The organism is Pseudomonas sp. F01002, from assembly GCF_004402115.1.
Classification (GTDB): domain Bacteria; phylum Pseudomonadota; class Gammaproteobacteria; order Pseudomonadales; family Pseudomonadaceae; genus Aquipseudomonas; species Aquipseudomonas frigoris.
Window position 1 is genome coordinate 57672 of sequence record NZ_SOPU01000024.1, and the last position, 50369, is coordinate 108040.

The 50369-nt window shown below is 59.2% G+C and carries 39 protein-coding genes; 22 read left to right on the plus strand and 17 right to left on the minus strand.

What is annotated here, in order from left to right:
• The first annotated feature begins 10 nt into the window (after positions 1–10).
• Genes mfd through E3W21_RS21200 form a run of 3 tightly spaced genes read left to right on the plus strand, consistent with a single transcriptional unit; the run spans position 11 to position 6753 of the window.
• The gene (mfd, locus tag E3W21_RS21190; RefSeq protein ID WP_129442922.1) at positions 11–3460 is read left to right on the plus strand and encodes a transcription-repair coupling factor; all 3450 of its coding nucleotides are present in this window, start codon (positions 11–13) and stop codon (positions 3458–3460) included.
• Positions 3461–3470: 10 nt separating this feature from the next.
• Entirely contained in the window at positions 3471–4049 is a 579-nt protein-coding gene (locus tag E3W21_RS21195; protein ID WP_129442920.1) for a CsiV family protein, read from the plus strand.
• Between the two features lie 10 nt (positions 4050–4059).
• Entirely contained in the window at positions 4060–6753 is a 2694-nt protein-coding gene (locus E3W21_RS21200) for a DEAD/DEAH box helicase (RefSeq protein ID WP_134421745.1), read from the plus strand.
• A 139-nt stretch (positions 6754–6892) separates the two neighbouring features.
• On the opposite strand, the gene E3W21_RS21205 is transcribed toward E3W21_RS21200, so the two are convergent.
• The 4 genes from E3W21_RS21205 to E3W21_RS21220 all read right to left on the minus strand — a co-directional run bounded on the left by E3W21_RS21205 (position 6893) and on the right by E3W21_RS21220 (position 12872).
• Positions 6893–9247 (minus strand): DEAD/DEAH box helicase, encoded by a 2355-nt coding sequence (locus E3W21_RS21205; RefSeq protein ID WP_371927134.1) that lies wholly within the window; start codon positions 9245–9247, stop codon positions 6893–6895.
• A 998-nt stretch (positions 9248–10245) separates the two neighbouring features.
• Positions 10246–10983 (minus strand): S-methyl-5'-thioinosine phosphorylase, encoded by a 738-nt coding sequence (locus E3W21_RS21210; protein WP_134421746.1) that lies wholly within the window; start codon positions 10981–10983, stop codon positions 10246–10248.
• A 12-nt stretch (positions 10984–10995) separates the two neighbouring features.
• Positions 10996–11994, minus strand: a complete 999-nt coding sequence (nagZ, locus tag E3W21_RS21215; protein ID WP_178082712.1) for a beta-N-acetylhexosaminidase — start codon at positions 11992–11994, stop codon at positions 10996–10998.
• A 170-nt stretch (positions 11995–12164) separates the two neighbouring features.
• Entirely contained in the window at positions 12165–12872 is a 708-nt protein-coding gene (locus E3W21_RS21220) for a TetR/AcrR family transcriptional regulator (protein ID WP_129442910.1), read from the minus strand.
• A gap of 229 nt (positions 12873–13101) precedes the next feature.
• Between E3W21_RS21220 and lexA the strand changes: the two genes are divergently transcribed.
• Positions 13102–13710 (plus strand): transcriptional repressor LexA, encoded by a 609-nt coding sequence (lexA, locus tag E3W21_RS21225; RefSeq protein WP_007933171.1) that lies wholly within the window; start codon positions 13102–13104, stop codon positions 13708–13710.
• A gap of 10 nt (positions 13711–13720) precedes the next feature.
• Positions 13721–14194, plus strand: coding sequence for an SOS-induced cell division inhibitor SulA (sulA, locus tag E3W21_RS21230; protein WP_046055276.1), 474 nt, complete (start codon positions 13721–13723; stop codon positions 14192–14194).
• A 94-nt stretch (positions 14195–14288) separates the two neighbouring features.
• Here the strand turns inward: sulA and E3W21_RS21235 are convergent, their stop codons facing one another.
• The 7 genes from E3W21_RS21235 to E3W21_RS21265 all read right to left on the minus strand — a co-directional run bounded on the left by E3W21_RS21235 (position 14289) and on the right by E3W21_RS21265 (position 22758).
• Entirely contained in the window at positions 14289–14522 is a 234-nt protein-coding gene (locus E3W21_RS21235; protein WP_046048057.1) for a hypothetical protein, read from the minus strand.
• A 154-nt stretch (positions 14523–14676) separates the two neighbouring features.
• Positions 14677–15201: a DUF6586 family protein gene (locus tag E3W21_RS21240; RefSeq protein WP_046047843.1), complete on the minus strand. Its 525-nt coding sequence runs from the start codon at positions 15199–15201 to the stop codon at positions 14677–14679.
• A gap of 141 nt (positions 15202–15342) precedes the next feature.
• Complete coding sequence (topA, locus tag E3W21_RS21245; RefSeq protein WP_129442908.1) at positions 15343–17976, minus strand: type I DNA topoisomerase; 2634 nt, start codon at positions 17974–17976, stop codon at positions 15343–15345.
• A 114-nt stretch (positions 17977–18090) separates the two neighbouring features.
• Positions 18091–18327: a DUF1653 domain-containing protein gene (locus E3W21_RS21250; RefSeq protein WP_046047845.1), complete on the minus strand. Its 237-nt coding sequence runs from the start codon at positions 18325–18327 to the stop codon at positions 18091–18093.
• A 100-nt stretch (positions 18328–18427) separates the two neighbouring features.
• Positions 18428–19603, minus strand: a complete 1176-nt coding sequence (fadA, locus tag E3W21_RS21255) for an acetyl-CoA C-acyltransferase FadA (protein WP_008007076.1) — start codon at positions 19601–19603, stop codon at positions 18428–18430.
• Positions 19604–19632: 29 nt separating this feature from the next.
• On the minus strand, positions 19633–21780 hold the full coding sequence (gene fadB / locus E3W21_RS21260; RefSeq protein ID WP_129442906.1) for a fatty acid oxidation complex subunit alpha FadB: 2148 nt from the start codon (positions 21778–21780) through the stop codon (positions 19633–19635).
• 540 nt (positions 21781–22320) lie between these two features.
• Entirely contained in the window at positions 22321–22758 is a 438-nt protein-coding gene (locus tag E3W21_RS21265) for a hypothetical protein (protein WP_134421747.1), read from the minus strand.
• Positions 22759–22862: 104 nt separating this feature from the next.
• On the opposite strand from E3W21_RS21265, the gene E3W21_RS21270 reads away from it, so the two are divergent.
• Positions 22863–23300, plus strand: a complete 438-nt coding sequence (locus E3W21_RS21270) for a universal stress protein (protein WP_008151425.1) — start codon at positions 22863–22865, stop codon at positions 23298–23300.
• A gap of 193 nt (positions 23301–23493) precedes the next feature.
• Here E3W21_RS21270 and E3W21_RS21275 read toward each other — a convergent pair whose 3' ends face one another.
• Positions 23494–25425 (minus strand): ATP-binding cassette domain-containing protein, encoded by a 1932-nt coding sequence (locus E3W21_RS21275; RefSeq protein WP_134421748.1) that lies wholly within the window; start codon positions 25423–25425, stop codon positions 23494–23496.
• 213 nt (positions 25426–25638) lie between these two features.
• Between E3W21_RS21275 and E3W21_RS21280 the strand changes: the two genes are divergently transcribed.
• Positions 25639–27567, plus strand: coding sequence for a transglycosylase SLT domain-containing protein (locus tag E3W21_RS21280; RefSeq protein WP_134421749.1), 1929 nt, complete (start codon positions 25639–25641; stop codon positions 27565–27567).
• 149 nt (positions 27568–27716) lie between these two features.
• On the opposite strand, the gene E3W21_RS21285 is transcribed toward E3W21_RS21280, so the two are convergent.
• Complete coding sequence (locus E3W21_RS21285) at positions 27717–29504, minus strand: ABC transporter transmembrane domain-containing protein (protein ID WP_166793854.1); 1788 nt, start codon at positions 29502–29504, stop codon at positions 27717–27719.
• Positions 29505–29764: 260 nt separating this feature from the next.
• Between E3W21_RS21285 and E3W21_RS21290 the strand changes: the two genes are divergently transcribed.
• Positions 29765–29944 carry a PA1571 family protein gene (locus E3W21_RS21290; protein ID WP_033061931.1) on the plus strand — a complete coding sequence of 60 codons (180 nt, stop codon included), beginning with the start codon at positions 29765–29767 and terminating at the stop codon, positions 29942–29944.
• 201 nt (positions 29945–30145) lie between these two features.
• On the opposite strand, the gene pdxB is transcribed toward E3W21_RS21290, so the two are convergent.
• The gene (gene pdxB / locus E3W21_RS21295; protein WP_134421750.1) at positions 30146–31288 is read right to left on the minus strand and encodes a 4-phosphoerythronate dehydrogenase PdxB; all 1143 of its coding nucleotides are present in this window, start codon (positions 31286–31288) and stop codon (positions 30146–30148) included.
• A gap of 285 nt (positions 31289–31573) precedes the next feature.
• Here pdxB and E3W21_RS21300 point away from each other — a divergent pair, with 285 nt between their 5' ends.
• On the plus strand, positions 31574–32983 hold the full coding sequence (locus E3W21_RS21300) for an MATE family efflux transporter (RefSeq protein WP_134421751.1): 1410 nt from the start codon (positions 31574–31576) through the stop codon (positions 32981–32983).
• On the opposite strand, the gene tusA is transcribed toward E3W21_RS21300, so the two are convergent.
• The gene (gene tusA, locus E3W21_RS21305; protein WP_007907805.1) at positions 32980–33231 is read right to left on the minus strand and encodes a sulfurtransferase TusA; all 252 of its coding nucleotides are present in this window, start codon (positions 33229–33231) and stop codon (positions 32980–32982) included. The two genes, E3W21_RS21300 and tusA, sit on opposite strands and share 4 nt — an antisense overlap.
• A 177-nt stretch (positions 33232–33408) precedes the next feature.
• Positions 33409–34482, minus strand: a complete 1074-nt coding sequence (gene rlmM / locus E3W21_RS21310) for a 23S rRNA (cytidine(2498)-2'-O)-methyltransferase RlmM (protein ID WP_129442892.1) — start codon at positions 34480–34482, stop codon at positions 33409–33411.
• Positions 34483–34704: 222 nt separating this feature from the next.
• Here rlmM and acnA point away from each other — a divergent pair, with 222 nt between their 5' ends.
• From acnA to E3W21_RS21330, 3 genes are all read left to right on the plus strand, one after another.
• Positions 34705–37446 (plus strand): aconitate hydratase AcnA, encoded by a 2742-nt coding sequence (acnA, locus tag E3W21_RS21315; RefSeq protein WP_134421752.1) that lies wholly within the window; start codon positions 34705–34707, stop codon positions 37444–37446.
• 249 nt (positions 37447–37695) lie between these two features.
• Positions 37696–38487 carry a CPBP family intramembrane glutamic endopeptidase gene (locus E3W21_RS21325; protein ID WP_129442888.1) on the plus strand — a complete coding sequence of 264 codons (792 nt, stop codon included), beginning with the start codon at positions 37696–37698 and terminating at the stop codon, positions 38485–38487.
• Positions 38488–38590: 103 nt separating this feature from the next.
• Complete coding sequence (locus E3W21_RS21330) at positions 38591–40156, plus strand: PAS domain-containing methyl-accepting chemotaxis protein (protein WP_046047856.1); 1566 nt, start codon at positions 38591–38593, stop codon at positions 40154–40156.
• A gap of 204 nt (positions 40157–40360) precedes the next feature.
• Here E3W21_RS21330 and E3W21_RS21335 read toward each other — a convergent pair whose 3' ends face one another.
• Positions 40361–41038, minus strand: a complete 678-nt coding sequence (locus tag E3W21_RS21335) for an alpha/beta family hydrolase (protein ID WP_134421753.1) — start codon at positions 41036–41038, stop codon at positions 40361–40363.
• 109 nt (positions 41039–41147) lie between these two features.
• Between E3W21_RS21335 and ccoN (E3W21_RS21340) the strand changes: the two genes are divergently transcribed.
• The 10 genes from ccoN (E3W21_RS21340) (at position 41148) to E3W21_RS21385 (ending at position 50339) form a co-directional block, all read left to right on the plus strand.
• Complete coding sequence (ccoN, locus tag E3W21_RS21340; protein WP_134421754.1) at positions 41148–42572, plus strand: cytochrome-c oxidase, cbb3-type subunit I; 1425 nt, start codon at positions 41148–41150, stop codon at positions 42570–42572.
• 10 nt (positions 42573–42582) lie between these two features.
• Positions 42583–43191, plus strand: coding sequence for a cytochrome-c oxidase, cbb3-type subunit II (gene ccoO / locus E3W21_RS21345; protein ID WP_134421755.1), 609 nt, complete (start codon positions 42583–42585; stop codon positions 43189–43191).
• Between the two features lie 21 nt (positions 43192–43212).
• A complete protein-coding gene (locus E3W21_RS21350; RefSeq protein ID WP_177338877.1) occupies positions 43213–43413 on the plus strand; it encodes a cbb3-type cytochrome c oxidase subunit 3 in 201 nt (66 codons plus the stop codon).
• The gene (ccoP, locus tag E3W21_RS21355) at positions 43410–44363 is read left to right on the plus strand and encodes a cytochrome-c oxidase, cbb3-type subunit III (protein WP_129442876.1); all 954 of its coding nucleotides are present in this window, start codon (positions 43410–43412) and stop codon (positions 44361–44363) included. Before E3W21_RS21350 ends, ccoP (E3W21_RS21355) begins: the two co-directional genes overlap by 4 nt.
• A gap of 481 nt (positions 44364–44844) precedes the next feature.
• Positions 44845–46287 (plus strand): cytochrome-c oxidase, cbb3-type subunit I, encoded by a 1443-nt coding sequence (ccoN, locus tag E3W21_RS21360; RefSeq protein WP_129442874.1) that lies wholly within the window; start codon positions 44845–44847, stop codon positions 46285–46287.
• Complete coding sequence (gene ccoO / locus E3W21_RS21365) at positions 46287–46895, plus strand: cytochrome-c oxidase, cbb3-type subunit II (RefSeq protein ID WP_054593209.1); 609 nt, start codon at positions 46287–46289, stop codon at positions 46893–46895. Before ccoN (E3W21_RS21360) ends, ccoO (E3W21_RS21365) begins: the two co-directional genes overlap by 1 nt.
• Positions 46896–46900: 5 nt before the next feature.
• Positions 46901–47086 (plus strand): CcoQ/FixQ family Cbb3-type cytochrome c oxidase assembly chaperone, encoded by a 186-nt coding sequence (locus E3W21_RS21370; protein WP_003175465.1) that lies wholly within the window; start codon positions 46901–46903, stop codon positions 47084–47086.
• Positions 47083–48066 (plus strand): cytochrome-c oxidase, cbb3-type subunit III, encoded by a 984-nt coding sequence (gene ccoP, locus E3W21_RS21375; RefSeq protein ID WP_134421757.1) that lies wholly within the window; start codon positions 47083–47085, stop codon positions 48064–48066. The genes E3W21_RS21370 and ccoP (E3W21_RS21375) overlap by 4 nt, the downstream gene beginning before the upstream one ends.
• A 309-nt stretch (positions 48067–48375) precedes the next feature.
• Positions 48376–49788 carry a cytochrome c oxidase accessory protein CcoG gene (gene ccoG / locus E3W21_RS21380; RefSeq protein ID WP_134421758.1) on the plus strand — a complete coding sequence of 471 codons (1413 nt, stop codon included), beginning with the start codon at positions 48376–48378 and terminating at the stop codon, positions 49786–49788.
• Positions 49789–49799: 11 nt separating this feature from the next.
• A complete protein-coding gene (locus tag E3W21_RS21385) occupies positions 49800–50339 on the plus strand; it encodes a FixH family protein (RefSeq protein WP_008146825.1) in 540 nt (179 codons plus the stop codon).
• Positions 50340–50369: the final 30 nt, after the last annotated feature.

Here is a 50369-nt window from a genome sequence, read left to right on the forward strand (position 1 = left end):
TCAACCTTCCGTGCCCGTTCTGCGTCTACCGCTTCTCCCTGCCGCGGCAGGTAAACAGCACTGGGGCAACCTGCCCGGTGCCGCCCTGAGCCTGGCCATTGCCGAGGCCGCCAGCGCTGCCAAGCGCTTCACCCTGCTGCTGACCGCCGACAGCCAAAGTGCCGAACGGCTGGAACAGGAGCTGAGTTTCTTCGCCCCGGATTTGCCGGTGCTGCATTTCCCGGACTGGGAAACCCTGCCCTACGATCTGTTTTCGCCGCACCAGGACATTATTTCCCAGCGAATCTCCGCGCTGTATCGATTGCCGGAGCTGAGTCATGGCGTTTTGGTCGTGCCGATCACCACAGCCCTGCATCGCCTGGCGCCGACCAAATTCCTGCTCGGCAGCAGCCTGGTGCTGGACATCGGCCAGAAGCTCGATGTCGAGCAGATGCGCACCCGGCTTGAGGCCAGCGGCTATCGCTATGTCGATACCGTCTACGAGCATGGCGAATTCACCGTGCGCGGCTCGTTGATCGACCTGTTCCCGATGGGCAGCAAGCTGCCTTTCCGCATCGACCTGTTCGACGACGAAATCGAGACTCTTCGTACCTTCGATCCGGAAAACCAGCGCTCCATCGACAAGGTTGAAACGGTTCGCCTCCTGCCAGCGAGAGAGTTTCCGCTGCAAAAGGATGCGGTCACCCGCTTCAAGGCGCGCTTCCGTGAGCGTTTCGATGTCGACTTCCGTCGCTGCCCGATCTTCCAGGACTTGAGCAGCGGGATTACACCGGCCGGTATCGAGTACTACCTGCCGCTGTTCTTCGACGAAACCTCTACACTGTTCGATTACCTGCCGCAGGACACGCAAGTGTTTTCCCTGCCCGGCATCGAGCAAGCGGCGGAAAACTTCTGGAACGATGTGCGCAATCGCTATGAAGAGCGCCGCGTCGATCCGGCCCGTCCTTTATTGCCGCCGGCTGAACTGTTCCTGCCAGTGGAAGATTGCTTCGCTCGATTGAAGAACTGGCCGCGCGTGGTCGCCAGTCAACAGGACGTGGAAACCGGCGTTGGCCGCGAGCGCTTCCCCGCTCGGGAGCTGCCGAACCTGGCCATCGAAGCCAAAGCCACCCAACCGTTGGCGGCGCTGGCGGGTTTCCTCGACGAGTTTCCCGGTCGCGTGCTGTTTACCGCCGAGTCCGCGGGCCGTCGTGAAGTGTTGCTGGAGTTGCTGGAACGCCTGAAGCTGCGACCGAAAACCGTCGACAGCTGGCCGGACTTTGTCGCGAGCAAGGAGCGCCTGGCGATCACCATCGCGCCGCTCGACGAAGGTCTGGTACTCGACGATCCGGCCTTGGCCCTGGTCGCCGAAAGCCCGTTGTTCGGTCAGCGCGTGATGCAGCGCCGTCGCCGCGAGAAACGCGCCGACGCCAACAACGATGCCGTTATCAAAAACCTCACCGAGCTGCGCGAAGGCGCGCCGGTGGTGCACATCGATCACGGTGTCGGGCGTTACCTCGGGCTGACGATTCTGGAAATTGATAGTCAGGCCGCCGAATTCCTGACCCTCGAATACGCCGAAAACGCCAAGCTTTACGTGCCGGTGGCCAACCTGCATCTGATCGCCCGTTACACCGGCAGCGACGATGCCCTGGCCCCGCTGCACCGTCTCGGCTCCGAGACCTGGCAGAAAGCCAAACGCAAAGCTGCCGAACAAGTACGCGATGTAGCCGCCGAGTTGCTCGACATCTATGCCCGCCGCGCCGCTCGCGAAGGTTATGCGTTCGCCGACCCGAAAGCCGATTACGCGACCTTCAGCGCCGGCTTCCCGTTCGAAGAAACCCCGGACCAGCAAACCACCATCGAAGCCGTGCGCACCGACATGCTCGCGCCAAAACCGATGGACCGCCTGGTCTGCGGCGACGTCGGTTTCGGCAAGACCGAAGTGGCGATGCGCGCAGCGTTCATCGCGGTACACGGCGGTCGTCAAGTGGCGATTCTGGTGCCGACCACCCTGCTCGCCCAGCAGCATTACAACAGCTTCCGCGACCGCTTCGCCGACTGGCCGGTGAGCGTGGAAGTGATGAGCCGCTTCAAGTCGACCAAGGAAGTAAACGCCGCGGTCGCGGATCTGGCCGAAGGTAAGATCGACATCGTCATCGGCACGCACAAGCTGCTGCAGGACGACGTAAAAATCAAAAACCTGGGGCTGGTGATCATCGACGAAGAGCACCGTTTCGGTGTCCGTCAGAAGGAACAGCTCAAGGCCCTGCGCAGTGAAGTCGACATCCTCACCCTGACCGCCACGCCGATTCCGCGCACGCTGAACATGGCGGTCTCGGGCATGCGCGACCTGTCGATCATCGCCACGCCGCCGGCCCGTCGCCTGTCGGTACGGACTTTCGTCATGGAGCAGAACAAAAGCACGGTCAAAGAGGCCTTGCTCCGTGAGCTGTTGCGTGGCGGTCAGGTCTATTACCTGCACAACGACGTGAAGACCATCGAGAAATGCGCCGCCGACCTCGCCGAACTGGTGCCGGAAGCACGGATCGGCATCGGCCACGGGCAGATGCGCGAACGCGATCTCGAACAAGTGATGAGCGACTTCTACCACAAGCGGTTCAACGTGCTGATCGCCTCGACCATCATCGAGACCGGCATTGACGTGCCGAGCGCCAACACCATCATCATCGAGCGTGCCGACAAGTTCGGCCTGGCGCAGTTGCACCAGTTGCGCGGCCGGGTCGGGCGCAGTCACCACCAGGCTTACGCTTATTTGCTGACGCCGCCGCGCCAGCAAATCACGCCTGACGCCGAAAAACGTCTGGAAGCGATCGCCAATACCCAGGACCTCGGCGCGGGTTTCGTGCTCGCCACCAACGACCTGGAAATCCGTGGCGCCGGCGAATTGCTCGGCGACGGGCAGAGCGGGCAGATCCAGGCCGTCGGTTTCACCCTTTACATGGAAATGCTCGAGCGCGCGGTAAAGTCGATCCGCAAGGGCGAACAACCGAACCTCGATCAACCGCTCGGCGGTGGTCCGGAAGTCAATCTGCGAGTACCGGCGTTGATTCCCGAGGACTATCTGCCGGACGTGCACGCCCGACTGATTCTCTACAAACGCATCGCCTCGGCCACCGACGAGGAAGGCCTCAAGGACTTGCAGGTGGAGATGATCGATCGTTTCGGTCTGTTGCCGGAACCAACCAAGAACCTGATGCGCATTACCGCGCTGAAATTACAGGCCGAGCTACTGGGCATCAAGAAAGTCGACGGCGGCCCGCAAGGGGGTCGAATCGAGTTCGCGGCGCAAACCCCGGTTGACCCGCTGACGCTGATCAAGCTGATTCAGAGCCAGCCAAAACGTTACAAATTCGAAGGCGCCACGATGTTTAAATTCCAGGTGCCGATGGAGCGCTCGGAAGAGCGCTTTAATACTGTAGAGGCGCTGTTTGAGCACCTCATTCCGAAAACTGCTTGAAGGACGCCGCATGCGCCTGTTTCGCTTACTGACCTTGTTGACAATGTTAATAACAGCACTGGTCACCCCTACGGCATTTGCCGATGACTTGTATCAGATTGAAATGATTCTGGTCCGCCAAAACGCCGTGCCCGCTATCGTCAGCCGCGCCGCGCCGGAAGACTGGGCTGCTGGAGCTCAGCCAATCAACCCCGACAGCCTGCGCACACCGAGCCTCAATGCTGAAGTGGAAAAACTCACCGCCAGCAATGAATACACGGTGTTGCTGCACAAGGCGTGGCAACAGAACCTTGGCGAAGAAGACAGCAAAGTTGCGATAAGCGAGGGCAAAGAACAGTTCGGCCAGTTCCCGATCGAGGGCACGCTGAGCATGAAACTGGGACGATTCACCGACGTGGATGCAGACTTCTGGGTCAACCAGATCGACGCCAACGGCATGGTCACCGCCAGCGAACGTATGAAGCAGGAAAGCCATACCAAGAACGGCCAGCTGAACTTCCTCGACAACGGCCACTTGGGCATGTTGATCAAGATCACCTCGCTGACTGCCCCTGCGCCTCGGCCAGTCCCCGATGAAATTCCGGACTGATTGAGTCCTTATGTCAGCGACCCTGAGCAAACCCCTGGCACCTTCCTGGGTCAGCCGATTCAAGGAACAGAGCCTGGAGCGTGGCCGTCGCTACGCTTTGGAGAACCGCGTCAGGATCGTCGAGGCCGGCGACGCCACGATCATTGCCGCCTGCGAGGGCTCTGGCGGTAACGTTTACCGTCAGACCATTCACCTGCGCGAGTCAGCCAAAGCCACGTTGCTGATGATTGACGCCACCTGCACCTGCCCGGTCCACAGCAACTGCAAGCATTGCGCGGCGGTGCTGCTGAAAGTGCAGGAAACCCTGGCTTACCCCGCCGCCGCGCAAGACGCCGAGCTACTCGAGAAACTTCAAGCCGTACTGGAAAACCGTAGCCCGAAGGCGCCGCCGCAAGTGCTGGTGGATAACGTGCAACCGGTGCCGCGCTTGTGGCTGGCGAGCATCGAGTTCAGCGCCTTCGAACCGCGCAACGGCAAGATGCAGCGTTATATTCAGCATCGCGCGGCGTTGTCTTTCAGCTATCTGGATGAATACGTTTCCGGGCAGAAGAATGCTGACATCCTGATACGTCAGGAGACGCAAACGTTACGGATAAAACGCCACCCGGAAGTCGAACAGACCTACAGGGAGCAACTACGAATCCTCGGTTTCAAGGTCGCCACCCGGCAAAGCAAAGCCTTGCCGGAAAGTGCCGGCGAACTTTTCGAGATGGTCAACGACAGCGCCTGGCTGACCTTCACCCTCAATGAACTGCCGAAGCTGCGCACCCAGGGTTGGGAGTTGCAGATCGACGAAGACTTCGGTTTCGACCTGACTGCCGTGGACGATTGGTACGCCACCGTAGAACAGGCACCGGAGCGCGACTGGTTCGATCTGGAACTGGGAATCATCGTCAACGGAGAACGGCTGAGTCTGCTGCCGATCCTGCTGAACCTGATGCGCTCTCACACCGAGATCCTCAACCCGGAACGCCTTGCACGACGTCGCGACGACGAGTTGATCCTGGTGAACATTCCCAATCGCCCGAACTCCGAATACGGCCCGTTGCAAGTCGCCCTGCCCTTCGGCCGATTGAAACCGGTACTGGCGACCCTCGGCGAGTTCTACCTGCAAGGGCCCGGCGAAACGACGCTGCGCCTGAGCAAAGCCGATGCCACGCGACTGAATCCGCTGGAAGACTTGCCGTTGCTCTGGGAGGGTGGCGAGAAAATTCGCACCTTTGCCCAGCGACTGCGGGACATCAAGGACTTCACCACGACCGCACCGGAAGGCTTGAACGCGACCTTGCGCCCCTATCAGCTGGAAGGCTTGAGCTGGATGCAGTCGCTGCGGCAACTGGAAGTCGGCGGGATTCTCGCGGACGACATGGGTCTGGGCAAAACCCTACAGACCCTGGCGCACATTCTCAGTGAGAAGAACGCCGGACGCCTCGATCGGCCGTGCATGGTGGTGATGCCCACCAGCCTGATCCCCAACTGGCTGGATGAAGCAGCGCACTTCACGCCGCAACTCAAAGTGCTGGCGCTGTACGGTGCCAGTCGCAAAAAGCATTTCGACACGCTGGCCGATTACGACCTGATCCTGACCACCTATGCGCTGCTGCCCAAGGACGTCGAACGTCTCGCCGCGCAGCCTTTGCACGTGCTGGTTCTGGACGAGGCGCAGTACATCAAGAACCCCAACAGCAAGGCCGCCCACGCCGCCCGCGAATTGAATGCCCGTCAGCGTCTGTGCTTGAGCGGTACGCCGCTGGAAAACCACTTGGGCGAGCTGTGGTCGCTGTTTCACTTCCTGCTGCCCGGCTGGCTGGGTGACGTGAAAAGCTTCAACCGCGATTACCGCGTCCCAATTGAAAAACGCGCCAGCGAAGTACGACTTCAGCACCTCAACGGTCGGATAAAACCATTCCTGCTGCGTCGAACCAAGGAACAAGTGGCGACCGAGTTGCCGCCGAAAACCGAAATCATCCATTGGGTCGAGCTGAACGAAGCCCAGCGCGACGTGTACGAAGCCATGCGTCTGGCGATGGACAAGAAAGTCCGCGACGAGATCACTCGCAAGGGCGTGGCGCGCAGCCAGATCATCATTCTTGAGGCGCTGCTGAAGCTGCGTCAGGTCTGCTGCGATTTGCGCCTGGTCAACGATGCCACCCTGCCCACTCGCGGCAGCACGTCGGGCAAGCTCGACAGCCTGATGGAAATGCTTGAGGAATTGTTCGATGAAGGTCGGCGGATCCTGCTGTTCTCGCAATTCACTTCAATGCTGTCGTTGATTGAAGACGAGCTGAAAAAACGCGGAGTCGATTATGCGCTGCTGACCGGGCAGACCCGCGACCGGCGCGCCCCGGTCAAAGACTTCCAGAGCGGCAAGCGTCAGATCTTTCTGATCAGCCTGAAGGCGGGTGGCGTCGGCTTGAACCTGACCGAAGCCGACACGGTGATTCACTATGATCCGTGGTGGAATCCGGCGACGGAAAATCAGGCCACTGACCGGGCGTATCGCATTGGTCAGGAGAAGCCGGTGTTCGTCTACAAGATGATTGCCAGGGGCACGGTGGAAGAGAAGATTCAGCATCTGCAGAAGGAAAAATCCGACTTGGCGGCTGGCGTGCTGGATGGGCGCAAGACCGGGGACTGGAAGTTGCAGAGTGACGATATTGAAGCGTTGTTTGCGCCGTTGCCGGATAAACTTGAAAAACGCTGAGATCGGCGGCGCCAGAAAGATTGCTATCGCGGGCAAGTCGGACCGCCGCACCGCCGCTCCCACAGAGTTAACATCAATCCTGTGGGAGCGTGGCTTGCCCGCGATGGCGTCAGCTCGGACTCACTGCAGTCACGCTTTATCAGGACCTGGGATCAGGCAACGGGGCAAACAGCGCTTCAATGTCACTCTGATCAAGCTTCCATCCCCCGGTTGTTCCGCCTTCAAGTACCGCTCCGGCCAGCGCTGCCTTCTCCTGTTGCAGTGCCTGTATTTTCTCCTCCACCGTGCCCCGGGCAATCATCTTGTAAACGAATACCGGTTTGTCCTGACCGATCCTGTAAGCACGATCGGTGGCCTGATTTTCAACAGCAGGGTTCCACCACGGATCGAAGTGAATCACCGTGTCGGCCGCTGTCAGATTAAGCCCCGTGCCGCCCGCCTTCAGACTGATCAGGAACAACGGCACCTTGCCGCTCTGGAAGTCTTTGACTGGCGTGCGCCGATCAGTTGTTTCGCCAGTCAATAACGCATAGCCAACACCACGATGCAGCAATTCTTCCTCAATCAATGCAAGCATCGAAGTGAACTGCGAAAACAGCAAAATCTTGCGCCCTTCACCGAGTAACTCCTCCAGCATCTCCATCAAGCCAATCAACTTGCCGCTGCCCGCACGAAGTGCTTTCGCCGTCAGAGACATTTTGACCAGCCTCAGATCGCAGCACACCTGACGCAACTTGAGCAAGGCGTCGAGGATGATGATCTGGCTACGCGCAACGCCGCTACGGGCAATTTCGTCACGCACCTTCTTGTCCATCGCTACGCGCACGGTTTCATAAACATCTCGCTGCCCATCGCTGAGTTCGATCCAATGCACGATCTCGGTTTTTGGCGGCAACTCGGTGGCGACCTGTTCTTTCTTGCGGCGTAGCAGAAAGGGCTTTATCCGGGCGGTCAGGTGCTGCATCCGCTCGCTGTTGCCGTGTTTCTCGATCGGGGTGCGGTAGTCGCGATTGAAGGTTTTACTGTCGCCAAGCCAGCCGGGCAACAGGAAGTGAAACAGTGACCATAGCTCGCCGAGGTGATTTTCCAACGGCGTACCGGACAGGCACAAACGCTGCCGGGCCTCCAAATCACGGGCAGCCTGAGCGGCCTTGCTGAGCGGATTTTTGATGTTCTGTGCTTCATCGAGAATCAGCACACTCCAGACCTGTGGCTGCAAAACCTCAAGATCACGCGGCAACAACGCATACGTGGTCAACACCAGATCGTATTCGGCAAGGTTGATGAAGTCCTTTTGCCGAGTGGCGCCATGAAGCGCCAAGACTTTCAGCTGCGGGGTGAAGCGTGCCGCTTCGTCGAGCCAATTGGGAATGAGGCTGGTCGGCATCACCGCGAGTGCCGGAAGATCGAGTCGACCTGCCTGCTTTTCCACTAGCAAATGAGCCAGTGCTTGCAAGGTCTTGCCCAGGCCCATGTCGTCGCCAAGGATACCGCCGACCTCAAGCTCACGAAGGGTTTGCATCCAGTTCAGACCTTCATGCTGATAAGGCCGCAGTGTGGCGTTGAGGCCTTGCGGAACAGCAACGTTCTTATGAGTCGATTCACGCAAGCGTTTCGCGAAACTGCGCAAGCGCTCGCCGCCCTGCCAGACCAGCGGCAGCCCCTCCAACTCACTCAATCGCGCTGCATCAGGGGCGCTCAAGCGTAACGAGGCACTGCTGCTCACACCCAAATACAACTCGCCGAGCGTTGCCATTAATGGCTTGATCCGCCCCAAAGACAGCGCAACTTTTATGCCTGGCTTGGCACCCAACTGCCCACTGCCGAGATCGATCAGCACGTGATCGTCATCATCACGCAAGGCCAGCTCTGCCGGCCTCAACAGTTGCGGTTGCCTGCGCAACAATTGAAGCAGGATGGGCAACAAACTGTGGCGCTCGCCATTGACCACGATACCCAACTGCAAATCGAACCACTCGCGTCCCGGAGATTCCTCGACATCGGCATACCATTCATCTATAGGCTGCAAATTGAAATGAAAGCCCTCGTTGATACGGATCTGCCAATTTGCCTCTCTGAGCGCTGGGACCCCGGATTGCACAAAAGCCAGCCAAGCCGAGTCGTCCGGCAAATCGAACATTTCGCCTGCACTATCAGGTAATGCATCACTTTTACGAGTAGCCTTTTTGAAGCCTTGTTTTTGTAAGGCATGGCGCAAGGCTTTTTCAATCACGGGTTTACGTTGAATGCGCTGGGTTTCGGTGCCGGACAGTATCAGTACTTCTGAAGATTTTTTATCCGCCGCCATGTGGCCGTTGTACGTAAACGCCAACGCAGCGCGGTGCTCAGGTTCGTACTTCCAGTTCCTGTAACGGTTGGTGCTTGCAAGTGTCAGGAAGGCTTGGGGTTCGACGTCATCGACGACCCGCTCGGTCAATGCATGCGGTGGAGGCACAACTCGAGTCACAGCGCCCATCCGATGGCTGAACTGCATCGCCTGGCGTGCGGGAATGTCAGGGGCCAATGACAAATGGCAGGCCAGCTTTTCGTCTAGCTCGCTTAGCAGCGGCCCAACCTCCATCCGTTCGCGGTCTAGGTAGTACAAAGGTTCCAGCGCCAGAATCGTTTCTTCTGGCGCTTCGTCACTACGCCATTGAGGACGGAAGCTGCCGCTGGCTTGCACGGTCCAGGCAAACTGCGCAGACCTGCTCTTTCCAGGTACCAGCGGCTGCAATTGTTCGAAGTCGAGATACAGGCGTGAAGTTTTCAATGCCAATTGAAGAACTTCGGCACCACTGCTGCCTTGCAGGGGATAACCGCTGTAAAACGAATGATGGGAGTGGACGGCGACCAGCAATCTTGCGATTCGCAGATCAAGCTCCGACAGATAGCCAGGCTCTCGCATCAGTGCGTCTGACGGCGAGAACACAGATTTGATGTCCTGCAAGCGGCCATCCTTGAGCTGACGAGCCTTGCAAATCTCCAGCAACCACTTGCCTGTAGTGGACGTTGCTTTGAGTTTGTATACCCAAGCACGTGCCGGTGCTCTGCGCAGTCCCATTGCGATCCGGAGCGTCGCGAGGAATATCATTGAGCCAACGCTCCAAGTCACGATTCAGTTGGACGGAGGCAGTGCTTTTGAACGAGTCCACGGGGAGTTCTTGCAGGTTGTAAAGCACGGTTGCGCAGTGTTTGCAATTGATCACCACTGGACACGAACAGGAGCAAACCAGTTCAAACTCACCATTAGGGTCTTCAATGAGTTCAATGGATTGTTCGTAGATATTCCCTTGGGAACCTTTGCAAATTGCGAGAACGAGAGCGTCCTCGATTTCGCGGATTTGTACCCGGCTTTCTACAGCGTATCTGCGAGCCTTATCCAGAGCGCGATGACTGAACTCCTCCGCCCACGGCAGCTCATGAAGTTGCTCAATAATTGCTGGCATAAAATCAACGCTTCTGAAAGTGACTGTAGTTTGCAGGTATCAAGACTCAGCCTTTGAGCACCCGGGCCAACGTCGACTTCACCTTGCCCATTCCGTCATGCAGCGCTTGCTCGATCTCGGCCATGGTGATCACCGCCGTCGACTTGCCCGCCGCCGGGTTTACTACCAGCGCCAGACAGGCGTAATCCAATTCCAGCTCACGAGCCAATGCTGCCTCCGGCATCCCGGTCATGCCGACGATGTCGCATCCGTCGCGCTCCAGTCTCGCGATTTCAGCGACAGTTTCCAGCCGTGGCCCCTGAGTGCAGGCGTATACGCCATAACTGCTATAGCCGACACCTTCAGCCGCCAGCGCCGCGATCAATTGCTGACGCAGTGGCTCGCTGTAGGGATAGCTGAAGTCGATGTGTGTGACCTGCTGCAGATCATCGGCGAAATAGGTGTGTTCGCGACCACTGGTGTAGTCGATCAGCTGATGCGGCACGCAGAAATGTCCGGCCCCCATCGCGGAATGAATCCCACCCACGGCGTTGACCGCGAGAATCGCTTCGGCGCCAGCCTGTTTCAGCGCCCAGAGGTTGGCGCGGTAGTTCACCTGATGCGGCGGAAAACGGTGAGGATGACCGTGGCGCGCAAGAAACAGCACTTCCTTGCCGGCGTACTCGCCAATCTGCACTTCAGCCGAAGGCGCGCCGTACGGCGTGTCCACCGCCAGTGACTGACGAATGCTCAGGCCTTCGAGTTGAGTCAGGCCGGTGCCGCCGATAATCGCGTAAACCGTCATAACGAAAAGTCCTCAATCAATCAGTTGAGCTTCTTTGAGCGCGCCGACGGCTATCAGCCAGCGCGGGTCTTGACGGTATTCAGTGCTGGCGTACGACTGGCCGCGCATCCGCGCGATGCGCTCGGACGGTTTTACCTTCAGACGCTGGGCGGCGCTCAGAGCCAATTCAGCGGCCGCGCGATCGTTGCACACCAGGCCCATATCGCAACCGGCCGTCAGCGCCGCTTCGATACGGCTGGCAGCATCGCCGACCACGTGGGCGCCGGCCATGGACAGGTCATCGCTGAAGATCACACCGTCGAATTGCAGCTCGCCACGCAGGATGTCCTGCAACCAGCGGCGGGAGAAGCCGGCGGGTTGGGAATCGACTTGCGGATAGATAACGTGGGCCGGCATGACCGCAGCCAGTTGCTTGCTCAGTCGGGTGAACGGCACCAGGTCATTGGCGCGGATTTCGTCAAGGCTGCGCTCATCAACAGGGATCGCAACGTGGGAATCGGCCTCGGCCCAGCCGTGACCGGGAAAGTGCTTGCCGGTGGCGGCCATGCCGGCGCTGTTCATGCCGCGAATGAAGGCACCCGCCAGCAACGCTGCACGCTCGGGATCACCTTCAAATGAACGAGTGCCGACTACGGCGCTGCGTTGGAAGTCGAGGTCCAGCACCGGAGCGAAACTCAGATCGAGGCCGACAGCCAGCACTTCAGTCGCCATGAGCCAGCCGCACTGCTCGGCGAGGTACTCGGCATTCGGGTTGTCAGCGATGGCGCGCATGGCTGGCAGTCGCACGAAGCCCTGACGCAAACGCTGAACCCGGCCGCCCTCCTGGTCGACTGCCAGCAGCAGATCGGGGCGAATGGCGCGGATGGCGGCGCTCAACTCGCGTACCTGGCGCGGGTGTTCGATGTTGCGGGCGAAAATGATCAGGCCGCCCACTTCGGGTTGGCGCAACAATTGGCGATCTTCAGCCGTCAGCCAGGTACCGGCGACGTCCACCATCAACGAGCCTTGCAGGCCAGCAGTCATAGAGATTCCTTGATAACGATAAACCCGGCTCGCACAAAATCGCCGCCATGGGCTATGCCCGGCAGGTCGGCGATACAAATGGGGAGCGGGTTCAGAACGAGAGTCGGCATGGGCGGCTAGCTTAGCGGATGTCAGCTGCCGCGCCCACCCGTGCGCGGTTAAACCTTGGCGGCAACCGGGGTTGATTTGCTGCGTGGACGCAACTGCGCGGTGGCCATGGCCGAATCGGTCACGCCGGTTTCGGCGCGCATACCCGCTGCCAGGAACGGCACCATCAGACGCATGACTTGCTCAATGGAGGTGTTGACGCCGAAGTCGGTCTCGGCAATTGCGCGCAGGGCTTTGATACCGGACATGCTGAACGCGGCGGCGCCGAGCATGAAGTGCACGCGCCAGAACAGCTCAATCGGCGGAATACGCGGTGCAGCTTCGTTGACCAACATCATGTAGCGGCGGAACACCTTGCCGTACATGTCTTCCAGATAACGTCGCAAGTGCCCTTGGCTCTGACTGAAAGCCAGACCCAGCAAACGCATGAAAATCGACAGATCGTTGCCGCTGCGTGGTTGCACCACCAAGGCTTGCTCGACGAGGATTTCCAGCAGCTCTTCAAGCGTCGGCCTGTTCTCCGGCTTGGCCTGACGCCGCTCCAGCTCTTTATCAAGGCTTAAGCAGAACGGCCCAAGAAAGCGCGAGAAAACTGCCTGGATCAGCGCCTTCTTCGAACCGAAGTGATAGTTCACTGCCGCCAGATTGACACCGGCCTTACTGGTGATCAGACGCAATGAGGTTTCAGCGAAACCTTTTTCCGCGAACAATTGCTCGGCAGCATCAAGAATGCGTTCAACGGTTTCCGACTGGGCCATGGCTACTCCGCCTGACAAACACTTGTTTGAAACATACGTTTCAGCCTGTGCCTTGTCAAGCCTGGCAGTTCGTTTTGAGAATGGTCGGTCAGCTATTTAACCATACAACTCGCAAGCGTGAGTCAGCAGGCTTATCGACCGTCTGGCGGTCAGCAAAAAAAGGAGCATTGCCAAGACCGTTCCACTGTATATAATCCCAGTCACTGTATAAAAAGACAGAGCGATCAATATGCTAAAGCTGACGCCACGCCAAGCAGAGATTCTGGCCTTCATCAAACGCTGCCTCGAAGACAACGGCTACCCGCCCACCCGCGCGGAAATCGCTCAGGAACTGGGTTTCAAGTCGCCCAATGCGGCGGAAGAACACCTCAAGGCGCTGGCCCGCAAGGGCGCGATCGAGATGACGCCCGGTGCTTCCCGTGGTATTCGCATCCCCGGCTTCGAAGCCAAGGCCGACGAGTCCACCCTGCCGATCATAGGCCGAGTGGCTGCCGGTGCTCCGATCCTCGCCCAGCAGCACATCGAAGAGTCCTGCAACATCAACCCGTCGTTCTTCCATCCTCGCGCCGACTATCTACTTCGGGTTCATGGCATGAGCATGAAGGATGTGGGCATTTTCGACGGTGACCTGCTGGCAGTGCACACCACCCGCGAAGCCCGCAACGGCCAGATCGTAGTAGCGCGGATCGGCGACGAAGTGACCGTCAAGCGTTTCAAGCGCGATGGTAGCAAGGTCTGGTTGATTGCCGAAAACCCTGAATTCGCCCCTATCGAAGTGAACCTGAAAGATCAGGAACTGGTGATCGAAGGCTTGAGCGTCGGCGTCATTCGCCGCTAAAGGAGGCTTTATGCAGTTCCCACACACATCACAGCAAGCCCAACTGCCGTTGTTCGAGGCTTTCATGGTGCAGCCATTGGCGCCGATCCTGAAAGACGTGGTCGAGTCACCCTGGAGCGCCGAGCCCGAAGTCTTCAGTGAGCTGTCGCTGCGTGGTGCAGCCGGGAACTGCCTGAACCTTCTTGCGCCGATTCTCAGGGAACTGAGTCAGGACCAGGACGCGCGCTGGCTGACGCTGATCGCTCCGCCCGCCAGCCTGACCCAGACCTGGTTGCGGGACGCCGGCCTTAACCGCGAACGCATCCTGCTGCTGCAACCGCGCGGCACTCAGAGCGCTCAGCAGTTGACCTGCGAGGCCTTGCGCCTGGGCCGCAGCCACACGGTGGTCAGCTGGCTCAACCCATTGAGCACAACTTCACGGCAACAGTTGATCAGCGCCGCCCGGATCGGGGACGCACAAAGCCTGAATATTCGATTGGGTTAACTGACAAACAATGCGCGCGTTGAACAGCGCAGGGCTTCTCCAAGGATAGAGAAGCCGACCTGTAGCGATATCAGCAAAAAACCGACGGGCGGGATCAATGAAGAACCCGAGACCCCTCGTCCGTATTGAAATCGCCTTCAACCAAGCGTCCGGCCATCTGAACGCCGACGCTCAACATCGCCTTGGCGACTTCCACGTGCTGGCCCTGCAGGAACGCTTTGGCATCCTCGGAGAAATCCAAAGTAACCAGAGAACCCTCGTCCTCAGCCCTGCGCAGCTCAATACGGCCGTCTGGTAACTCGACAATTTCTAGAAAGGACGTTGGCATAAAGGTCTGTTCTCCACGAAAGGCGGGGATTATATAGGCATCGGCCAGGCTTCGCTCGGGATCTTGACCAGATGCCACTACAAAGAGAAAGGTCCGACAGTTCTCATCCCTGAACGGACAACCCAGCGGGCCATCCATTATTCCGCTCAATCCTTCAGCATTCGTTCAGGCCTTCGCGAAACCGAATCGCCAGTCCCTTGAGGTTCTGACGCCAGCTCTCCAGCTCTTCCCGGCTCAGCTCTTGTGGAGCCTCTTCTTCATCCAGGTTAACGGCCAGGATCAGTGGTTGCGTCACGTCACCCTTAGGCTTGTGCGGCGCCCGTGGCGGCTGAAACAGTGCAGCATGGGCTGCCAGCAGTTTGGCCAGCCAGGTTTCCGAATTATTGGCCAACTCGACCATCTCGGCCATTTCCGGAATCGCGATGGCTTCAAGCACTTCGCGCGTCAGCAATAACTCGGCCCGAGGCGCATTGGCCTGAGGCAAGCGATAGAAACCGGCGATTTCATGGCACAGTCCCAGCAACGCACCGTACAGGTGAAACAGGGCTGACTCGCGTCCGGCCTGGATCAGCGCCAGGGAGTTCATCGCCCGCCCCTCTTCGGCTCTGGCGAGCGCTTCCAGCGACAGGCCGGCGAAGTAAATCTTCTGGTTGGTACGGGTATAGAGTTCGTGGGCCATGACGGCAGCCTCCACAACGAAATAATTGCTTCACGCAGGTCAGACAGTGTCGTGGATCACCCGAGTTCACCGCAAGCACAAAACAAAAAGGCCGCATGAAAACCTGAGGGTTGTCATGCGGCCTTTTCAGTACAGCACCTGTTAAGCCTTAGCGGTCTTCGCCGGGCGCTTGTCTTCAACCGTCCACTTGCCGCCGTCGTAGTACGCCTTCCAGCCAGTCGGCTTACCGTCGACTTCAGTCTGTACGTACTGCTCTTTGGTTTTACGGCTGTAACGGATCACAGCAGGCAGGCCGTCCGGATCTTTCTTCGGCGCTTCGCAGAGGAAGTGGTACTTCGGATCGATCTCATCCTTGTGCGGCACAATTTCCATGACCAGCGGAGCACGCGTCTCGCGGTTTTTCGGGAATTGACTGGCCGCCAGGAACAGGCCGGAAGCACCGTCGCGCAGGATGTAGGTGTCGTTGACCTTTTCGCATTTCAGCTCAGGCATCTTCACCGGATCCATCTTCGGTGGTGCTGCATCACCGCTTTTCAGCAGTTTGCGGGTGTTCTTGCACGTCGCATTGGTACAACCGAAGAACTTGCCGAAACGGCCGGTCTTGAGCTGCATCTCGCTGCCGCACTTGTCACATTCCAGGCTCGGACCTTCGTAGCCTTTGATGCGATAAGTGCCCTCTTCGATTTCGTAGCCAGAGCAATCCGGGTTGTTACCGCAGATGTGCAGCTTGCGCTTCTCATCCAGCAGGTAAGCGTCCATCGCCGTACTGCAGATTGGGCAGCGGTGCTTGCCACGCAGCACCAGCGATTCCGATTCACCCTCGTCGTCCGCCGCAATTTCGTCGCCCGGCACCAGGTTGACCGTGGCCTTGCAGCGCTCTTTCGGCGGCAGGCTGTAGCCCGAGCAACCGAGGAACACGCCAGTCGATGCTGTACGAATCTGCATCGGACGACCGCACAACACGCACGGAATGTCAGTCATCACCGGTTGGTTGGCGCGCATGCCGCCTTCGGCGCTTTCGGCTACTTCGAGTTTCTTCTTGAAATCGCCGTAGAACTCATCGAGCACGTTCTTCCAGTCGCGTTCGCCCTGAGCCACGTCATCGAGGTTCTCTTCCATGCCGGCGGTGAAGCCGTAGTCCATGAGATTGGAGAAGCTCTCGGCCAGACGTTCGGTAACGATGTCGCCCATCTTTTCCGAGTAGAAACGACGGTTGTGCAACGCTACGTAGCCACGATCCTGGATGGTCGAAATGATCGCCGCGTAGGTCGAAGGACGACCGATGCCGCGCTTTTCCATTTCTTTAACCAGACTCGCTTCCGAGTAACGCGCCGGCGGCTTGGTGAAGTGCTGGGTCGGATCAAGCTTGATCAGCTTCATCGCGTCGCCCTGAGCCATGTCCGGCAGCACGTCGTCATCACCAGGCTTGGCGATTTGCGGCATGACGCGGGTGTAACCGTCGAATTTCAGGATGCGGCCTTTGGCGCGCAACTCGAAGTCACCGGCACCGACGGTGACCGTGGTCGACAGGTATTGGGCCGGCAGCATCTGGCAAGCGAGGAACTGGCGCCAGATCAGCTCGTAAAGTCGCTCTGCATCGCGCTCCATGCCCGACAGCTTGCTTGGCTCGGTGTTGGCGTCGGACGGACGAATCGCTTCGTGAGCCTCTTGTGCGCCTTCCTTGCTGCTGTAGACATTCGGGGTTTCCGGCAGGTACTTCTTGCCGAATTCGCCTTCAATATAAGTGCGCGCCATCGTCACGGCATCGGCCGAGAGGTTGGTGGAGTCGGTACGCATGTAAGTGATGTAGCCGGCTTCGTACAAACGCTGGGCCATCATCATGGTTTTCTTCACGCCGAAGCCCAGGCGGTTACTGGCGGCCTGTTGCAGAGTGGACGTGATGAACGGTGCCGACGGCTTGCTGCTGGTCGGTTTGTCTTCGCGCTTGACGATGCTGTAGCTGGAAGCCTTGAGCTTCTCCAGCGCGGCCATGGCCTGGGCTTCGTTAAGCGGCTTGAAGGCTTCACCTTTCTCGCGAGCGACGTCAAAGCGCACGGTTGCGCCCTTGGCGGTACCGAGATCGGCGTGAACTTCCCAGTACTCTTCCGGGTTGAACGCGCGGATTTCACGCTCACGCTCGACGACCAGCTTCACAGCAACCGATTGCACGCGACCGGCGGACAGGCCACGAGCGACCTTGGCCCACAGTAGCGGCGAAACCATGTAACCCACCACGCGGTCGAGGAAACGACGCGCTTGTTGTGCGTTTACACGATCAATGTCCAGCTCGCCCGGCTTGGAGAAGGCTTCCTGAATCGCCTTCTTGGTGATTTCGTTGAACACCACGCGCTTGTAGCGGCTGTCATCACCACCGATGGCTTCGCGCAGGTGCCAGGCAATGGCTTCCCCCTCGCGATCCAAGTCGGTTGCGAGATAGATGGTGTCAGCATCTTTGGCGAGCCGGCGCAGCTCTTCGATGACCTTTTCCTTGCCCGGGAGGATCTCGTACTTGGCTTTCCAGCCATGATCGGGATCGACACCCATGCGCGAGACGAGCTGCTTGCGCGCTTTCTCTTTCGGCGTGAGCACCGGACCTTCACCCGCGGCGGCCTTGCCGCGCTTGGCGGCTGGCTCTTTGCTGGCGCTAGCCGAACCGCTGGTGGGCAGGTCTCGGATATGGCCGATACTCGACTTCACCACGTATTGGTTACCCAGATACTTGTTGATGGTCTTGGCCTTAGCCGGGGATTCCACAATGACCAGCGATTTGCCCATGGATCAGAAAATTCCTGAATTCTAGAAGTGAAAGGCGGTTGGCGCCTGACGCGGCACCGCTATATATAGTGGCTACAAGGTGAGGTCAAGCGCAGGGTCTTGCGCGCACTCAGCTTATGGCTTGGAAAAAAGGCTTGGTTCAGCTTGCACCAAAGCAAAGCGTGGCACCTGTTCGCCGTCAACCTCGACCGACTCCAGGAACATGCTCAAGGGACGCACCCAAAAGCCGTAATCGCCATACAGGGCTTGGTAGAAGACCACTTCTTCTTCGGTTTCCGAATGCCGCGCAATACTGAATACGCGGTACTGCGGACCTTTGTAATGTTGGTAGAGCCCAGGTTGTATCGGCATGGTTTGGCCCTCGCTCAAATCTTTTAAAAATAAAAACAAAAAATAAATTCAGAAAAACAAAAACCGGGGCACTTGGCCCCGGCTTCCGTCAACGGAACGCTTAAACGCGTTCGAAGACGGTGGAGATGCCTTGGCCGAGACCAATGCACATGGTGGCTACCCCGAAGGTGCCGCCATTTTGCTTCATCACGTTCAACAGAGTGCCGGAGATACGCGCACCGGAGCAACCAAATGGGTGACCCAGGGCAATCGCGCCGCCGTGCAGGTTAACCTTCTCGTTCATCTTGTCGAGTACTTTCAAATCTTTCAGCACTGGCAGGGCCTGTGCGGCGAAAGCTTCGTTGAGCTCGAAGAAGTCGATATCGTTAATGCCAAGACCCGCGCGCTTCAGTGCTTTTTGTGTGGCCGGTACTGGACCATAGCCCATGATTGCCGGGTCTACACCTGCCACCGCCATCGAACGTATCACCGCCATAGGCTGAATGCCCAGGTCCTGTGCACGCTGCGCCGACATCACGATCATGCACGAAGCACCATCGGTGATTTGCGACGAAGTACCGGCTGTCACGGTGCCGCCCTTAGGGTTGAACGCTGGCTTCAGAGCCGCCAGGCTTTCCAGGGTAGTTTCCGGACGAATGGTTTCGTCGTAGTCGAACAGTTTCAGGAAACCGTTCTCGTCGTAGCCCTGCATCGGGATGATTTCGTCTTTGAACTTGCCTTCCAGTGTCGCCTTGTGAGCGAGCTGGTGGGAGCGCACGCCGAAAGCGTCCTGTTGTTCGCGAGTAATGCCGTGCATTTTACCCAGCATTTCAGCGGTCAAACCCATCATGCCCGAGGCTTTCGCCGCGTACAGGGACATGTGCGGGTTCGGATCGACACCGTGCATCATGCTCACGTGCCCCATATGCTCGACGCCGCCAACCACGAACACGTCACCGTTGCCGGTCATGATCGCTTGCGCAGCAGTGTGCAGAGCGCTCATCGACGAACCACACAGACGGCTGACGGTCTGGCCGGCAGCGGTGTGCGGGATTTGAGTCATCAGGGACGCCATGCGGGCGATGTTCCAGCCCTGCTCCAGGGTCTGGTTCACACAGCCCCAGATCACGTCTTCGACTTCGCTCGGATCAACCTTGACGTTGCGTTCCAGCAGTTTACTGATCAGGTGCGCCGACATGTCTTCAGCGCGGGTGTTGCGGTGCATGCCGCCCTTGGAGCGACCCATCGGAGTACGACCGAAGTCGACAATCACGACGTCTCTAGGATTCAAGCTCATATATTCACTCTCACTCTAGTTGGGGGCGCTTAACCGAAGAACCGCTGGCCGGTTTTGGCCATTTCACGCAGTTTTGCGGTCGGGTGGTACAGCGCGCCCAAATCAGCGTACTGGTCAGCCAGGGCAACGAACTCTGCAACACCGATCGAATCGATGTAGCGCAGCGCACCGCCACGGAATGGAGGGAAACCAATACCGTAGACCAGACCCATGTCGGCTTCGGCAGCGGTTTCGACAATGCCGTCTTCCAGGCAACGAACGGTTTCCAGGCACAGCGGGATCATCATCCAGTTGATGATGTCTTCGTCGGTGACTTCACGCTGTTCGAAGACGATCGGCTTGAGCACTTCCAGTACTGACGGATCGGCGACTTTCTTCTGCTTGCCGCGCTTGTCGGTCTCGTAGGCATAGAAGCCCTTGCCGTTCTTCTGGCCCAGGCGCTTGGCTTCGTACAGCACGTCGATGGCCGAACGACGGTCGTCTTTCATGCGGTCCGGGAAGCCTTCAGCCATCACGTCACGACCGTGGTGACCGGTGTCGATGCCGACCACGTCCATCAGGTATGCCGGGCCCATTGGCCAGCCGAATTTTTCCATGACCTTGTCGATACGGACGAAGTCCACACCGGCGCTGACCAGCTTGGCGAAACCGCCGAAGTACGGGAACAACACGCGGTTGACCAGGAAGCCCGGGCAGTCGTTGACGACGATCGGGTTCTTGCCCATTTTCTTGGCGTAGGCAACGGTGGTGGCAACCGCCAGCTCGCTGGACTTCTCGCCACGGATCACTTCAACCAACGGCATCATGTGCACCGGGTTGAAGAAGTGCATGCCGACGAAGTTTTCCGGACGCTTGAGGGCTTTGGCCAGCAAGGTAATGGAAATGGTCGAGGTGTTGGACGCGAGGATGGTGTCCTCTTTGACCTTGCCTTCCACTTCAGCCAGAACGGCTTGCTTGACCTTAGGGTTCTCGACGACCGCTTCAACCACCAGATCAACGTGACCGAAATCACCGTAGGACAGGGTCGGACGAATGCCATTGAGCACTTCGGCCATTTTCGCCGGGGTCATGCGACCTTTATCAACGCGGCCCACCAGCAATTTGGCAGCTTCGGCCAGACCTTGCTCGATGCCGTGCTCGTTGATGTCTTTCATCAGGATCGGCGTACCTTTGGAGGCCGACTGATAAGCGATACCGCCACCCATGATGCCAGCGCCCAATACGGCAGCCTGCTTCACGTCTTTGGCGATTTCGTCGTAGGCCTTGGCCTTTTTCTTCAGTTCCTGATCGTTCAGGAACAGACCGATCAAGCTCTGCGCGGCAGAGGTCTTGGCCAGTTTGACGAAACCGTTGGCTTCGACTTCCAGCGCCTTGTCGCGACCGAAGTTCGCGGCTTTCTGGATAGTTTTGATCGCTTCGACGGGTGCCGGGTAGTTCGGGCCCGCTTGACCGGCCACGAAACCCTTGGCGGTTTCGAACGACATCATTTGTTCGATGGCGTTGAGCTTGAGCTTTTCGAGCTTCGGCTGACGCTTGGCCTTGTAGTCGAATTCGCCGGAGATGGCGCGCTTGATCAGCTCCAGGGCCGCTTCCTGCAGCTTCTCGGGAGCAACCACTGCGTCGACTGCGCCAACTTTCAGCGCGTCGTCAGGACGGTTTTCCTTGCCGGCGGCAATCCATTCGATGGCGTTGTCGGCACCGATGATGCGCGGCAGACGCACGGTACCGCCGAAGCCCGGGTAGATGCCCAGCTTGACTTCCGGCAGACCGATCTTGGCCTTGGTGGACATGACGCGGTAGTCCGCCGCCAGGCACATTTCCAGACCGCCACCCAAGGCGATGCCGTTGATCGCGGCGACAGTCGGGACGTTGAGGTCTTCGAAATCGCTGAAAATCTTGTTGGCTTCCAGGTTGCCAGCAACAAGCTCTGCATCAGGCAGCTTGAAGTTCTCGACAAATTCGGTGATGTCGGCGCCGACGATGAACACGTCCTTGCCACTGCTGACGATCACACCCTTGATCGAAGCATCTGCCTTGATGGTGTCTACAGCCTGACGCAGTTCGTTCAGGGTTAGACGGTTGAACTTGTTGACGGACTCACCCTTGAGGTCGAATTTCAATTCGACGATGCCACTTTCAAGAGCCTTAACCGTGATGGCTTTACCTTCGTAAATCATCAACTGATCTCCACGATATGGAAGCTGAACAGTACACGTCGGACGCAGGCGAATGGCTCGGCAGGGACGCTTATCGTCAATGCTACGCCCATCCACCCGGCACACCCGCCAACGCGATAGTCGGGATTCTGTAGGAGCGGTCTGTAATACAAACGCTCAATTCATACGCCCGTTTGATTTGGGTACGTCACCTTCACGGAATTTCCGACAATTGTCAATCGCCCAAAATACGGGTTGAAATGCGACTTTCCGGTCATTTCCGTAACACGAAGACCTGCAACACGCGGCTGCATGTGAGGCCATTCATAGGATCAATAGTTAGAAAAGTCGCCCTAATTCGCTGCAGCCTTTGTTTAACAAGCTACGCTGGCGGGACCTTGAGGAAAAAACATGAACGCTTTTGGCGAATGCCCAGCGTAAGATCAGCGCCACACCGAATTACCGGCCTGCCTGGCCAACCCCAGCCCGATGATGATGTCGGGTTTTTTATTGCCTGTCTGCCAGACGTTTCGCGCCATTGCGGCGCGAAATTTCCGCGATTTATGCCAGCGCCTTCAGCACCGCATCAATATCCTGCAAAACCGTCGCTTCGCCCTTCTCGCCCCAATACAACGTGATCATCTGCTTGTCTGCTTCGACCTTGTAAACGTTGTCTGGCAACTTTTCGAAATGAATCAGCAACGCAGGCTCCTCGCAGACCTCCTGCCACTGGTTGACCCATACACCCGGCGCTTTTTGCCAGTAACTCCAGCACGCCGGCCGATTGCCACGCCGCGGTCGATGGTACTGGGCGCAAGGGCTCGGCGGCTCCTGGCTCAGCCAGTGCGGCCAGTCCTGAGGCGCCAGTTGCATCGCCAATCCGATGCGTCGCGCCTCCATGCGCAGGGCCATGCGGCCGCTCTGGTGGCGCGACGGCCGCAACCATGCCAGCGGACTCAGTACCACCAACATGATTGACACCACTATCCAGACCGTCATATCTGTACTCCCGATTCTTGATGAGCGCATTGAGTCACTTTGAAAACAATGAGCTTGAAACCAGCCATACTTACCAATATTGCAACCCTCAGGAGGAGCACCTCATGCCCTACAACCACATTCTGGTCGCTGTAGATCTAACCGAAGAGTGCGACCCTGTAATCCACCGCGCTCGCGAACTGTCGGTGAGCAACGGGGCGAAGCTGTCCTTGGTGCACATTGTCGAGCCAATGGCCATGGCCTTTGGCGGCGACGTCCCTATGGACCTGTCACAACTGCAACAACAGCAGTTCGATCAGGCCAAGGAACGCCTGGACCGACTGATCGTGAAGTATCCGGAACTCTCCAAAGAATACAGCCACCTGACCTACGGCCAGCCACGCCAGGAGATCCACCACCTGGCCAAGGAACAAACCTGCGACCTGATCGTGGTGGGCAGCCATGGCCGACACGGCCTGGCATTGCTGCTGGGTTCAACCGCCAATGACGTGCTGCACGGTGCGCCCTGCGATGTGCTCGCGGTGCGCCTGATCAAAAGCTGAAACGCATATCCCCTGTGGGAGCGGGCTTGCTCGCGAAAGCGGTGTAACAGTCAGCATATTTGTTGAATGTTAAGCAGCTTTCGCGAGCAAGCCCGCTCCCACATTGGATCTACGCCAGCTCTGTAGATCGCATCCCATACCAAAAGCCCGGCGCTCATCACTGAACGCCGGGCTTTTTTTATAGCAGGATCAATCAGGCATCCAGCTCGGCCCAGCGCTCGACCATTACGTCGTGCTCAGCCTGCAACTGCTCCAACTGAGCGATCACTGCAGCGGTCTCGGCAGCAGGACGCTGATAGAAACCGGCATCGGCCATTTGCGCCTCAACGGTAGCAATCTGCTGCTCCATGGCTTCGATCTGACCCGGCAACATTTCCAGCTCACGCTGCAACTTGTAGCTGAGTTTCTTCTTCGCCACCGGCGCTTCGACTACAGCAGCGACTACAGCAGCGACTGGCGCAGCTTCGGCCGTCACGACCGCGGAGGTCAGGTCGGCTTTGCCGGACTTGCTCTCGGTCACGCCCAGCAGGCGCGGCGAGCCGCCCTGACGGAGCCAGTCCTGATAACCACCGACGTATTCGCGAACCTTGCCTTCACCTTCGAAGACCAGGGTGCTGGTGACCACGTTGTCGAGGAATGCCCGGTCGTGGCTGACCATCAGCACGGTGCCGTTGAAGGTCAGCAAGACCTCTTCCAGCAACTCAAGGGTTTCGACGTCGAGGTCGTTGGTCGGTTCGTCGAGGACCAGCAGGTTCGCTGGTTTGCTGAACAGTTTCGCCAGCAACAGACGCGCACGTTCACCACCTGACAGCGCCTTCACCGGCGTGCGGGCACGCTGCGGGCTGAACAGGAAATCGCCGAGGTAGCTCAGCACGTGGCGGCTCTGACCATCGATATCGATGAAGTCGCGACCTTCTGCGACGTTGTCGATCACGGTCTTTTCCAGGTCCAGCTGATGGCGCAACTGGTCGAAGTAGGCCACGTCGATGCGCGTCCCCTCTTCCACTGTGCCGCTGGTTGGTTGCAGACCGCTGAGCATCAGTTTCAGCAAGGTCGTCTTGCCGGTACCGTTGGCGCCGAGCAGACCGATACGGTCGCCGCGCTGCAGGACCATCGAGAAATCCTTGATCAGGAACGGGCCGCCCGGGTGAGCGAAGCTCACGTTATCGAGGACCATTACCTGCTTGCCAGATTTGTCAGCGGTATCCAGCTGGATGTTGGCCTTGCCGGTGCGTTCACGACGCTCGCTACGCTCGTTGCGCAGGGCTTTGAGGGCGCGGACGCGGCCTTCGTTACGGGTCCGACGAGCCTTGATGCCCTGGCGGATCCAGACTTCTTCCTGGGCCAGTTTTTTGTCGAACAGCGCGTTGGCGGTGTCTTCAGCGGCCAGCGAGGCCTCTTTGTGCACGAGGAAGCTGGCGTAGTCGCCGTTCCAGTCGATCAGGCCACCGCGATCCAATTCGAGAATGCGGGTCGCAAGGTTCTGCAGGAATGAACGGTCGTGCGTGATGAACAGCACGGCGCCCTGGAAATCCTTCAGCGCTTCTTCGAGCCAGGCAATTGCACCGATGTCCAGATGGTTGGTCGGTTCGTCGAGCAGCAGCAGATCGGGTTCGGAAACCAGAGCCTGAGCCAGCAGGACGCGACGACGCCAGCCGCCGGACAATTCGGCGAGGGTCTTGTCGGCCGGCAACTGCAGACGGCTCAACGTGCTGTCGACCAATTGCTGCAAACGCCAGCCGTCACGGGCTTCGAGGTCGTGCTGGACGTGCATCAGTTTGTCCAGGTCGGCGTCGGTGACGATGTTCTGGCTGAGGTGGTGATACTGCGCGAGCAGCTCGCCGACACCGTCCAGGCCTTCGGCCACCACGTCGAACACCGTCCGCTCGTCGGCTACCGGCAATTCTTGCGGCAATTCGCCAATTTTGAGGCCAGGTGCGCGCCAAACGGAGCCCTCATCAGGCTTCTGGTCGCCCTTGACGAGCTTCATCATGCTGGACTTGCCAGTGCCATTGCGGCCGATGATGCACACCCGCTCACCACGGGCGATCTGCCAGGACACCTTGTCCAACAACGGCATAGCGCCGAAAGCAAGGGACACATCGCTGAATTTGAGCAGGGTCATGAGCTTCTCCAAAAACCGGGCGCGCATTCTACCTGACTTGAGGCTTCAGAAGGCCGGCAATTTCACCTTCGCGACACTCTGCATGACAAATGTTGCGAACTGATGCTGACAGGCCGGCAAAGCTTTCGCCCGCTGCTGGCAAAAGGCTAAGCTACAGACAATTCAGTGCGGGCCATGCCCGCACTTGTCATGATTTCTCTGCCCGGACGTCTCATGCGCAGTCGCCTTTTCAGTCTTTTATCCTGTTTTCTTCTTTCTGCCACTGCCGTTCAAACCGCCCAGGCGGTGGACCTGTCCACCCAGCGCCAGTATTACGATGAAGCCAAGCGTGCCCTCGCCAAGGGGGATACCGGTCCTTATTTCCGTTACAGCCAGGCCCTCAGCGATTACCCGCTGGAGCCGTACCTGGCGTATGACGAACTGACCGCTCGCCTTAAAACCGCGAGCAATGTCGAAATCGAGAAATTCCTCGCCGAGCACGGTGACCTGCCCCAGGCCAACTGGATGAAGTTGCGCTGGCTGCGTTGGCTGGCGGAACGCGGCGACTGGGCGACCTTCGTCAAGTACTACGACCCCAAGCTCAATTTCACCGAACTGGATTGCCTGAACGCGCAGTATCAGATCGGGCATAACCAGAAAGCCGAAGGTTACGCCAACGCCAATAAACTCTGGCTGACTGGCAAATCCCAGCCCGCCGCGTGCGATGCGCTGTTCGGGCAATGGGCTGCCGAAGGCCAGTTGAACGAGCAGAAACGCTGGGAGCGCACCAAACTTGCCGCTCAGGCGCGCAACTATCCGCTGGCCAACAGCCTGGTCAACGGCCTGACTACCCTCGCCCCTCGCGGTCGTTTGCTGATTGATGTGGCGCAGAAACCCGAGCTGCTCAACCAGCCTTCGCGCTTCACCCCGGCCGATGAACCGATGTCTGACATCGTCAGCCTCGGCCTGCGCCGCTTGGCCAAGCAAGACCCGGACAAGGCCATGGAGCTGCTCGACGGTTACGCCAGCAGCATGCACTTCTCCCGTGATGAGAAAGTGGCCATCGCCCGTGAAATCGGCTTGACCCTCGCCCGCCGCTTCGACCCTCGCGCGCTGGACGTGATGACCAAGTACGACCCGGAACTGCGTGACAACACGGTTTCCGAATGGCGCTTGCGTCTGTTGCTGCGCCTGGCCCGCTGGGACGATGCCTATCAGCTGACTCGCCGCTTGCCGCAGGATCTGGCGACCACCAACCGCTGGCGCTACTGGCAGGCCCGCAGCCTGGAACTGGCGCAGCCGCAGAACCCGGAAGCGCAAGCGCTCTACAAGAACCTGGCTCGCGAGCGAGATTTCTATGGCTTCCTCGCCGCTGATCGTTCGCAATCACCTTATTCGCTGGTCAACAAACCCTTGGTATTGAGCCAGGCGCTGATCAACAAGGTCCGCAATACCCCTGGCGTGCGTCGGGCGCTTGAGTTTCACGCTCGCGGACAGATCGTCGATGGTCGCCGCGAGTGGTACCACGTCAGCCGCCACTTCAGCCGCGACGAAATGGTCGCCCAGGCGAAACTGGCCTACGACCTGAAATGGTATTTCCCGGCGATCCGCACCATCAGTCAGGCGCAGTACTGGGACGACCTGGACATCCGCTTCCCGATGGCCCACCGCGAAACCCTGGTGCGCGAAGCCAAGGTTCGTGGCTTGCATTCGAGCTGGGTGTTCGCCATCACCCGCCAGGAAAGTGCTTTCATGGACGACGCCCGTTCCGGCGTCGGCGCCAGCGGCCTGATGCAACTGATGCCCGGCACCGCCAAGGAAACTGCGCGCAAATTCAGCATTCCACTGGCCTCGCCGCAGCAAGTGCTGGATCCGGACAAAAACATCCAGCTCGGTGCCGCTTACCTGAGCCAGGTCCACAGCCAGTTCAACGGCAACCGCGTCCTCGCTTCCGCCGCCTACAACGCAGGCCCCGGCCGAGTGCGTCAGTGGCTGCGCGGGGCGGACCACCTGAGCTTCGACGTGTGGGTGGAAAGCATCCCGTTCGACGAAACCCGCCAGTACGTGCAAAACGTGCTGTCGTACTCGGTGATCTACGGCCAGAAGCTCAATTCACCGCAACCGCTGGTGGATTGGCATGAGCGCTACTTTGACGATCAATAACCGCTAATCCCGGTAATCCCGGTTATGTAGGAGCTGGCGGAGCCTGCGATCTTTTGATCTTGCTTTGAGGCCATAAACAAATGCCCGCATCGATTGATGCGGGCATTTTTATTAGAACAAGATCAAAAGATCGCAGGCTCCGCCAGCTCCTACGGGTGTACACCGAGCTCAGTCTTGCCATCACTGAACTGCAACGCCGCCAACCGCGCATACAGCGCGTTGCTCGCGATCAATTCCTGATGCGTGCCCACCGCGACCAGTTTCCCCTGATCCATCACCGCGATCCGGTCAGCGTTTTTCACCGTCGCCAGCCGGTGAGCGATGACCAGCGTGGTGCGGTTTTTCATCAGGCTCGGCAAGGCTTGCTGGATCAGGTGTTCGCTCTGGGCGTCAAGGGCGCTGGTGGCTTCGTCCAGTAGCAGAATCGGCGCGTCCACCAGCAATGCTCGGGCGATGGCCAGGCGTTGGCGTTGGCCACCGGACAAACCGAGGCCACCGTCGCCAAGGTGGGTCTGGTAGCCGTTGGGCATTTGTTCGATGAAGTCGTGGGCGTAAGCGATTTTCGCCGCTTCCTGAACCTGGGCCAGGGTTGCCGTCGGGTTGCCGTAGCGGATGTTCTCTTCGATGCTGCCAAAGAACAGCGCCGGGGATTGCGAGACCAGGGCGAAGCAGCGGCGCAGGTCCAACGGATCGAGTTGAGTCAGCGGCACGCCATCGAGCAAGATGCGTCCATCGGCCGGGTCGTAAAAGCGCAGCAGCAAGTCATACACGGTCGACTTACCGGCACCAGAGGGCCCGACCAACGCGAGGGTTTCACCGGCATTGATCGTCAGATTCAAACCATCGACCGCATAGCTTTCGGGACGCGACGGGTAGGAAAAGCGCACGTCTTGCAGCACCAGGTCACCCTTCACCCGTTCAGGCAAGGTCACCAGGCCAGTAGTCGGTGACTGGATAATGTTTTCTGAGCGCAGCAACTCGGCAATCCGCTCGGCGGCGCCGGCGGCACGCTGCAGTTCGCCAATCACTTCGCTCAACGTGCCGAATGCGCTGCCGACGATCAGGCTGTAAAACACAAACGCCGCCAGCTCGCCCGCGGAAATCCGCCCGGCGATGACATCCATTCCGCCAACCCAGAGCATCACCCCGACGGCGCCAAGCACCAGTACGATCACCAGAGTTATCAGCCAGGCTCGCTGGAAGATCCGCTTGCGAGCGGTGTTGAAGGCCTCCTCCACCGTGGCGGCAAAGCGCTGCTCATCCTGGACCTGATGGTTGTAGGCCTGCACGGTTTTGATCTGGCCCAGGGTTTCGGAAACATAGCTGCCGATATCGGCAATCCGGTCCTGGCTCAGGCGCGACAGGCTGCGCACCCGACGGCCGAAGATCAGGATCGGCGCGATAACCAACGGCAACGCGACCACCACGATGCTGGTGAGCTTGGGGTTGGTGATGAACAGCAGGACGATCCCGCCGATCACCATCAACAGATTGCGCAAAAACAGCGACAGCGAAGAGCCGATCACCGATTGCAGCAGCGTAGTGTCAGCGGTTAACCGCGACTGGATCTCGGAGCTGCGGTTGTCTTCGTAGAATCCTGGGTGCAGATAAATCAGATGATTGAACACCTGACGACGGATGTCCGCGACAACGCGTTCGCCGATCCATGAGACCAGGTAAAAACGCGCGAAGGTGCCAATCGCCAGCCCGACCACCAGCAACATAAACAAGCCGATGGACTGGTTGAGCAACTGCGGCGACTGGGTCATGAAACCCTGATCCACCAGCAGGCGAATCCCCTGCCCCATGGACAAGGTGATGCCCGCCGTGACGATCAATGCGAGCAAGGCACCGACGGCCGGCCAGCGATAAGGCGCGATGAAACGCAGGGCCAGGCGCATGGCGCGCCGGTGACGGGAAGAGAGGATGGAGATCATTCGATGGCGCAACCAGTAGGGTTTGACGCGATCAAGCCTACACCGGTCGATGGGCTTGAACGCTGTAAATCATAATGAGTCAGGTTAAATATGACCGCAAAGCCTAGGTCCTAGACGGTATTGGTCTAAAGTCCGGGTGGCAACGCAGCCGTATTTCTGATCGACTGATGTTGCCGCCTTGGAAAGATCGCAGGGAGTTGTCACAGCCCGGTCACCTGGCGGTTCTATAGTAAGCACACAACCTGATGAGGAGACAGGCCATGTCCTTGCAAAACAGCAGCGAAGACAAGATTGAAGTGATCCGCACACAGCCAGACCAGTCTCTGGGTTGTTCGATTATCGATAAGGATGGGCGCGAAGTACCGATCACTGAAGGCATGATCCAGGACGCTTGCCGCGAACTGGAAAAGCGATTGGTCAAGCCTGCCGAACAAAAGTGATATAGCCACCGTCTTCTTGACCCGGCCCCTGGTGGCCGGGTTTTTTATGGCTGCTAATCCAGAATGGAGGTGCGGCCATTCGCGAGCAAGCCCGCTCCCACATGGATCTCCAGTGAACACAGATCTTGTGTACGACAGAGATCAAATGTGGGAGCGGCGGTGCGACGATTCGACTTGCTCGCGAAAGGGCCGACGCGGTCTCTAGACAGTCGTTGCGCCCAACGCCGCCACGATCCTCTGCAACGCAGGCGAATCCCCTTCGATCCGCACCTGCAACCCATCAATCTCACGCCGCAACGGATAATGTTTGCGCAGTGAATCGAACGCTGCACGCTGTTCATTCACGTTGCCTACAAGGCTGCGACGGAAATCCGCATCATCACGGCGCGGGTCGTACACGCCACGGCACAACATGGCCAGCGACCAGGCCGGATCGCTGTTAGCGTTCAAGGTCACTTGCGACAACCAGGGTGCGGGCAGCAAATCGCTCAAGCTGATCCGGGCCGCCTGCCCGAGAAAATCGCAATACGCCTGATAAATCTGCGCGGTGCCACGCTGTCTGCCGTCGAGGCTGTAACCGGCAATGTGCGGCGTCGCCAGCACGCAGAGTTCGGCCAGTGCCACATCGACCTCGGGCTCACCTTCCCAGACATCCAGCACCGCTTGCAGGTCTTCACGTTGCAGCAGCACCTGGCGCAGGGCGGCGTTATCCACCACCGGGCCACGACTGGCATTGATCAGCCAGGTGCCGGACTTGAGCTGGTTCAAACGGTTTTTATCGAACAGGTGCCAGGTCGACTGGGCGCCGTGTTTCTTCAACGGCGTGTGCAGACTGATGACATCGCACTGCTCGATGATCTGTTCGAGACTGACGTAATCGCCACCTTCAGCGGCCTGTCTTGGCGGATCGCAGACCAGCACGTTCCAGCCCAGACCTTGCAGAACCTTGACCAAGCGACCGCCCACTTCACCGGCACCGACGACGCCATAGGTGCGTTGAGTCAGGTCGACGCCTTCGATTTCGGCCAGAGTCAGCAGACTGCCGAGCACGTAGTCGACCACGCCCCGGGCGTTGCAGCCGGGCGCGCTGGACCAGGTGATGCCAGCCCGCTGAAAGTAATCCAGATCCAGGTGATCGGTGCCGATGGTGCAGGTGCCGACAAAGCGTACCTTGCTGCCTTCGAGCAACGCACGGTTAACATTGGTCACCGAGCGCACCAGCAGCACATCGGCCTGTTCGACGGTGGCGCGGTCAATGGAACGTCCCGGCACCCGGCGAATTTCACCGAAACCTTCGAAGAAGGCATCGAGCAGCGGGATATTTTCGTCGGCAACAATCAGCATGGCAGGCTCCTTTGGCGGATCGGCAGTGTAGGCGGAGATGACACGTCACGCCTAGCACGCATCCCCTGTAGGAGCTGCCGAGTGAAACGAGGCTGCGATCTTTTGACTTTGTTTTTTAAAGACAAAATCAAAAGATCGCAGCCTCGTTTCACTCGACAGCGCCTACAAGGGACCGTGCGTGGGGGGAAAAGGATTACAAATCCCCAACACAGGACTTTTCCTGACCACTGCGTCAGGGCGTAGAATGCGCCGCCTTGCGCATCAACATCTTTGGACGTTTCGCCCTTGAATTCCGTGACTGACCGCCCCGCCGCTATTTCCCTCACCCGTCCGGCCCGGGTTCGCCTGGAGCTGAAAAACCTGCTCGGCCTGGCCTTGCCGATCATGATCGCGCAACTGGCGACCACTGCCATGGGCTTCGTCGATGCGGTGATGGCGGGTCGGGTCGGGCCAAGGGATCTGGCGGCGGTGGCGCTGGGCAACTCGATCTGGGTGCCGGTGTTTCTGTTGATGACCGGCACGCTGCTGGCTACTACTCCGAAAGTCGCGCAGCGTTTCGGCGCCGGCAGCCACAGCGAGATTGGCCCGATCGTGCGCCAGGCACTGTGGCTGGCATTGGTGGTGGGTTTGATGGCGACCGGCATGTTGTTCAGCGCCGAACCGATTCTGCACATCATGAAGGTCGATCCCGAATTGATCGGCCCGTGCATGCAGTACCTGCATGGCATCGCCAGCGGTTTGCCCGCCGTCGCGTTCTACCATGTGCTGCGCTGCTTCAGTGACGGCCTGGGGCGTACGCGTCCGGCCATGGTGTTGGGTCTGTGCGGGCTGGCGCTGAACATTCCGCTGAACTACGTCTTCATCTATGGCCACTTCGGTGTGCCGGCCATGGGCGGTGTCGGTTGCGGCTGGGCCACGGCGATCGTGATGTGGGTGATGGCGCTGGGCATGGCCGGGTGGGAGCGCTGGGCACCGGCGTATCAGTCGAGTGAGTTGTTCAGCCGTTTCGACTGGCCGCAGTGGTCGGTGATCAAACGCCTGCTGGGCATCGGCCTGCCGATCGGCATCGCGGTGTTCGCCGAGTCGAGCATCTTCGCCGTGATTGCGCTGCTGATCGGCAGCCTCGGCGCCACCGTAGTGGCCGGGCATCAGATCGCGCTGAACTTCAGCTCGCTGGTGTTCATGATTCCCTACTCCCTCGGCATGGCCGTGACCGTGCGCGTTGGCCAGGCGCTCGGCCGCCAGGAACCGCGTGAAGCCCGTTTCGCTGCCGGTGTCGGCATGGGCACGGCGCTGGCCTATGCGTGCATTTCCGCGAGCATGATGCTGTTGCTGCGTGAACACATCGCAACCATCTACACGGCCGACCCGACGGTGACTCAGGTCGCGGCGATGCTGATTGTGTATTCGGCGCTGTTCCAGTTTTCCGATGCGATCCAGGTCACCGCAGCCGGCGCGTTGCGCGGCTATCAGGACACTCGGGTGACGATGATCCTCACGCTGTTCGCTTACTGGGGGATTGGTTTGCCGGTGGGTTACGCGTTGGGCCTGACCGATTGGTTCGGCACGCCGAGCGGCCCGAGCGGGCTGTGGCAGGGTTTGATCGTGGGCTTGAGTTGCGCGGCGCTGATGCTGTCGATCCGCCTGACGCGCAGTGCACGCAAGCGGATTCGCATCAGTCATTCGGCGGGTTAAGCGAGTTTCTTGCGGATCCAGTAGAGGTAGGTGCCTGCCTCTTCGTGCTGCGCCACCAGTTCGTGGTCGAGAAACACGCAGAACTTGGGAATGTCGCGACGGGTCGACGGGTCGGTGGCGATCACCTTCAGCAGGCCGCCGGGCACCAGGTCACGGATATGCTGGTGCAGCATCATCACCGGTTCCGGGCAGTTGAGGCCAGTGGCGTCGAGGGTGCCGTCAACCGGCGTATCAATCATTTCACTCATGATTCACTCCTGAAACTTGCCGGCATTGTCGCGCATTGCCGGGTGTTCGGTCATCTGTGTCGTACACCGGACCTGTGGGAGCGGGCTTGCTCGCGAAGGCGGGCTGACATTCAACATTGATGTCGACTGACCCACCGTATTCGCGAGCAAGCCCGCTCCCACAAGGGACCGGGTGTATCAGCGGGACTTGGGTTTCTTTACGTCGAGTCGGCGCAGGTGACAGGTCACTTCTTCACGGTCGTGGTACAGCTGCTTGCAGCCGATCTCGACCCGAATGCCGCGTTCCTTGAACCCGTCGGCGATGCGTTCCAGCAAACGTTTCACTTCGGCGTAACGCTGTTTCATCGGCAGTTTGAGGTTGACCACCGCTTCGCGGCAATGCCCCTCGCCAATCCATTCTTCCAGCATCGCGGCGTTGCGCGCCGGTTTCTCGACGATGTCGCAGACCATCCAGTCCACCGGTTGCTTGGGCTTGAAGGTGAAACCGTCAGCCATCAAGTGTTGCACCAGACCGGTGTCCATCAGGCTTTCGGCCATCGGGCCGTTGTCGATCGCGGTCACCAGCATGCCGCGGTTGACCAGTTGCCAGGTCCAGCCGCCGGGTGCGGCGCCGAGGTCGACGCCGGTCATGTCGCTGTGCAGGCGCTCATCCCATTGATCGCGCGGGATGAAGTGGTGCCAGGCCTCTTCCAGCTTCAGGGTCGAACGGCTCGGCGCTTCACGCGGAAACTTCAGGCGCGGAATGCCCATCGGCCACATCGCCGAGTTGTTCGACTCGGCCAGGCCCATGAACACTTCGCGGCCACTTTTGAAGGTCAGCAGCAGACGCGGCTTGTGGGCATCTTCAACCAGTTTGCCAGCGGCCATCAGCGCCTTGCGCAGGTGGCCTTCGAACTTCTTGCAGAAGTTCGACAGTTCCTTGCCATCGTTGGTGTCGACCATTTCCAGCCACAGGCTGCCGCACAGCGGGAAGTCCGCCATGTGCGCGAGGATCACGCTGATGCGGTCGGTTTCCGGCAGATCGATGAAGATCCCGCGAGCCCACTGGCGCGGGAAGATCAGATCGGCGAAACGCTGGCCACGCATCAGGCGCTCGGCACCGTCTTCCTCGGTGCAGATAAATTCGGCACAGGCGCTGGCAGTCTTGGCCTTGGCATAACCGGCCACGTTCAGCCGCGCGGCGTGTTCGGAAATCTCGGAACAGACTTCGCTTTCGAAGCCCGGCCGGCAATGCATAAAGAGGGTGTTCATTCTTACTCCTGGGCAGATGGCGAGAAATTCAACCACTGCGCGATGCCCAGACTTGCGTTGAAGCAAAGCCTGTCACGAAAACCGGCGCATGATAGCCGAGTTCGGAACCTTGGACTTGGCCATAGAGTCCAGTTATTAGCTTTAAGCCGTAAAGAGGACTAGGTTTAGACCTCAGTTCGTCCCCTCAGTCCGTAGCCGTGCGGATCAAAAGGAGTGATCGTAATGCCGTCCCTCGATAGCCTGAAAACCCTTAAAACCCTACAAGTCGACGACAAGACCTACCACTATTTCAGTCTGCCCGACGCTACCAAGAGTCTCGGTGACCTCGAAAAACTGCCGATGTCGTTGAAAGTGCTGCTGGAAAACCTGCTGCGCTGGGAAGATGAAAAAACCGTCACCGGCGCCGACCTCAGGGCGATTGCCGCCTGGCTCAAGGAACGTCGCTCCGACCGTGAAATTCAGTACCGTCCCGCGCGGGTATTAATGCAGGACTTTACCGGTGTTCCCGCCGTGGTCGACCTGGCCGCCATGCGCGCCGCGATGGCCAAGGCCGGCGGCGACCCGCAGCGAATCAATCCGCTCTCCCCCGTGGATTTGGTGATCGACCATTCGGTGATGGTCGACAAATTCGGCAGTTCAAGCGCCTTCGAACAGAACGTCGACATCGAAATGCAGCGCAACGGTGAACGTTATGCGTTCCTGCGCTGGGGCCAAAGCGCCTTCGACAACTTCAGCGTGGTGCCGCCGGGCACCGGCATCTGTCACCAGGTCAATCTGGAATACCTGGGGCGCACGGTCTGGACCAAGGACGAGGACGGCCGCACCTATGCCTTCCCGGACACCCTGGTCGGCACCGACTCCCACACCACCATGATCAACGGCCTCGGCGTGCTCGGCTGGGGCGTCGGCGGGATCGAGGCGGAAGCGGCAATGCTTGGCCAACCGGTGTCGATGCTGATCCCGGAAGTGATCGGCTTCAAACTCACCGGCAAGCTCAAGGAAGGCATCACCGCCACCGACCTGGTGCTGACTGTCACCCAGATGCTGCGCAAGAAAGGCGTGGTCGGAAAGTTCGTCGAGTTCTACGGTGACGGCCTCGCCGACCTGCCACTGGCCGACCGTGCGACCATCGCCAACATGGCCCCGGAATACGGCGCCACCTGCGGCTTCTTCCCGGTGGATGACATCACCCTGGAATACCTGCGTTTATCCGGTCGCCCCAGCGCTACCGTGAAACTGGTCGAGGCGTACAGCAAAGCCCAGGGCCTGTGGCGCCTGCCGGGCCAGGAACCGGCGTTCACCGACAGCCTGGCTCTGGACATGGGCAGCGTCGAAGCCAGCCTTGCCGGGCCGAAACGCCCACAGGATCGGGTATCGCTACCGAATGTCGCGCAAGCGTTCAGTGACTTCGTCGACCTGCAATTCAAACCCACCAGCAAGGAAGTCGGTCGTCTCGAAAGTGAAGGCGGCGGTGGCGTCGCGGTGGGCAATGCCGATCTGGCCGGTGAAGCCGACTACGAATACGACGGTCAGGTTTATCGATTGAAAAACGGCGCGGTGGTGATTGCCGCGATCACCTCCTGCACCAACACCTCCAACCCGAGCGTGATGATGGCCGCCGGCCTGGTGGCGAAGAAAGCCGTGGAAAAAGGCCTCAAGCGCAAACCGTGGGTCAAGAGTTCGCTGGCTCCAGGCTCGAAAGTGGTCACCGACTACTACAAGGCTGCCGGCCTGACTCAATACCTTGATGAACTGGGTTTTGCCTTGGTCGGCTACGGCTGCACCACGTGCATCGGCAACTCTGGGCCATTGGCGGAGCCGATCGAAAAAGCCATTCAGGCCGCCGACCTGACCGTCGCCTCGGTGTTGTCGGGCAACCGCAACTTCGAAGGCCGCGTGCATCCGCTGGTGAAAACCAACTGGCTGGCCTCCCCACCGCTGGTCGTCGCCTATGCGCTGGCCGGGACGGTGCGCATCGACATCAGCAGCGAGCCTTTGGGTACCGACAAAGAGGGCAATCTGGTTTATCTGCGGGATATCTGGCCGAGTACCAAAGAGATCGCCGACGCGGTGAACCAGGTCAACACCGCGATGTTCCACAAGGAGTACGCCGAAGTGTTTGCCGGCGACGAGCAATGGCAGGCGATTGAAGTGTCGCAAGCGGCGACCTATGTCTGGCAGGACGATTCAACTTACATCCAGCATCCACCGTTCTTCGATGACATCGACGGGCCGCCGCCGGTGGTCAAGGACGTCGCCGGTGCCAGAGTCCTCGCGCTGCTGGGTGATTCGGTGACCACCGACCACATCTCTCCGGCCGGCAACATCAAGGCCGACAGCCCCGCAGGCCACTACCTGCGCGAGAAAGGCGTAGAACCACGGGACTTCAACTCCTATGGCTCGCGTCGCGGCAACCACCAAGTGATGATGCGCGGCACCTTTGCCAACATCCGCATTCGTAACGAGATGCTCGGCGGCGAAGAAGGCGGCAATACGATTTACATTCCCACCGGGGAGAGGATGCCGATTTACGATGCGGCGATGCGTTATCAAGCCTCGGGCACGCCGCTGGTGGTGATTGCCGGGCAAGAATATGGCACCGGATCGAGTCGTGACTGGGCGGCCAAGGGCACCAATCTGCTGGGGGTCAAAGCGGTCATTGCGGAAAGTTTCGAACGGATTCACCGCTCCAATCTGGTGGGCATGGGCGTGTTGCCATTGCAGTTCAAGCTGGATCAGAACCGCAAGAGCCTGAACCTGACCGGTAAGGAGACACTGGATATTCTGGGTTTGACCGGCGTCGAGCTGACGCCGCGGATGAACTTGACGCTAGTGATCACCCGTGAAGACGGCAGCCACGAGAAAGTCGAGGTGTTGTGCCGGATCGATACCCTCAATGAGGTGGAGTACTTCAAATCGGGAGGGATTTTGCATTACGTGTTGCGGCAGTTGATTGCGTCGTAACCGGCTGCTGATATAAACACCGCCTTCGGGCGGTGTTTTTGTTTGGGCCGCGAACGTCCTTATAATCGCGCCCCTATTTGGCATTGTTCACAAGTATGTGCCCCACACAAAACCACTGTGGGAGCGAGCTTGCTCGCGATAGCGGAGTGTCATGCAACATGGATGTTTGATATGAAGGCCCCATCGCGAGCAAGCTCGCTCCCACATGGACCGAGTCAACCCGCAACACTTCGGACACAAGGATTTTCAATGATTGCCCTGCCATGGAACTACCTGGCCCTCCTCTCCCTCGGCTATGGTCTGGCACTGATCTACGGCCAACTCGGCTGGCTGGCCCTAATCTCCGTCGCATTGTTGCTGTTCACAGGTTTCGCCGTGCGCCAGCAAAAGGTTCAAGCCGGCCGCTACCTCGGTCATGGGGTGTTCTTCGTCCTGGTCCTGGCACTGGCGATGCACTGGCTTCCCGGTTTCTACAACGGTCGTGGTTTCGCCTCTCAGCGATTCACCGACGATGCCGTGCCGTTTTTCATGTACCTGAATCAGGACAAACCCCTGATCGGGTTCTGGCTTTTGCTGGCTTGCCCGTGGATTGTCGGTCGACGTTCGCTGCGCCTTTCCATCTATGCCACCGCGCTGGGGCTGACGTTGAGCGCCGCGCTGGCCTTGGGTGGCGCGCTGTTGCTGGGCGTGATCAGCTGGGCACCGAAGTGGCCGGATCAAGCCTGGCTGTGGGCGCTTAACAATTTGCTGCTGGTGACGCTGGTGGAGGAGGCGCTGTTTCGCGGCTACATCCAGGGCGGTCTGACCCGGCACTTCAAAAACCTGCCCTACGGTGAAAACCTCGCCCTGCTCCTCGCCTCGCTGCTGTTCGGCCTGGTGCATGTGGGCGCCGGCTGGCAATGGGTGTTGCTGGCGAGTCTGGCGGGTGTCGGCTATGGTCTGGCCTACCGTTTTGGTGGCTTGGGTGCGGCCATCGCCACCCATTTCGGCCTGAACCTGCTGCACTTCGGGCTGTTCACCTATCCGATGCTCGCCGGCTGACGCAAGGGTCGTTTTGCGACGCGCCACTGATTACTGAAAAATAATCTCAATAAATGGCTGACGATGCCGACAACCCGTCAAAGCCTTGCGGATTGAAAAAGCCATGCGTAACAACCAGCCCATTACACAACGCGAACGGACCTTCCCGGCTCAGCAACGGTTGATTTCCACCACCGATGCCAAGGGCGTGATCACCTATTGCAACGACGCTTTCGTCGAGATCAGTGGGTATTCTCGTGAAGAGCTGATCCGTGCGCCGCATAACCTGGTCCGTCACCCTGACGTCCCGGCCGCGGTATTCGCGCACATGTGGGGCACACTGAAACAAGGCTTGCCATGGATGGGCATTGTCAAGAATCGCTGCAAGACCGGTGATCACTACTGGGTTAACGCCTATGTCACGCCGGTTTTCGAAGGCAATCAGGTGGTCGGTTACGAATCGGTGCGGGTCAAACCCACCGCCGAGCAGATCCGCCGTGCCGAAGCGCTCTACCAACGCATCAACCAGGGCAAGTCGGCGATTCCTTCAACAGACAAATGGCTGCCGGTGCTGCAGGACTGGCTGCCGTTCATTCTGGTCAGCCAGCTGAGCTTCATGATCGGCGCGTCGCTCAATTCCCAATGGGGTTTTGCGTTGGCCGCCGGCCTGTCGGTGCCATTGGGTCTGTTGGGGCTGAGCTGGCAACAGCGCGGCCTCAAGCGTCTGCTGCACCTGGCCGGGCAGACGACCTCCGACCCGCTGATCGCGCAGATGTACACCGACAGTCGCGGCGCCCAGGCGCGTCTGGAGATGTCGATCCTCAGCCAGGAAGCCCGCCTTAAAACCTGCCTGACTCGTCTGCAGGACACCGCCGAGCACCTGAGCGACCAAGCGAAACAGTCCGATACCCTGGCGCATAACAGCTCCAACGGCCTGGAACGCCAACGCGTCGAAACCGAGCAAGTGGCCACCGCCGTCAATCAGATGGCCGCCACCACTCAGGAAGTCGCCAGCCACGTGCAGCGCACGGCCGATGCGACTCAGGAAGCCAATCGCCTGACCGGTCGCGGCCGCGACATCGCCGGGGAAACCCGCGAAGCCATCCAGCGCCTGTCGGTGGTGGTCGGTGAAACCGGCCTGACCGTGACCCAACTGGCCAAGGACAGCGACGAAATCGGTGGCGTGGTCGATGTGATCAAAGGCATCGCCGACCAGACCAACCTGCTGGCGTTGAACGCAGCCATCGAAGCGGCCCGTGCCGGCGAGATGGGTCGTGGCTTTGCGGTGGTGGCTGACGAAGTCCGTCAACTGGCGCAACGCACCAGCGAATCCACCGGGCAGATCCACGCCCTGATCGCCAAGCTGCAACAGACCGCCAGCACCGCGGTGCAAACCATGGAAGCCGGGCATCGCCAGGCCGAAGAAGGTGTGGCGCGGGTATTGGAAGCGGATCAGGCACTGGTGGGGATCAGCGAAGCGGTGGCCAACATCACCGACATGACCACCCAGATCGCTGCGGCGACCGAAGAGCAAAGTGCAGTGGCCGAAGAAATCAGCCGCAACATCAGCAACATCTCGCACCTGGCGGATCAGACCTCGGAACAGGCGCAACACTCGGCGTTGTTGAGTGAAGAGCTGACAAAGACTGCGAATACCCAGTATTCGTTGGTGGAGCGGTTTAACCGCTAACAGTCGCTGGAAAGATAAAAACCCGGACAGTGAAAGCTTCCGGGTTTTTATTGCCAACCCGAAAGTGATGTCGCCTGGCAGACAGCTATCGCGAGCAAGCTCGCTCCCACAGGGGATTTGCGGTGGATGAAGATCTGATTCACATCACAAATCAAAATGTGTGCGAGCTTGCTCGCGATGGGGCCCTGATCGACACCGCAAATTTCACTGAAGAAATTCGGCAACCTTCTGCGCCGCAGCCGCCAGATGTTGCTCATGGATAAACCCGGAAGACTTCAACGGCTTCAAATCATGATCCCCCGCCACCAGCCAAAACACCTCGATACTCGGTGCCAACGTGTAAGCCTCAACGGCCTCGCGATTGCCCAACGCATCCCGTTCGCCCTGAACAATCAACGTGCGCGTCTTTAACCCGGCCAAATGCTCAACCCGAGGCTTCTCCGGTTTCCCCACCGCATAAAACGGATACCCGAGGCACACCAGCGCATCCGCCCCCAATTCATCCGCCAACAAACTCGCCATCCGCCCGCCCATGGACTTGCCCCCAATGGCCAGACGCCCAGCGACATGGCGTCGCACCACCGCATAGACCTCACGCCAACACTCGAGCAGTTTCGGTGCCGGGTTCGGTGGACGCTTACCCCCATCAACACGCCGTTGCGCCATGTACGGAAACTCGAAGCGCAGCACGTTGATCCCAGATGCAGCAAGGCGCGCAGCCATGTCGTTCATCCATCCGCTGTCCATCGGCGCGCCAGCGCCATGGGCGAGGATCAACGTCGCCGATGCCGGTGCTGAGGCGGCATTCCACAACCATCCATGATCCCGCACACACCGCGCCCATTGATCCCCGTCAATACTGGCCTTGTGCTCTTTATCCATGCTTACCTCGCTTTTAGTCTGCCTATAACTCCAGGCGAAGGGAGCGTCTGCCATGCGGCTTACTCGCAAAGGCGGGCCTTCACTTCGGCTGAACCGTGGATGGGGAACCATGAACACTTCTATCAGTACCGCCTACAACTACAAGGTGGTCCGCCAATTCGCCATTATGACGGTGGTGTGGGGCATCGTCGGTATGGGGCTCGGGGTTTTTCTCGCGGCTCAATTGGTCTGGCCTGAACTCAACTTCAATCTGCCGTGGACCAGCTTCGGGCGCCTGCGCCCGTTGCACACCAACGCAGTGATCTTCGCCTTTGGCGGTTGCGCCCTGTTCGCCAGTTCGTTCTATTCGGTGCAACGTACCTGCCAGACACAACTGTTTGCGCCAAAAATCGCCGCGTTCTGCTTCTGGGGCTGGCAAGTGGTGATTCTGCTGGCGGCCATCAGCCTGCCGCTGGGTTACACCAGCTCCAAGGAATACGCCGAGCTGGAATGGCCGATCGACATTCTGATCACCATCGTCTGGGTCGCCTACGCCGTGGTGTTCTTCGGCACACTGGCCAAGCGCAAGACCAAGCACATCTACGTCGGCAACTGGTTCTTCGGCGCGTTCATCATCACCGTGGCGATTCTGCACATCGTCAACAACCTTGAACTGCCGGTGAGTTTCACCAAGTCCTACTCGGTGTACGCGGGTGCGACCGATGCCATGGTTCAGTGGTGGTACGGGCACAACGCCGTAGGCTTTTTCCTCACCGCCGGTTTCCTCGGGATGATGTACTACTTCGTGCCGAAACAGGCCGAGCGTCCGGTGTATTCCTATCGCTTGTCGATCGTGCACTTCTGGGCGTTGATCACCCTGTACATCTGGGCCGGCCCGCACCACTTGCACTACACCGCGCTGCCGGACTGGGCTCAGTCGCTGGGCATGGTGATGTCGCTGATCCTGCTGGCGCCGAGCTGGGGCGGGATGATCAACGGCATGATGACGCTCTCGGGCGCCTGGCATAAGTTGCGTAGCGACCCGATCCTGCGCTTCCTCGTGGTCTCGCTGGCGTTCTACGGCATGTCGACCTTCGAAGGGCCGATGATGGCCATCAAAACGGTCAACGCCCTCTCCCACTACACCGACTGGACCATCGGCCACGTGCACGCCGGCGCCCTTGGTTGGGTAGCGATGATCTCGATCGGCGCGCTGTACCACATGATCCCGAAAATCTTTGGCCGCACGCAGATGCACAGCATCGGCCTGATCAACGCGCACTTCTGGCTCGCCACCATCGGCACCGTGCTGTACATCGCTTCGATGTGGGTCAACGGCATCGCCCAAGGCCTCATGTGGCGCGCCGTCAATGAAGACGGCACGCTGACCTACTCCTTCGTCGAAACCCTGGTGGCCAGCCACCCAGGCTTCGTCGTGCGACTGGTGGGCGGTGCGATCTTCTTCAGCGGCATGTTGCTGATGGCCTACAACACCTGGTGCACCGTGCGGGCCTCGCAGCCTGCCGAAGTCGCCGCTGCCGCGCAGATCGCCTGAGGAGGCCGCCATGAAACACGAAACAATCGAGAAAAACGTCGGCCTGCTGATGTTGCTGATGGTGTTGGCCGTGAGCATTGGCGGTCTGACTCAAATCGTCCCGCTGTTCTTCCAGGACGTGACCAATAAACCGGTGGAAAGCATGAAGCCCTACACCGCGCTGCAACTGGAAGGTCGCGACATCTACATCCGCGAAGGCTGCGTCGGCTGCCATTCGCAGATGATCCGGCCGTTTCGCGCCGAGACCGAACGCTACGGCCACTACTCGGTGGCCGGTGAAAGCGTCTGGGATCATCCGTTCCTGTGGGGCTCGAAACGTACCGGTCCGGACCTGGCCCGGGTCGGTGGTCGCTACTCCGAAGACTGGCACCGTGCGCATTTGTACAACCCGCGCAACGTGGTGCCGGAATCGAAAATGCCCGGCTATCCGTGGCTGGTGGCCAATCAACTCGACAGCAGCCACACCGAAACCAAGATCAAGGCGATGCGCACCCTCGGCGTGCCATACACCGACGATGACATCGCAGGCTCAGTCGCCTCGCTCAAGGGCAAGACCGAAATGGACGCGCTGGTCGCGTACCTGCAAGTGCTCGGCACATCCATCAAGAGCAAGAGGTGAGCCATGGCCATGCCCTTTGAAATAATGAGTGAAATGAGCAGTGGAATGATCCGCGGCCTGGGCACGGTCGTGGTGTTCGTAGCCTTCGTCGGCCTGACGCTGTGGGTGTTCAACAGCAAGCGCAATCCGGAATTCGCCGAAGCGCGTTTGCTGCCGTTCGCCGATGAACCGCTACCCGATGACGCCACCCAAGAACCTGAAACAAGGAGTACCCGGCCATGACCACCTTCTGGAGTACGTGGATCTGCGTACTGACCATCGGCAGCCTGATCGGCCTGACCTGGCTGCTCATCGGCACCCGCAAGGGCGAAACCAAGGGCAGCGTCGACCAGACCATGGGCCACAGCTTCGACGGCATCGAGGAGTACGACAACCCGCTGCCGCAGTGGTGGTTCATGCTGTTCGCCGGCACGCTGGTATTTGCCGTGGGCTATCTGGTGCTTTACCCAGGGCTGGGAAACTGGAAAGGCATTCTGCCGGGTTACGAGGACGGCTGGACCGGCGTCCACGAGTGGGAAAAGGAAATGGCCAAGTCGGACGCGAAGTTCGGGCCGATCTTCGCCAAATTCGCGGCGATGCCTGTGGAAGAAGTGGCAACGGACCCTCTAGCTTTGAAAATGGGCGGTCGCCTGTTTGCCTCCAATTGCGCGGTCTGCCACGGCTCGGATGCCAAGGGCGCTTTCGGCTTCCCAAACCTGGCGGACACCAGCTGGCGCTGGGGTGGCGACGCCGAGATGATCAAAACGACGATCATGGGCGGTCGCATGGCCGCGATGCCGGCCTGGGGTGAAATCCTTGGTGATGCTGGTGTGAAAAACGTTGCCGCCTATGTACGTCATGAACTGGCCGGCCTGCCTTTGCCGGCCGACAGTGGCGCCGATCTGAACGCCGGACAGCAAGCGTTCAGCACCATGTGCGTAGCCTGTCATGGGGCAAACGGCCAGGGCACTGAAGCCATGGGCGCGCCGAATCTGACGCAACCGGCCGGTTTTATCTACGGAACAAGCCTGGCGCAACTGCAACAGACCATTCGTCATGGCCGCCAGGGCCATATGCCGGCGCAGAACGAACTGCTCGGCAACGACAAGGTGCAATTGCTGGCCGCTTACGTTTACAGCCTGTCTCACGGTCTGAGCACCGAGCGTTTGCAGGCTGAAGGCAAACACGAATAAATCTCGACCGCTCTGCTGCCGCATTCCCCGGATGCGGCAGTTCCCTGCCCCTTTGCGACCAAGTGTCGCACCCCTCCGTTAGTCCTCCTTTCGGTTCCCCAGATTCGGGTCTAAGCTTCCCCGATGCGGACTGGCATGAGCCGGTTCCAGGTCGACCCAACCCGATGTGTTCGACGAATCTGCTCGATGACAAGCCGCAAAGGCTGGTAGATACCGGCTGTCGTGCCAATTGCCATCTGTCACCCGATCGTTGTGTTTGAACACACCCCGTTACATCCGACCTGACCCCCTCACCATTTTCGTCTGCTGCGACATTTTTCCCTTGGGCAATTTTGTCCCTACGCGGCGCATGGAAAGGCCGCAGAATCAGCTTTTGAAAGCATTGACCCAGGTCATGGCGCGTTGCAATGACCCCCCGCTTTCTCCATACTTGCGGCCGATTTTTACTCCTAATAAAACACCCAAACCGTGGAACCTTAGAATGAGCACAGCAATCAGTCCGACTGCTTATAACTATAAGGTAGTCCGCCAGTTCGCCATCATGACGGTGGTCTGGGGGATCCTTGGCATGGGGCTTGGTGTCTTCATCGCCTCACAGCTTGTATGGCCGGAATTGAACTTCGGTCTGCCGTGGACGACTTTTGGACGCTTACGCCCGTTGCACACCAACCTGGTGATTTTCGCCTTCGGTGGTTGTGCACTGTTTGCCACTTCTTATTACGTCGTGCAGCGAACCTGCCAAACGCGACTGATTTCCGACCGCATGGCGGCCTTCCACTTCTGGGGATGGCAGGCTGTAATCGTCGGCGCGATCGTTACCTTGCCGCTGGGTTACACCACCACCAAGGAATACGCGGAACTGGAATGGCCCCTGGCTATCCTGCTGGCTATCGTCTGGGTGACCTACGGTGCGGTGTTCTTCGGAACCATCGTCAAGCGCAAGACCAAGCACATCTATGTGGGTAACTGGTTCTACGGTGCCTTCATCGTCGTGACGGCGATGCTGCACATCGTCAACCACATGTCGCTACCAGTCAGCCTGTTCAAGTCCTACTCCGCCTATTCGGGTGCGACTGACGCAATGATCCAGTGGTGGTACGGCCACAACGCCGTGGGTTTCTTCTTGACCACCGGTTTCCTTGGGATGATGTACTACTTCGTGCCGAAGCAGGCCGAGCGTCCGATCTACTCCTATCGCCTGTCGATCGTGCACTTCTGGGCGCTGATCACCCTGTACATCTGGGCCGGTCCGCACCACCTGCACTACACCGCGCTGCCGGACTGGGCTCAGTCGCTGGGCATGGCGATGTCGATCATCCTGCTGGCACCAAGCTGGGGCGGCATGATCAATGGCATGATGACCCTGTCGGGCGCCTGGCATAAGCTGCGCACCGACCCGATCCTGCGCTTCCTCGTTGTGTCCCTGGCCTTCTACGGCATGTCGACCTTCGAAGGCCCGATGATGGCCATCAAGACCGTCAACTCGCTGTCTCACTACACAGACTGGACCATCGGCCACGTACACGCCGGTGCTTTGGGCTGGGTGGCGATGATCTCGATCGGCGCCATCTACCACATGATCCCGAAACTGTTCGGTCGTGTGCAGATGCACAGCATCGGCCTGATCAACACGCACTTCTGGCTCGCGACCATCGGTACCGTTCTGTACATCGCTTCGATGTGGGTCAACGGCATCACCCAGGGTCTGATGTGGCGTGCAATCAACGACGACGGCACCCTCACCTACTCGTTCGTTGAAGCGCTGCAAGCCAGCCATCCTGGTTTCATCGTTCGCGCCCTGGGCGGTGCGTTCTTTGCCAGCGGCATGCTGTTCATGGCCTACAACGTATGGCGTACCGTACGTGCCTCGAACCCGGCTGAAGCCAAAGCCGCTGAACAGATTGCTGTAGTTGGAGCTCACTGATGAAGCATGAAGCAGTCGAGAAGAACATTGGCCTGCTGGCCTTCTTCATGGTTATCGCCGTCAGCATCGGCGGCCTGACCCAGATCGTCCCCTTGTTTTTTCAGGACGTGACCAACAAACCGGTCGAAGGCATGAAGCCGCGCCCGGCGCTGGAACTTGAAGGCCGTGACATTTTCATCGCCAACGGTTGTGTCGGCTGCCACTCGCAGATGATCCGCCCGTTCCGTGCTGAAACCGAACGTTATGGCCACTACTCGGTCGCCGGTGAAAGCGTCTGGGACCACCCGTTCCTGTGGGGTTCCAAGCGTACCGGTCCGGACCTGGCCCGTGTTGGCGGTCGTTACTCCGATGACTGGCAGCGTGCGCACTTGTACAACCCGCGCAACGTGGTGCCTGAGTCGAAAATGCCGGCCTACCCGTTCCTCGTGGAAAACAAGCTCGACGGCAAAGACACCGCCAAGAAAATGGAAGTCTTGCGCACGCTCGGCGTCCCTTACACCGACGAAGACATCGCCGGCGCCAAGGATGCTGTGAAGGGCAAAACCGAAATGGACGCGCTGGTGGCCTATCTGCAAGGCCTGGGCACCATCATCAAAAGCAAACGGTGATTTAGATGGATATCGGGATGATTCGTGGCCTGGGCACCGTTGTTGTGATGGTGGCCTTCATCGGTCTGGCGTTGTGGGTATTCAGCCCCAAGCGCAAGTCGGAGTTTGAAGACGCGACCTTGCTGCCTTTCGCGGATGATCCCGAAGCCATCAAGCACGTCGAGCAAGCTTCTAGGAGTAACAAAGAATGACTACGTTCTGGAGTCTGTACGTCACAGTCCTCAGTCTCGGCACGATCTTCGCCCTGACCTGGCTGTTGCTGTCCACCCGCAAGGGCCAGCGCAGCGAAGCCACCGAAGAAACGGTTGGCCACTCCTTCGACGGGATCGAGGAGTACGACAACCCACTGCCGAAATGGTGGTTCATGCTGTTCGTGGGCACCATCATCTTCGCCCTGGGCTACCTGGTTCTGTACCCGGGCCTGGGTAACTGGAAAGGCCTGCTGCCGGGTTACAACTACCTCGATAACGACAAGCAGACCGCGTTCGCCAATGGCCAGACCGGCTGGACCGGCGTTCACGAGTGGGAAAAGGAAATGGCCAAGTCGGACGCCAAGTTCGGCCCGATCTTCGCCAAGTTCGCTTCCATGCCAATCGAAGAAGTCGCCAAGGACCCGCAAGCCCTGAAGATGGGTGGCCGCCTGTTCGCCTCCAACTGCTCGGTCTGCCACGGTTCCGATGCCAAGGGCGCTTACGGCTTTCCTAACCTGACCGACGCCGACTGGCGCTGGGGCGGCGAAGCACAAACCATCAAGACCACCATCATGGGTGGCCGTCACGCGGTCATGCCGGCGTGGGCTGAAGTGATCGGCGAGCAAGGCGTTGCGAACGTTGCCGCGTTCGTACTGACCAACCTCGATGGCCGCAAACTGCCGGAAGGCACCAAGGCTGACCCGGTAGCCGGCCAGAAGCTGTTCGCTGCCAACTGCGCGGTGTGCCACGGTCCGGAAGGCAAAGGCACACCAGCGATGGGCGCGCCTAACCTGACCCACCCAGCAGCGTTCATCTACGGTTCGAGCTTCGCTCAGCTGCAGCAGACCATCCGTTACGGCCGTCAGGGCCAGATGCCTGCGCAAGAACAGCTGCAAGGCAACGACAAGGTTCACCTGCTGGCCGCTTACGTCTACAGCCTCTCTCACGGTGAGAAAGCGCCAGTGGCGGACGCCCAGTAAGGCAAACGCTTGATGCAATAAAAAACGGCCCCGCCAATGTGAATTGGCGGGGCCGTTTTGTTTATGACCTGTGTTCGATCTGTGCTCAACCCGTAGCAGCTGCCGAGCCTGCGCTGGAAAACTCGTCCATAATTCACAAGTCAATTGATTCAAGTCATTACACCGTCAGTTGAATTCCACCAACGTGACCAAAGGTCGCACCCTTGAGTTAGAGCTACAGGCGTATCATTGCGCCACTGCAACACCTCTTTTTGACCGCGGTCGGCATGTACTGACCGAGGCATTTTTCCACTGCCGTGGGATGCAATGATGAGCAACCAGATTCCGGTACACGACGTCACACCTGCCAAGAACGCGAACAACAGCGTCGACCTCTACGCCTCTCGAGAAAAGATCTACACCCGCGCTTTCACCGGACTGTTCCGCAACCTGCGGATGATGGGTGGTGCCGGGCTGTTTCTGCTGTATTTCGGTACGGTCTGGCTGAGCTGGGGTGGCCATCAGGCGGTCTGGTGGAACCTGCCGGAGCGTAAATTCTTCATCTTTGGCGCAACCTTCTGGCCTCAGGACTTCATCCTGCTCTCGGGGATCCTGATCGTCAGCGCCTTCGGCCTGTTCTTCATTACCGTGTACGCCGGGCGGGTCTGGTGCGGCTATACCTGCCCACAGAGTGTCTGGACCTGGATTTTCATGTGGTGCGAGAAGGTCACCGAAGGCGACCGCAACCAGCGCATCAAGCTCGACAAAGCGCCCATGAGCGCCAACAAATTCCTGCGCAAATTCAGCAAACACGCGATGTGGCTGTTGATAGGCTTCGTGACCGGCATGACCTTCGTGGGTTACTTCTCGCCGATCCGCGAACTGACCATCGACTTCTTCACCGGCGAAGCCGACGGCTGGTCGTATTTCTGGGTCGGCTTCTTCACCCTCGCCACCTACGGCAATGCCGGCTGGTTGCGCGAGCAGGTGTGCATTTACATGTGCCCGTACGCGCGCTTCCAGAGTGTGATGTTCGACAAAGACACCCTGATCGTTTCCTACGACCCGCGTCGTGGTGAAGGCCGCGGCCCGCGCAAGAAAGGCGCCGACTACAAGGCCATGGGCCTGGGCGACTGCATCGACTGCACCATGTGCGTCCAGGTCTGCCCGACCGGTATCGACATCCGCGACGGCCTGCAAGTCGAATGCATCGGCTGTGCGGCCTGCATCGATGCCTGCGACAGCATCATGGACAAGATGGATTACCCGCGCGGCCTGATCAGCTACACCACCGAGCACAACCTGTCCGGGCAAAAAACCAATAAACTGCGCCCGCGCCTGATCGGCTATGCCACGGTGCTGCTGGCGATGATCGCCTTGCTGATGACCGCATTCTTCATGCGTTCGCTGGTCGGTTTCGACGTCAGCAAAGACCGCGTGCTGTACCGCGAGAACGCCGAAGGCCGGATCGAAAACGTCTACAGCCTGAAGATCATGAACAAGGATCAGCGCGACCACACCTACGTGCTCGAAGCCGCTGGCCTGCCGGACCTCAAGCTGCAAGGCAAGCGCGAGATCAAGGTCGCCGCCGGGGAGATTTTCAGCCAGCCGGTCGAACTGTCCAGCGCGCCGGAGAAACTGCCATCGAGCACCAACGAGGTGAAATTCATCCTCAAGGATGCCGATGACGACAGCGTCCACATTGAAGCCAAGAGCCGGTTCATCGGCCCACAAGTTCGTTGAGAGAAGTGATCATGCCCACAGCAACTGCCGCAAGTCCCTGGTACAAGCACCTTTGGCCGTGGATCATCATCGCCATCCTGGCGTGTTCCGTGACCCTGACCTTGTCCATGGTGACGATTGCGGTGAACAACCCGGACAACCTGGTCAACGACAACTATTACGAGGCCGGCAAAGGCATCAACCGCTCCCTCGACCGTGAGTTGCTGGCGCAGACCCTGCTGCTGCGCGCCAGCGTTCATCTGGACGACGTGACCGGTGAAGTCGACCTGCGCCTGAGCGGCAACAGCCAGCCGAAAACCCTGGAGCTGAACCTGATCTCGCCGACCCAGCCAGAGAAAGATCGCAAAATCACCCTGGCGCGCAGCGAAACCGAACAGGGCCGCTACATTGGCCAGTTGAACGACAAGGTCGACGGTCGCCGCTTTGTAGAACTGCTGGGTGTACAGGACGACAAGACCTGGCGCATGTTCGAAGAAGAACAGGTCAGCCATGACAAGGATTTGCTGCTGGGTGATGAACCGCTGCAAGGCGCCGAAGACCTGAAGAAGTAAAAGCCTGCGCTTCGCGCATCGCGAGCAAGC

Bases quoted from the DNA above. Each gene is read 5' to 3' on its own strand.
- E3W21_RS21195 (WP_129442920.1), top strand. From the start codon at position 3,471: ATGCGCCTGTTTCGCTTACTGACCTTGTTGACAATGTTAATAACAGCA.
- E3W21_RS21200 (WP_134421745.1), top strand. From the start codon at position 4,060: ATGTCAGCGACCCTGAGCAAACCCCTGGCACCTTCCTGGGTCAGCCGA.
- E3W21_RS21205 (WP_371927134.1), bottom strand. From the start codon at position 9,247: ATGCAGTTCAGCCATCGGATGGGCGCTGTGACTCGAGTTGTGCCTCCA.
- E3W21_RS21210 (WP_134421746.1), bottom strand. From the start codon at position 10,983: ATGACGGTTTACGCGATTATCGGCGGCACCGGCCTGACTCAACTCGAA.
- E3W21_RS21220 (WP_129442910.1), bottom strand. From the start codon at position 12,872: ATGGCCCAGTCGGAAACCGTTGAACGCATTCTTGATGCTGCCGAGCAA.
- lexA (WP_007933171.1), top strand. From the start codon at position 13,102: ATGCTAAAGCTGACGCCACGCCAAGCAGAGATTCTGGCCTTCATCAAA.
- sulA (WP_046055276.1), top strand. From the start codon at position 13,721: ATGCAGTTCCCACACACATCACAGCAAGCCCAACTGCCGTTGTTCGAG.
- E3W21_RS21235 (WP_046048057.1), bottom strand. From the start codon at position 14,522: ATGCCAACGTCCTTTCTAGAAATTGTCGAGTTACCAGACGGCCGTATT.
- E3W21_RS21240 (WP_046047843.1), bottom strand. From the start codon at position 15,201: ATGGCCCACGAACTCTATACCCGTACCAACCAGAAGATTTACTTCGCC.
- topA (WP_129442908.1), bottom strand. From the start codon at position 17,976: ATGGGCAAATCGCTGGTCATTGTGGAATCCCCGGCTAAGGCCAAGACC.
- E3W21_RS21250 (WP_046047845.1), bottom strand. From the start codon at position 18,327: ATGCCGATACAACCTGGGCTCTACCAACATTACAAAGGTCCGCAGTAC.
- fadA (WP_008007076.1), bottom strand. From the start codon at position 19,603: ATGAGCTTGAATCCTAGAGACGTCGTGATTGTCGACTTCGGTCGTACT.
- fadB (WP_129442906.1), bottom strand. From the start codon at position 21,780: ATGATTTACGAAGGTAAAGCCATCACGGTTAAGGCTCTTGAAAGTGGC.
- E3W21_RS21265 (WP_134421747.1), bottom strand. From the start codon at position 22,758: ATGACGGTCTGGATAGTGGTGTCAATCATGTTGGTGGTACTGAGTCCG.
- E3W21_RS21270 (WP_008151425.1), top strand. From the start codon at position 22,863: ATGCCCTACAACCACATTCTGGTCGCTGTAGATCTAACCGAAGAGTGC.
- E3W21_RS21275 (WP_134421748.1), bottom strand. From the start codon at position 25,425: ATGACCCTGCTCAAATTCAGCGATGTGTCCCTTGCTTTCGGCGCTATG.
- E3W21_RS21280 (WP_134421749.1), top strand. From the start codon at position 25,639: ATGCGCAGTCGCCTTTTCAGTCTTTTATCCTGTTTTCTTCTTTCTGCC.
- E3W21_RS21285 (WP_166793854.1), bottom strand. From the start codon at position 29,504: ATGATCTCCATCCTCTCTTCCCGTCACCGGCGCGCCATGCGCCTGGCC.
- E3W21_RS21290 (WP_033061931.1), top strand. From the start codon at position 29,765: ATGTCCTTGCAAAACAGCAGCGAAGACAAGATTGAAGTGATCCGCACA.
- pdxB (WP_134421750.1), bottom strand. From the start codon at position 31,288: ATGCTGATTGTTGCCGACGAAAATATCCCGCTGCTCGATGCCTTCTTC.
- tusA (WP_007907805.1), bottom strand. From the start codon at position 33,231: ATGAGTGAAATGATTGATACGCCGGTTGACGGCACCCTCGACGCCACT.
- rlmM (WP_129442892.1), bottom strand. From the start codon at position 34,482: ATGAACACCCTCTTTATGCATTGCCGGCCGGGCTTCGAAAGCGAAGTC.
- acnA (WP_134421752.1), top strand. From the start codon at position 34,705: ATGCCGTCCCTCGATAGCCTGAAAACCCTTAAAACCCTACAAGTCGAC.
- E3W21_RS21325 (WP_129442888.1), top strand. From the start codon at position 37,696: ATGATTGCCCTGCCATGGAACTACCTGGCCCTCCTCTCCCTCGGCTAT.
- E3W21_RS21330 (WP_046047856.1), top strand. From the start codon at position 38,591: ATGCGTAACAACCAGCCCATTACACAACGCGAACGGACCTTCCCGGCT.
- E3W21_RS21335 (WP_134421753.1), bottom strand. From the start codon at position 41,038: ATGGATAAAGAGCACAAGGCCAGTATTGACGGGGATCAATGGGCGCGG.
- ccoN (WP_134421754.1), top strand. From the start codon at position 41,148: ATGAACACTTCTATCAGTACCGCCTACAACTACAAGGTGGTCCGCCAA.
- ccoO (WP_134421755.1), top strand. From the start codon at position 42,583: ATGAAACACGAAACAATCGAGAAAAACGTCGGCCTGCTGATGTTGCTG.
- ccoP (WP_129442876.1), top strand. From the start codon at position 43,410: ATGACCACCTTCTGGAGTACGTGGATCTGCGTACTGACCATCGGCAGC.
- ccoN (WP_129442874.1), top strand. From the start codon at position 44,845: ATGAGCACAGCAATCAGTCCGACTGCTTATAACTATAAGGTAGTCCGC.
- ccoO (WP_054593209.1), top strand. From the start codon at position 46,287: ATGAAGCATGAAGCAGTCGAGAAGAACATTGGCCTGCTGGCCTTCTTC.
- E3W21_RS21370 (WP_003175465.1), top strand. From the start codon at position 46,901: ATGGATATCGGGATGATTCGTGGCCTGGGCACCGTTGTTGTGATGGTG.
- ccoP (WP_134421757.1), top strand. From the start codon at position 47,083: ATGACTACGTTCTGGAGTCTGTACGTCACAGTCCTCAGTCTCGGCACG.
- ccoG (WP_134421758.1), top strand. From the start codon at position 48,376: ATGAGCAACCAGATTCCGGTACACGACGTCACACCTGCCAAGAACGCG.
- E3W21_RS21385 (WP_008146825.1), top strand. From the start codon at position 49,800: ATGCCCACAGCAACTGCCGCAAGTCCCTGGTACAAGCACCTTTGGCCG.